Origin of the sequence: Providencia sp. CIM-Carb-044 (assembly GCF_033901115.1) — a bacterium.
In the GTDB taxonomy this organism is placed as follows: Bacteria; Pseudomonadota; Gammaproteobacteria; order Enterobacterales; family Enterobacteriaceae; genus Providencia; species Providencia hangzhouensis.
Map to the genome: position 1 here is coordinate 508,865 of NZ_JAXADV010000001.1, position 57,671 is coordinate 566,535.

Consider the following 57,671-nt stretch of genomic DNA (forward strand, 5'->3'; position numbering starts at 1 on the left):
GGGTAAACCCGCTAGATATATCTAGGAATACCTGTTAAGTATGACGCTGTAGCTGTGTTGGCTGCACTCAGCCCCCCAAGTCACATACTGATGTATGCTCCTTGGGATACCTTCGTTTTGCCGCCTTGCTACAACGCGAACTATTTAGGGTAAACCCGCTAGATATATCTAGGAATACCTGTTAAGTATGACGCTGTAGCTGTGTTGGCTGCACTCAGCCCCCCGAGTCACATACTGATGTATGCTCCATGGGATGTCTTCGTTTTGCCGCCTTGCTACAACGCGAACTATTTAGGGTAAACTGACTTAATATTATTAGGTAACCCTATGAATTCGATTAGGTTAAACCCGTCAAGTATTATTACGGTAAACCTAACTCATATTATTAGGGTAAACTTAAGTCTGAATTAAGGTTGCTCCAATAAAGTTCACGTTATAGCGCCAAGACTGCAAATAACTCTGGAACAGCGAGAAATTAATAATTTTGTTGTTAAATAGGGCACAATCATGATTGTGCCCGTCGTGTCGGTTTATTGACGAAGAATTAAATTAATCCAGTACTAATTAAAATTTCCCACCAACCTAAACCGATAGTCATGTGAACAAATAAACTAATGAAGGCAACTAACCCGCCGATGATCCACCAAGAACGGATATCGTTATAACCTGCACCGAATACGATAGGTGCTGCTGCACCGCCATAGTGCGTTACGCTTCCGCCATAAGCATTCGAGAACAGTAAGCCCAGAGCGAGCAACATCGGAGGAGCCCCTGCAACCATACCTACAGTGGCAAATACCGGCACCATGGCTGCAACGTAGGCACCACCAGAGGCGAATAAGTAGCGAATGGCAACACTGATGAACATGATGACAAAGAAGGCCAGCATCGCTTGGTCACCGAAAGAAAGGTATTGGCTCATGGTATCTGCGAGCCACTTGAAGAAGCCTGCTTTTGTGAGTACGCCTGACATACTGATAATACCACCGTACCAAATCAGGGTATTCCAGCCGCCTTTATTCTTCAGTACGTCATCCCAAGTTACAACACCGAGGATCAGGGTTAATGCCATGACCGCAATCGCGACGCTAGACGCGCTAACACCGATAAGGTCAGAGAAAATCCAGCCGCACAGCGCGATAACAAAGACAATCCCCAGCAATTTTTCACGCATAGTCATTGGACCTAAATCTTCAAGGCCTTTGGCTGCGATCTCTTTGTTATTCACCTTTTTCAACTCAGGCGGATACAGTTTGTAGATCATTAACGGCGTCAAAATCAGCATGATTAAACCCGGTACAGAGGCGGCAAGTGCCCATCCGCCCCAACTTAAATGGATGCCCATAATGTCACTCATCATGGCAAGGGCGAGTGCATTCGGCGCCATTGCTGTCAAGAACATATAGCTGGTGGTTTTGGTCACCATATACACGTTGACGAGGAGGTAGTGACCTGCTTTACGTGGGCTTTTTTCTGGATCAGACCCTAAAGCAACGGCCACACTATTGATAATTGGGAAAACAATTCCCCCAGCACGTGCTGTATTCGATGGCGTCGCAGGAGCGATAATTAAATCAAGGATTGCGGTTACATAACCAAGCCCTAATGTTGTACCGCCTAATTTACCAATCAAAATATAAGAAAGGCGTTTACCTAAACCAGTAATAACAAAGGCAGCACTCAGAGTAAATGCAGCAAATACAAGCCATGTCGTACCGGATGCATATCCGCTTAAAACTTCGCTTGCTTTGACATCTTTAGTACCCGTTACCCCAATAATTACCGCACTTGCAGCAATCGTGGCTAATAAAATAACAGGCTCTGAATATGGTTTAAGTACCAGCCCAACAATGGCGGCAAGATAAAGACCGAATAGCAACCACGCAATATGTGGTAGACCCGCTGGTGTTGGTATTAAAGCAATAATAATTGGAATGGCTATTAACACGAATAGCTTCCATATTTTTTCTTTTTGCATAAGCCAATTTCCTTGATTAAATCAATATTAAATTTATTTAATATTAAATTGAATGAACTTTAATATTAGGAATTTGTTAAAGTGACGATATTTTAAATATGGCTGTATCTTGAGTGAATAAAATGATTTTAATTCTTCATTAGTAATTCACCCTAAGGTATATAATTTAGTTAAATAGTTAATTGGTTTTTATTTGGTTAAATTGTTTTATTTTTTAAATTATTCCTATTTTATTAGTATTAAAAAATCACTTAATGTTAAATAAAAGAATGATTGGGTAATCGCGCAAAGAACCAAGTTAGAATTAATAAGTCTGCACTTCCCCCTGGGCTCACATTTAGCTGAATACATTCATTATCAAAATGTTTAACTTTAACTAAGTCATCACAGGTATTGATACCAGCAATTAATAACTGTTCCGCCCGTTGTTTTACCCATGCTAAGCCGTTGACACCCCCACGGTTGACAATATTCGTATCGTCATTCAGGCTCATTAATAGAATCAAGGTATCAAGTAGGGCAATATCGGCTAGTTTGCCTTTAGCGAGTTGCTGTAAATAATAAGGAAGTGAATGTTTGATTACTAACGAGTAACCGCCTTCGGCTTCACCTCTTGCACCGGTTAGCCCATGGCTCTGATATAAACGCTGGCCTGCGGTGGGTTTTTCGGTTTTTTGTTTAAGTTCATTGGTAATTCCCTTACACATACTAGCAACCAATAAGCTGACATTTTCCGGTGAGACACATTGTTGTTGTGCAATCAAACGGCCTATTGCGGTTAAGACTAAACCTAAGGAAAAAATACTGCCTTTATGGGTATTAACGCCTTTTGTTGCACGGAACATCGACCTTTCGCAATCCATACCAATAGGGCGAATGTAAGGTAATAGCTGCGCTATAGGGCAATTTTTATATTGAGCGCCTGCCTGTAAAAATCGTGGAAAATGTGTCGCGATGGCATTGGCACTTAAATGAAAGTCAGTCAGTGCCATATCTTTATGGGCACCGGTATTGTGTTTATCAACTAACCCGGGCTTAGGGGTTAAATTCACTTCGGCCAACATCGCTTGCCATGCTAATTGGCTGTAATAGCGAGTTAATTTTTCATTGATATGGCTGAGTTGTTTAATAGGTTGCATTTGCTAACTCCTCGATACGATCAAGTATCTCAACCAATGAATGTGTCCGTTGACGAGCACAAACTTTTGCTTCATTTTCACAAATTAAGCATCGTCTTGGTGGAAAATTTAATTGAGATCGCGAATATTGCTGTCCATTCGCATCAAACACATCAAAATCCCATAACCGACCAACAGCAGACGATCCTTCTAGGTGAATTAACGCTTTTTTTATCTCGATAGCATCACCATCAACGGCGACCAAGCATTCCGGCCCCGTTTTGAATGCCCAAGATTGTTGTGATAAAAACACCCACTGCCCGCATGAAGCAATTTGTTCAAGCGCATTTAAGCCCTGATTAAACACATGTCTAACAAGAGAATTGTCTTTGACAGCTCCAGGAAAAACGACAGTAAATGAAATCAAGGTTACCTGATGGAGACCAATCCATGCTTGTTGGCGAGCCTGACGGGCATCACGGCTATCCAACAGTTCAGGTAAAGAAATTTCAAATTGCTCTTGAGTATCAGGCAGTGGGTAAAACATATTTACTCCTTCACTTGATGAACAACATCAATGATTGAACCATCACGATAACGGACAACCGCAACAGCTTTATCTGTAAATTCAATTGGGTTAGGAGTACCGGTTAATAATTGTGCTCGCTCTCTTAACCAGCTCATTGAAACGGTTTTAATACCTTGGCTTTCAAGTTGCTGTTTTAATTCAGGGCGTGCAGGGTTAACCGTAATACCATGGTCAGTGACAAGAATATCGACACTGGAACCTGGTGTAACACAAGTGAGAACTTCATCCACTAACGTTGGAATACGTCCTCGGACAAGCGGAGCAACAATAATTGACAGTTTTGAGGCTACAGCAGTATCACTATGACCTCCAGATGCACCACGAATAACACCGTCAGACCCTGTTAACACATTGACATTAAAGCGTGTATCGATTTCTAACGCACTGAGTACGACGACATCAAGCATATCAACGGAAGCACCTTTCGAATCAAAACAGGCATATTGGTTAGCACTGATTTCAATATGATTCGGGTTGCGAGCAAGTGATTCAGCTGCCGCTTTATCAAAGCTTTGAACATCTAATAATTTGCGAATTAACCCTTTTTCATGTAAATCAACGATAGTTGAGGTAATACCGCCAAGTGCGAAACCAGCTTGAATGTTATGGCGTCTCATTTTATCTTCAAGGAAGCGAGTAACGGCCAAAGAGGCGCCACCAGTACCGGTTTGTAATGAGAAACCATCTTTGAAATAACCGGATTTTTCGATAACATCCGCTGCGGTACGCGCAATCAGAAGTTCACGAGGGTTCGATGTCATACGAGTTGCATCTGCCCCGATTTTATCCGCATCACCCACGCGTTTAACTTTGACGATATAATCGACTTCATCTTGTTTAATACTGGATGGGTTATGGGGGTAATCGAGTATCTCTTCCGTTAACATCACCACTTTTTTCGCAGTTTCAGCGTCAATTTTGGCATAACCTAAAGAGCCACAGCAGGCCGTTCCGGTATATCCGTTTGCATTACCGTATTCATCACATGATGGCACGCCAATAAATGCCACATCAATAACTAGTTCACCGCTATGAATTAGATTGGCTCTTCCACCATGTGAATGGATTTGTACGGGTTCTTCTAACTCACCACGTGAAATGGCTTCAGCGAGCGGGCCTCGGATACCAGAGGTATAAATTTTACGAATAACCCCATGACGAATATGTTCAACAAGTGGTGAATGGCAAGCACTTAATGAACTGGATGCAAGTGTTAAGTTGCGAAAGCCCATCTCTGCAATGACTTGCATCACCATATTGACCGTAAGGTCTCCACCACGAAAGGCGTGATGGAAAGAAATGGTCATACCGTCTTTAAGACCAGAACGGCGAATAGCGACTTGCAAGTCATCACACAATTTGCGATTTCTCGGCTTTTGTACCTGCTGTTGTACTTTACCAATATCTTTAAATTCACGTAGTACATCGTCAGTATTTGGTTGTAAGTAGGCTGATACGCGAGCCTGGCGCTGAGTATTATTTGTCATTTTTATTGCCTCACTCTTCCCGAATTCCTGATAATGCTGCTCGTGATAATACGAGGCGAGCTCTGTCAATAACTGGGCCATCGACCATTTTTCCGTTCAATGAAACCACACCTTTACCTTCAAGGGCTGCGGCATCAGCGGCTTCAACAACACGCTGTGCATGGTCGACTTCTTTTTGAGTTGGTGCATATAAATTATGAAGTAACTCAATTTGTCTTGGGTTAATTAATGATTTGCCATCAAAGCCGAGCTGTTTAATGTGAGCGGCTTCGCGTAGGAAACCTTCTTCATTATTAGCATCAGAATAAACGGTATCAAACGCTTGAATACCTGCTGATCGAGCGGCTTGTAAAATGGCGCACCGAGCATAGAGGAGTTCTACGCCGTCTGGAGACCGCTCGGTGCGCAAATTGCGGACATAGTCCTCGGCACCTAATGCGATGCCTATAAGTCTTGGTGATGAATGAGCAATATTCACAGCTTGAGTGATGCCCATTGGTGATTCAATAGCGGCTAGCAAACCTGTGCTGCCTTCTTCGCGGCCACAGCTTTTTTCTATACGCAAGATTTCACTTTCAATATCAATAACATCTTGTGCCGTATCCGTTTTAGGAAGGCGGACGATATCCGCACCACCGCGAACAACGGCTTCAAGGTCAGCAACACCAAAAGCGGAATCTAATGCATTGACCCGTACAATGGTTTCAATATCTTGATAAAGCGGGTGCTGCAATGCATGGTAAACCAAGCGACGAGCCGTATCTTTTTCGCGCAAAGTGACGGAGTCCTCAAGGTCGAACATTAAAGCATCCGCTTTATAAATAAAGGAATTGCTCAACATAGCTGCATTGGAGCCGGGAACAAACAGCATACTTCTGCGTGTGCGTGATTTTTGTTCTGGAGTCATTACTTGTCCTCCCAAGGCAGATAGTCGATATCACAAGCGCGAGCTAATAAGGCTTCTAAGCGGGCTTTGAGTACGCATTCTAGTGCACCTTTATCATCTACAATGATTTGTGCCCCTTGAATATCATGTTGCTGGATAACTTCTTGTACGATTTTTGCGATAGCATCCCCAAACTGTTTTTCAACACTACTGGTAATTTGTATTGAGACCTCTTGAGTGTCTTCTAGTGGCTCTATGCGAACCATGACATCACTTGATTCAAGTGTGCCAGCTACTGCTGCGTGCTTTATCTTCATATTTCACCTATGGCTAATTCAGAACTTTCGGTGTGGCTTTGAGCAGATGCGACTTGATTGGCGACCATCTCTTGTAAATATTGATAGGTTGCCTCAGGCACAATCGGCTTAATCGCCGCAAGATCTTTTTTAGCGAGCAATCGTCTAACTTGTGAGGCAGAAACAGCCGTTCCATTGATGATTGTTCGCGGAAATTCAATGAGTTCTATAGGTGGAAAATTCATAGCATCGGTTTTTAACCAAAAGCGCATGTCTTGGTTATATTGGTTGGTGACTTGGCAAAAAGGTTCCGAGCCTACGAATCGATGGGTTATCCCTAAAGCAGGGGCAATATATTGACGAAAAATCTTAATATCGATTTCGGTATAACAGTTATTAGCAACTGTTTTATCTTTAATAAAGTAACAAGGAAAAGTCGCTCGAGAAATAATATATTCCGAACCTTTATGAATAGTAAGATTTTCTATTCCTTTGGTTCCTGCTTCAATTAAATTTAATCTAACTTTATAAGGAAAACGTGAGGTATCTTCTTTGACAACGAATAGATGTAGCCAATCACAGGCCTTCGCAGCTTGCTCTATTAAATAACGATGCCCAAGAGTGAAGGGGTTGGCATTCATAACGATTGAGCCAATTTTTTTTCCTTCCTTACGTTGTGCTTTTAAACTTTCGATATAACGTTTTAGATAACAGCAACTATTTTCCATCAATACCATAATATCAGGAACTGTGGCAATGGTATGAAAACCACATTGTTGGAATAAGCTTTCATTTTGAAATTTGGTATAAATAAATAAATGAGTTGTATTATTTTCGTAAGCAAGATTAACCAGTTCTGTTGCTAATTTTAATGCAAGGCCTTCACCTCGAGCATCATCGCTAATAGCAACGCATTTAATAACATTTTTTGCTAATCCTCCACACGCAATTAATTTTTCATTGCGAGAAATCGTAATGAAAACGTCAATACTTGAATCAAGTTCTAAATCGTTTTCCTTTAAAAACTGAGTTATTTCAGCAAGTTTCCTGTTCTCATGACGTTTTACTTGGTTAAACGTTATGTTTTCGAACATAATAGTATCCTGCATCTCATTTAGAGATGTTTTTAAAATGTTGCTAATGTTAAAGTTAATTAAATAAATTCTCTTAGGTTGTTTTTATAAAAACAAATATAAATTTTTATTTAATTACCCTCTCTGATATTTATATTAAAGATACTGTATTTAATATATTTGACCTATTTCATATTTCTCAAATGAGATTGTATTTGTTTAATGGTTTTAAAGTTTTTAATTATTGAATATGTTTTTTATTGCTTGGTTTTAATGTGTTTAATTATTAATATGTGTATTATATCTTTGGCTTGAATCCGATTTATCGGTTATCCTACCATTTTTGAGTTAACAAAATTTTTACTTTTCAGCCAGTAACGAGATATAACATGAAAAAAGAATATACGTTCTCCTCATTGAAAAAAGTAAATTCAGTTTCATTTTCAGTACGAGTATTTTTTCTGTTATTAATAGTTTCTGTTTTTTTAACTCTCGGGCTGGGTAAATATTTTACGGACACAGCTGAAAATCGATTGATTGCGAACATTCAATCGTTAGCAATGAGCCAAGCAAAGCTGATTGCTTCTATTGATGGTGTTGTTCAATCCGTAAAGTATAGAGATATTCCTGGGTTGAAGGTTATTGCTGACAAACTAAACCAAGATTCTAACTACGATTATGTTGTTATTGGTGATGAAAATTCGATTCGTTTGTATCACCCAAATAGTCAAAAAATTGGTTTTCAAATGCAGTGGAACAAACCAGGAGCCTTAGAGAAAGGGGAAAGCTATTTTATCAATGGCGAAGGTTCAATGGGGAATGCTGTTAGAGCAAAAACACCCATTTTTGATGAGCAAGGTAAAGTGATCGGTGTTGTTTCTATTGGCTATCTATCCAACAAAATAGAAACATCACTCAGTGAGTTATTTGTACAAACAGGAGCCACTTTTTTAGGGATACTGATTATATTGCTCTTCTTATCATGGGCATTTTCACGTTTAATTCAAAAACAAATGTTGGGTATGGAACCTGAGGAAATAACCCAATTAGTCTTAGTACAAAAAGGGATATTTGAAGCTGTTTTTGAAGGTGTTATCGCAGTGAATATACAAGGGCAGATTATTAATATTAACTCTAATGCCCGGAAAATGTTATCTCTAAGCAAGCCGCTGGGGCAGTTAACAGGGACTTTTGTGTCGGAGCATATCTCGCCAGCCGACTTTTTTATTACCGATATTGAAACGACTAAACATGATGTGATTTGCGAATTTAATGGCCTAAACGTGATTGCAAACCGGGTGGCCATTCGTGATGGGGAACATCTTGTGGGGGCGGTCATTAGCTTTCGTAGCCAAAATGATATTGAATCGCTAAACTCTCAGTTGACTCAAGTTCGCCAATATATAGAAAGTTTACGTACGTTACGGCACGAGCACCTTAATTGGATGTCAACATTAAGCGGTTTATTGCAAATGAAAGAATATGACCAAGCGTTGGCGCTAATTAAAGGGGAGTCAGAATCTCAGCAACAATTAATTGATACACTCCGTGGACAGTTTTTTGATAAGCAAGTTGCTGGTTTATTATTTGGTAAACACCACCGAGCCAAAGAACTAGGCTTACAATTAAAATTTACTGCGGGTAGTCAGTTACATGAATTACCTGATTCATTAAATAGTACTGAATTTTGTGCCATTTTGGGTAATCTACTCGATAATGCATTTGAAGCAAGTTTGAAAAATAATCAGGGTAATAAGCAAGTTGAGTTATACCTTTCAGATGAAGGAAAGGAGATTGTCATTGAAGTCGCTGATCAGGGATGTGGTTTCCCGTCAGAAATTCAAGACAAATGGTTTGAGCGTGGTGTCACAACGAAAACAGATATAGCAGATAGTCATGGTATCGGGTTATATCTCGTTGCATCTTATGTTAAACGCTGTAATGGTGCAGTGATTATTGAAGAAAATCAACCGCATGGTACAGTATTTTCAATTTTTATTCCGAAAGTGAAGATATAAAATGATCAAGATAAAAATCCTCATAGTGGAAGATGAGTTGCTGCTTGCCGAAATGCACAGCGAATATATAAAAGCCTATCCTGCATGTGACAAAGTTTGGCTTGCAGGTAATCTTGCGGAAGCGAGAAAAATGATTGAATACATGAAGCCAGATCTTATCTTGTTAGACAACTATTTACCTGATGGAAAAGGCATTGACCTAGTTCATGAGTTAATACAAGAAAGAAATAATGCAGACATTGTATTTACGACGGCCGCAAGTGATATGGACACAGTCTCTGAAGCTATTCGTTTAGGCGTTTTTGACTATTTAGTGAAGCCAATTGCTTATGAACGTTTAGGCCAAACATTGGATAGATATATTCAACGTAAATCTGTTGTACAGGAAAATAGCAAAACCAATCAAAGTAAAATTGACGATATGTTTAATACTTATGCGAGAGGGGAATCAAAGGAAGAACTTCCAACAGGTATTGATATCATTACACTTGAAAAAATACTCGCGTTGTTTACTGAACCTGATGTGCAATATACGGCGGAAAGTATTGCTGAAACCATCAAACTCAGTCGTACTACCGCGAGACGTTATTTGGAGTATTGTTTAGCAAAAGATAAAATTGAAGCCGAAATTGAGTATGGCAAAGTTGGCCGACCGCAACGGATTTACCGCGCCAAGTTGTGAGTGTTTGAATTAATAGTATATATCGATAGAAGCTCTGCATTGGTTATAAACAATGCAGATTTTCTGTATCTTACTTATATCAGTGGTACAACAGTAAGTTGGAAAAATAGAGTTTATTGCTGCTGGTTTTTTAAAATTAACACTTTCTTTTCAGCCCGCTCATGGCCTTTAGCGGCTGCGAGTTGATACCAGCGTAGGGCTTTTTTATCATCGGCCTCAACACCCATACCATATTGGTAGCAAGCTCCTGCTGCATATTGCGCATCGGCACTATTTTGCTGAGCGGCTTTGATAAACCAGTGACAGGCTTTTGCTTGGTCGGCTTTGATACCATCGCCGCGCGCATAGATAAGCGCGACATTAAATTGAGCTGAAGCTTCACCTTGTTCAGCAGCTAGGGTTAGCCACTTTATAGCTGATTGGATATCTTTTTTGGTACCTTGTCCAGTTAAGTACAACATACCTAAGCTGTTTTGAGCGGGGGAAAAGCCCAATTCTGCGGCACGGGTAAAATATTGAAACGCGAGAGGGTAGTTTACCTTGTCATACATACCTACTGCTGCTTGGTAGCCTAATAAATACAGCGCTTGTGGATGGTTTTCTTCCGCAAGAGCAAGATATATTTTTTGGGCTTTTTGCGGGGCTTTTGTGATAGCTTTTCCCTCTTCATACCAATAGGCGAGGGTGAGCATCGCAGGTTGAAAATGTTGTTCAGCCGCTTTTTTTAGCCACCGTTCAGCTTCTTCTGGGTTTTTCTCTAATAAATCATTGATGCCATATAAGGTATATTCGGCCATATTCATCTGGCCAATAGGGTCACCACTTTCGGCTGCTATTTTCATCCAATGCAGCATTTGTTTTTCATCTAGCTCTACCCCAGTTCCTTGCTGGTACATCAGGCCAAGGTTAATTTGTGCTTTTGTAAAGCCTTGATTGGCAGAAAGAAGGTACCAATGTAAAGCTTGGTCAAACTGTTGATGAGACTGATAAAACATTCCTAAGTTAAATTGAGCTTCGGCTTGGCCTTGTTCCGCAAGTGCAATTAGCGTTTTTTCATTTATTAGTGGCGTTGTTTCTTCTGCAAAAGCAGGGAGGAAAAATACGTTAATAAAGACAAAACACAATAAAAATATTTTTTTCACATGACATCCTTTGGACTAAGCTCTTAATGGCTACGTTATCTTGTTAGATAAGTTCCTGCAATGATATGAAAGATATTTTATATTAATTCTAATAAATCAAATGGTTAATTATTGCTATTAGCACATTGGGCAAAGAACAGATAAAAATTTTAAAAAAAGATGAACTTTTTTCCTTCTTAGCCAGTCTTATTAGTATCTATATACTGTTTGCTTGCGTAAACATTCATATATTTACCCTCATCATTCATTTCTTTACACGAAGTAATGTAATAATGCACCTACGTAGTGATAGTTTGAATTTAGCAAAAGATCCTTGAGTAGAATGCATTATGCCCAGTTTGTTACTGGGCTTTTTTTTATCCAAAATTCCAGTTTGAATGTCTATTCAGCTGCTATTCTCTAAATCCTTTCTTATCATAAAAGAAAAAAGTGCTCATTTGTTATGGATATTTTTAGTTTCCCATAATGCTTACAGCAATAAATCATAGGGTTATAAATAGGGCGTTATAGTTTCACTATAGAATAATATTCTTAACATTTAATAAACAAATGACTAATTAGTAATCGATAATAATTTGGCAATTTTGTAAAAAATTGAAGCAAATCACGATTAAATTCAATTCAAGCAGTAATTAATACTAGCTAATTCTTTAATTTTGGTGCATAAATAACGTATATGGCTTAATTGATTATTGGGTTCTTGGCGGGTTATCTGTCAGTTAATGTTGAATAAATAATCAAATATGCTTTAACTCATTGAATTTATGTTTGAGATCCATAAACAAGTCTACACACAGTTTTGTTTGTTTTGAGGTCAGGGAATGATACTCCTCCTACCAAAAGTGAATCTTTTCAACTTTGAATTCTTGAGATCATAACAATGCGAGAGCGCATAGAGCGTTCCGTGGTTTTTTTGCATATGTACAGGTTGTACTAGAGGTAACTTGTGTCCACAACAAATAATAAAGAGGAAGTTAGTCTTAACGCGTTTAAGCAACCTCGCTCATTCTATCTTATTTTTTCTATCGAGCTCTGGGAACGTTTTGGTTACTACGGTCTTCAAGGGATCCTTCCAATATACCTAAGCCAAGTGCTGGGTATGTCAGAAACAGAATCAATTACACTTTTCTCAGCGTTTGCAGCATTAGTTTATGGCTTTGTTGCAGTTGGCGGTTGGTTAGGGGATAAAGTTCTTGGAACAAAACGTGTCATTGTCCTTGGAACAATCACTCTGATTGCAGGGTATGCATTTGTTGCTTTCTCAGGGCATGATGTATCGATGGTCTATGTTGGTTTAGCAACCATTGCAGTTGGTAATGGTTTATTTAAAGCGAATCCATCATCACTCTTATCGACCTGCTATGAAAAAGATGACCCACGGTTAGACGGCGCATTTACCATGTATTATATGTCCGTTAATATTGGTTCATTCTTCTCAATGATTGCAACGCCATGGTTAGCAAAACATTATGGTTGGGATGTCGCGTTCTCTCTTAGTGTTGTGGGCCTGATTATCACATTGATTAACTTCTATATGTGTAAAAAATGGGTTTCTCAACATGGCTCAAAACCTGACTTTGCTCCTGTTGTTCTTTCAAGATTAGTTGCTACAGTAGCAGGGGTTATTGCATTAATCGCGATTTCTACATGGCTATTGCATAACCTCGGTATCGCTCGTACAGCATTAGCGATTATTTCTTTGGGTATTCTAGTTATCTTTATCAAAGAAACATTAGCACTGAAAGGTACGGCTCGCCGTCGAATGATTGTTGCATTAATTTTAATGCTTGAAGCGATAGTATTCTTCGTTCTTTATAGTCAAATGCCGACATCATTAAACTTCTTTGCATTACATAACGTAGAGCATGAGGTTTTTGGCTTTTCTATTGAACCCGCACAATACCAAGCTCTGAATCCATTATGGATCATGATTGGAAGCCCAATTTTAGCCGCGATTTATAATAAAATGGGCGATAACTTACCAATGCCACATAAATTCGCGATTGGTATGTTGTTATGTTCTGCTGCATTCTTAGTTTTGCCATTAGGTGCAAAATTTGCAAATGAAGCGGGGATTGTTTCTGTTGAATGGCTGGTTATTTGTTACGGTTTCCAAAGTATTGGTGAGCTGATGATCTCAGGCCTTGGTCTTGCGATGGTAGCTCAGTTGGTTCCACAGCGTTTAATGGGCTTTATTATGGGCGCATGGTTCTTAACAAACTCAGCGGCCGCATTTATTGCAGGGTACGTTGCTTCAATGGCAGCAGCACCAGAAGGTGAACTTACCAGCAAAGTCGAATCTTTGGCTGTGTACAGTGACGTATTCTTGAAGATTGGTTTAGTGACTGGTGTGATTGCAATTGTGATGGTTTTAACCGCTCCGATGTTAAATCGTATGACTCTTGAGCGTTAATTTTCATCTTAAATCGCAGTAATCAAAAGGGCTAAAAAGCCCTTTTGATATATGTGACATACGGTAATAGACGTATTAATTAAAATAGCGATTATTAATCAGTTTTAGCGAGCGGTCACTACCATTAACCAAAATGGTATTTGAAATACGGCTGTACGCATCTATTGATACACCATCCATCAAGATGGTTGGTGTGATAGCTGTGGCGGCAAATATGACATCAGAAGTACTCACCATCTGGTCTAAAGATAGCACTTCACCAATTTCTAACCCCATTTGTTGACAGCGCAATATTTCTTGTGCCGCGAGTTGTTTGTTTTCTTCGCTATTTCCTTTGGCTTTATCTCGCGAAATTAGTCTTGCTTGCATATCACCGCCTAAAGCACGAGCGATAGCTGCACTGATAATGCCTTCAGGAGCGCCGCCAGTTCCATACATCATATCAATGGGATGTTCAGGAAGGATAGTAAGTAATGAGGCGAGGACATCACCATCAGGGATGGTAATCACATTAGCACCAAAACTACGGATAGTTTTAATAATATGTTGATGGCGAGGTTTATCAAGCACTGCGATTGAAAGATTTGAAATGGGTTTATTAAGTGCAGAAGAAAGGAATTCTAAATTTTTTTCTAGGGGATTTGCCAGATGAACGGCCCCTTTAGCGGCAGCCCCAACAACAAGTTTTTCCATATACATATCAGGTGCTTGAAGTAGTGTTCCTGTTGGAGCCGCGGCAAGTACGGCAATGGCATTTTTTTCATTACACGCTACCATACGTGTTCCATCGATAGGATCTACCGCAATATCTAAGCCAATAGAACCTGATTTTTTGCCAACTTGTTCGCCAATATATAACATGGGAGCGTCGTCGATTTCACCTTCACCAATGACAATTTTACCGTGAAAATCAATTTCATTTAGGCGATTTCTCATCGCTTCTACAGCGGCTTTATCTGCGGCATTTTTATCTTGTTTTCCCACCCAATCGAAGGCAGCCACTGCTGCAACCTCGGTAACGGAAGCGATAGCAGAAGCTAACTCATCACTAATTTTCATTTTTTGTTCATATCCCAGATGTATAAAAGAAAAGTACCTATCACTATGATACGTTTTTTGTGATCTGTCTGGCAAATAATGGGTGATTAAATCATCAGAGAATTTGGCGCCATAATGAAATAGTCGCCTAAATATAGGCGACTATTTATTTGATAATTAAAGCATTTCGACGATAGTGATACCACCGATAATCGAAATTAATGCGGCTAATGTACTTAATAACACGGTTCCTGCTGAGGTTTCAGTGTAGGCTTGGTTGCTAATAGCCAATGCGGGAACTGCGGTCGCCGTGGGTAGTACACCAATGATAAACGCGGCTTTAAGTAAATCATCTTGTAAACCTAAGGCGAGTCCAGTGCCTAAAATGAGTGCGGCTTGAACAAAATTTTTAATAAAGACGTTAAATATAATTTCCTTACTAATTGTAAGTTTGATCCCTGAAAGGAGCAGACCAAGGAAGAATAGAGCGACTCCGCCCGCGGTTTTGCCCAATTCGTTTACCGAGTTTTGTAATATTTCAGGTAATTTAACACCTAAAATAGCGAGTATTGCGCCTAGAATCGGGAGAAAAACTAAGGGTTGAGCAATGGCTTTAGCAACTGATTTTAAGATACTGTTACCTTGCTGTGATCCGCTGATCATTAATAGAGTAAATGGGATAATAATAACGGTATAAATCAGGTTACCTAATACCATAGCTATCAAGCCTGATGACCCGACAGTTGCAAGTAATACAGGTGGCCCACAGTAGGCCATATCAGGAAAAGACACCGATAGTGCTTGCATAGCCGCATCTTTTTTAGTGTGGCGAAAAATAAACTTACCAAAAATAAAACCAATCACATACGTTGCAATTAGTCCTACGGCTAGCGCTAATAAATAGTCAATATTGAGTAATACTGAAGGCGGTGCTTGTGCGGCTGCAAGAAATAATGCAAACGGTAATGCTATTTTAACCACAAAGTCAGCAAAGGCTTGGGAATACTCTCGTTTGATAAACCCATATTTACCCGATAGCCAACCAACGGCTAATCCAAGAACTATGGGCCCTAAAGCGGCAAGTATAATGTGAATTAGCATTAAAAACTCTCCTGATATTTTTTGGTAGGTTTTGCTTTATAAAAGTCAGTAAAATGACAGTTAATATTTTCCCTTGTGGTTACTTTTATTTAAATTAAAGAACATATGTTTTTAGCAATGTTTAATAAAGAAACTAATTAATGTAATTTTAAATAACTATAATCATTTAAGGATAGTAATTATTAGATTAATATATTGATGTTAAAGGTGTTGTATACATAACATAATAAAAATAATAGTACTAATAAAATTTTATTAGTACTATTATGAGTATCAAAAACAGAACATCAAAAAATATAGGCGCTTAATCAATTGTTTGTTTTTTATGAGCGAAATAATCATTAAACGATGATTAAGGGTTTTCTTAGTTACTAAAATGACTAATGAGAGTATTAATAAATCATCAAAGAAAGGTATTGTTTCTTTTACCAGAAGTATACCTAAAGCAGGATGTAATGAATTATTTTGTAACAGTTTATTACATTTGGTTGGCAAGGGGATCAATGCTATCTACACTAGCAGTAATCACAGCCTTTATTTTCCAGATTCTAAATTGTGAATTTTTTTATGAGGAAACCTATTTGTGGACACTTGGATACTAATAGGACTTGTATTCGTTTTCCTGCTAGTGCTAGCTCCGATACTTGCTATCATTGCCATCAATCGAACAGGTCGGATGCAGTACCAAATTTCGCTGTTAAATCAGAAGGTTTCTTCATTAGAAGCCCAGCTTTTAAACGCTAAATACACGCCAAGTATATCTGTCGATAGTGTGACGTCTTCCCAATCAGGTTTAGATGAAATACAAAATACGCACATAGAGCAAGAGGGGAGCGAATCTCTTTCGGGTGTTGATGCTAAACAAGACAAACAGCAAGAAATTTCCTCAATGAGCCATGTGACTTGTCTGCCAGTTGAAAAAGAGCATGATTTATCGGATACAGAAAACTCGCCTCTCATGAGGGAACAAACTACCCATGAAAATTCCCTTAATCATCCTTTAAGTAATGAAAGTATCAATCCGAATAGGTTTGATAACACGCAAGCACAGCGAGTAGACGCAAATCGGTTTAATCAAAATCAACCTGAGACAAAGCAAAATACTGCCAGTGACGATAAATCAATATTCAATCATTTCTTTAGTTGGTTAATGAAAGGAAACCCGGTTGCTAAAATTGGTATCCTACTGTTATTCCTAGGTGTCGCATATTTGCTGAATTACAGTGTGCAAAATGAAATTATTTCACCTCAAATGCGTTTAATCTTCAGCGCAGTAGGGTGCTTAGCTTTATTAGGTACTGGCTGGTGGCTACGGAATAAAAAGGCATTATTTGGGTTGATTTTACAAGGGGGGGCAATTGGTTGCTTGTATATTACTATTTTTGCTGCATTTAAACTGTATACGATGATGCCTTATGGGATGGCATTTGCTTTTATGTTACTTATTTGCGCGGCAAGTATTGCTTTGGCATTATTGCAACGCACAATTAGTTTAGCTGTTCTTGCATCGATAGGTGGGTATTTAGCACCTATATTGCTTTCGACTGGCGGTGGAAGCCATGTTGTTTTATTTTCTTATTATTTGATGTTATCAATTGGTATCTTAGTTATTAGTGTGTGGCAAGCTTGGCGACCTTTAAATTTAGTTGGTATGGTGATGACTTATGGTGTTGCCATTTTATGGGGGTTAGATAATTACCAGTCAGACTATTATTTATCTTGCCAACTTTTTATTATCGCTAATTTAGTGGTATTTAATGCCTTAACACAGCTATTCTCACTACGCTTTGAACACAGTAAGCAATTGGTTGTTGATAATACACTTCTATTTGTCCCTCCTTTTATCAGTATTGCACTTCAATTCTTTATTTCAGAAGGGGAAGGTTTACTGCCAGCCTTTATTTCACTGATAGTAGGTTTGTTATATCTGATTACTGGTTTACAAGTGCATAAACGCTATAAATCCGCTGGCAAGAATATGGCGTTAGCAAATATTATTATCGGTGCTGGGTTTATCACTTTAGCTATTCCATTAGCGCTAACATTTGAGTGGACCTCGATTATTTGGTCATTAGAAGGGTTGTTAATCCTCTGGTTCGGTTTACAGCAAAACCAGAAAAAAATGGCGGCTATCGGCTCGTTATTAATTGTTATTAGCGCAATCACTTTGTTAAGTGATTATCCTTATTTATATTGGAGTCGTAGTAGTACTTATATGGTTCCTGTGCTATTAATAGCCTGCTTTATGGCTGGTGGGCTTTTCCATATTCGTCGTAAAGAAGACAGTAACTTTACTTTATTTAGTTATGGTTTCTTAATTATTGGTTTGGTGACTTGGTTGTGCTGGTTACCGTTATTTACTGATATTTTATCATGGAGCCGTGAGTCTGAAGGCTTTATTATTCTAGTCTTGGTTGTTATTTCAGTTTGGTTCTGGCGTTTATATGCTATCTATATTAATTGGGTACCTTTGCTACTTTGCCAGTCTATTCTATGGATTGCAGGTTATTATTATCTTGGTTTAGATTTCTTAAACGACCAAAACCCAATGGGGCGTGGTGAAGGTTCTCTCATATGGCCAGTTGTTTTAGGTAGTTCTGTTTTATTTGTTATTCATGCATATAAGCTTCGTGACCGTTGGATGCAAAGAATACTCCATAGCGCCAATTTATGGCTAATTCTTGCATTTATTACCACTCAAGTAAATTGGTTCGTCTCCATTTTACCTTGGGGCATGCACGAAATGGGATATTTTATTTATGTCATGGCCATAACGCTAACTGTTATTGTTCTCTATTGGCTACAACAAAATAGAATGCCACCGATGAAACGTAATGGACTGATTTATTGGTATTCGATGACTCCTGTTGCTATCGGGCTAATTATATTGTCCGGCTATGCTAATTTAGAAGATGGTAAATTGACATTTTGGAATTATATACCGTTAATCAATCCATTAGATGAAGCTGGGTTATTTAGTATCGCTACGTTAGTTTTAATACGTAAAGGGCTTTCTCAAAAAATACGTAAAGTAACAGCGGTTAACTTTTGGGTTTTACGTAGTTTGTTAGTAGTCACAATTGCACTTTCTGCTTATTGGTTTAACGGTATTTTAATTCGTGCAATAGCAGATTTTGCTGAGCTAAATTGGAGCTATGACACACTTTATGATTCACGCTTAGTGCAAACTGTACTTTCTATCAGTTGGGCACTGGCTGCCTTAGCCTGCATTATTATTGCCTCTATTAAGAAAAATCGAATTTGGTGGTTTATGGGGGCTGGTATTTTTGCTTGTGTTATTGCCAAGTTATTCTTAATTGATATATACGGGCAAGGTGGTATTTCTCGTGCAATTTCTTTTATTGGTGTTGCATTATTAATTTTAATTGTTGGGTATTTTTCGCCATTACCACCAAAAGATACAAAAGGGAAAGTTGAAAAGGAGATACAACCATGAGTTTAATTAAAAATACAGGACTAGTAAGGCTCATTGCAGTCTTCTCATTGTCATTATTGTTCTCAAGTCATTTGAATGCAGAGGCAGTAGAAGAGGTTACTCCTTATAGTTTTTATCAAGGCTCAGAAATAAATGTGCTTGATTCATCGGCTCCTTTTTACTGGTTAGAGCTTCCCGTAAATGCGTATATGAACTCAGCGTACCCCAAAACGTTGCAAGATGTTCGAGTCTTTAATGGTACTGGTAATGAAATACCTTCAGTATTATTTTCTGATACGGAAAAATCCGTTTCAAATGAAAAGATCATTTTTACACCACAGCGTTTGGTCACTCAGGTTGATAGCGTTAACTCCCATGATGATGTGCGTAGAGAAAAGCAACATCTATTAGTAGAATCTATCCCTGGCAAAGTGAATAGAATTGAGTTGCCTAGTATGCAAGTTAAAGACAACGTGGCTTATCAGGCTTATTTATTAACGAAAAATCAAAGTCAAACTAAAGATACGCCAATTAAAAACCTAGTATTAGACTGGGCTAAAAGCGAGAAAGAATGGCAGGCAAAGGTATTTGTTTTTGCCAGTGACGACAAAGAAAATTGGCTAAATATAGCAACAAATCAGCCGATTATGAATTTGAAGTTAAATTCAGAAACTATTGCAAGCAATAATATTGAGTTATTAAATGGCAACTCAAAGGCATTGAATGCACCTTATCTTATGGCTGTAATAGTAAGTGGTCCAGATATTGTTATACCTGACTTATTAAAGGTCAATGCGACCTCTAGCGTGCTTAATTCAACTTATCGTCAAGAACTATTTCATTTTGAGATGACGAATGATGGTGTTTCAAAAGATCATATAATATATCAATTACCAAGAGCACAGCCACTGAGTGAATTACAAATACAATTGCAACAATCAAACCGTGTGATCCCACTAAAAATAGAGTATTCATCTGATAGAGGTGAAAGCTGGAAATTACTCACTAACATTGTTGCATATAATCAAACAATAGATGGTGATTTAATTAGCAATCCGAGCACAGCGCTCTATGGTGAAATGGTAGGGAAAGTAAGAATCTCAGCTCTCAAAGGGAGTTGGGAGGATCAGCCACCAAGGCTAACGGGAAAACGAGATGCTTATAACCTTATTTTTAATTTGCAAGGTCCCGCTCCGTATTTACTTGTTTGGGGGAATAAACAAGCTAGTTTTGATGAATTGACCACAAGCCAGCTTGTAGGGAAACCAGATAGCGTTGATGAGTTAATGACAAATTATCCTCAGCTATTTCTTGATAATACAATCATTGAGTTGGGTGGTGTAGATAGGCTAACTATAACGGAAGTGGTTGACGGTAGTTTTAACTGGCTGACGATTACCTTATGGGTATTGTTATTTGTTGGAATATTAGTACTAATATATTTCTGCTGGTATTTGTTAAGAGAAGTCAATTCCACAGATAAGGCGAATCATGAAGAATTATAACTAGATATTGGTATTAACCAAATAGGGAATAGTACCACCCTATTTGGTTTCGATTTACGTCATTGACAGTTCTGACGTCTCTTTACTTAATCATGAGAACACTTACTTATAGCCTGTTTTTTCTGACAGGGATTTGCGCTAAAACAGTCATAACGGAATAGGAGATAATGATGAAAAAAACATTACTAGCTCGTATATTTATTATGATCGTTATTTTGACTGGCTTTTCAATAGCGGCTCAAGCTGCGAATAATACAGTATTAACAGAAATTATAGCGCACAATAAAGTAGCGTATGAGTATGTGTTACAAAATACAGACCAAAATGAAGCAGATATAGAGTTTGAACGGGAAGCGAAAGAACTTGATAGTTCTCAGTTGCGTAATATTGTTAACGATAAACGTTTTACTGGCCGACAATTCAGAATACATGAAAAGTAAGTCATATCTGAATTTTTTGCTGTAAACATGCGTATATTGAGTAATAAATCTACGACCTACATAAAGGAAATTCTATGCATCAAGGCCAATGTTTGTGTGGTTCTGTAAAAATCACAACAGCAAAAGATATTAGTCATGTCAGTGTATGCCATTGTGGAATGTGTCAAAAATGGAATGGCGGCCCTGGCTTTAGTGTTGATTGTGGTAACGATTTAATGGTAGAGGGGCAAGAGTCTGTGTCAATTTTTGCATCATCTCAATGGGGAGAACGTGCATTTTGTAAGAATTGTGGTTCACACCTTTTTTATCATTTACTCACACCTTCAACATATTATGCATCAGCAGCTTTATTTAAAGAGAGTAAAGATGCGCAAATGAGTATGCAAATTTACATAGATAGTAAGCCCAAATATTATAACTTTGTTGAAAGAACACCCATGTTGACAGAGAAAGATATTATGGAAATGATGTCCCCATCATCGGATTAAACTCTGTGGCTATAGATTTAATAGTAAGTAATAAGGAATGCAGTGGCAGTCGATCAGACTATATTTTTTGATTCTATTCGTTAAATTGACCTCTTATTTGTCATGCGGTCGACTTAAATTTGTTTTACAATTAAGGTAATGACTAGGTTTAGAAGTTGTTCAGAGGAATAACAAATGAATAGTATGAAAGGAATGCGTCATGCGAGTAATATCGCGTGGGTACTACAATGGATATTAAATATTGGCTTGATCTCACTCGCTGCCGTACTTGTATTCTTTTTAGCTAAAGAAACGGTGACAATGGCTTCATTAATGTTTGGTAGCTCAAAAGGGGCGACGGCCTATGAGTTGTTAGAAGGCATTGTCATTTATTTTTTATACTTTGAGTTTATTGCCTTGATAATAAAATATTTTATGTCGGGCTATCATTTCCCGTTAAGGTATTTTATCTATATTGGTATTACTGCGATTATTCGTTTAATTATCGTTGATCATAGTGACCCTATGACAACTTTGTTGCATGCAGGGGCGATTTTGGTACTAGTCGTTGCACTTTATATTGCAAATACTGAAAAATTAAAGCGTGAATAACATACATTAGTGTAATTTACTTGCATACAAAAAAAGTGTAATTATTATTCCTTTTTTTGTATGCGCAGACTCGAAGTCAAATACTTAAGTGATATACCCTGCATTTAAATCTATAAGTTAATAAAATTTAAGATATGTAATTTTTGGTAATTAAAATTAATATAAATAATTCTAATATTTTATTTTGTAACTGGTTTATCCTGTAAAAACTAATCACAAAAATATTTTACTTTTATATATAGGTTATTTACTGTTATAAAGTTTCTATTCTAATAACATAAGTAGCTTGTAAATATGACAACAAAAACACTTCCCAAGAAAAAAGGGTTCTTAAACCGTGTCGAGCGCATCGGTAATGTTATGCCTGATGTGACTATGCTGTTTGTGTACGCCCTGATTATATGTTGGTTTTTATCTTATCTGCTTTCTTTCGTAGATTTTAGTTATTACCATCCTATTTCAAAAGAAAAAATTGCTATAGTTAATATGTTTCAGTATGAGGAAATCATATTATTTATCACTGCGGCAGTTAAAAACTTCATTAATTTCCCTCCTCTTGGTATCACGATAGTGGCAACATTAGGTATTGGTATTGCTGAAAGCAGTGGTTTCATTAATACCGCATTGAAAAAAATGTTGTCGTTTATTTCACCAAGAATGTTAACGCCTACAGTGGTGTTTGTGGGGATTGTTTCTCATATTGCTTCAGATTCTGCCTATGTCATTTTAATGCCAGTTGCAGCAATGATGTTTTATGCGAGTGGTCGTCATCCATTAGCTGGGATTGCTGCTGCATTTGCAGGCTTAGCGGGGGGATTTACTGCAAGCTATACGCCATCAATTATTGACCCAATAATGCAAAGTTTTACGCAAGATGCTGCACAAATGCTAGCGCCGGGTTATAGCGTAAATGTTTTATGTAACTATTTCTTTAGTTTGGGTGGTACATTCGGGGTTATTTTTACCTGTTGGTTTATCACTGAGAAGATTGTTGAACCATGGCTAAATAAAAACTGCCCAATCAGTTCAAACGAAGTTGATACTGATTCTGAAAAAAATTTAGGTAAAATTACTGCTGCTGAGAATCGTGCTTTTCGTATTTCTGGTTTAGTACTAATTGCTTTAGGTATCGGATTATTTGCACTATTATGGCCAGAGAACTCTCCATTACGTGGGCCTGATGGTAGCTTAACTAGCCCTAAAGCACCTATCATGCAAATTGTTGTGCCTTTATTATTTATTTTCTTTGCTTTGCCAGGCATTGTTTATGGTTATATGACGAAATCTTTTACATCAACAAAAGATGTTGTCAAGGCAATGGAAAATATTACTAAGTCACTTATCCCATTTATTGTTTTTGCTTTTTTTGCTGCCCAATTTTTATATTCGTTCCAACATTCTAATTTAGGCACATTATTAGCGCTTTCAGGGGCAGAGTTATTACGTACACTTGATATGCCATCTGGAATGACCGTTTTTGGCGTTATTCTATTAACGGCTATCTTAAATATTATGATTACTTCTGCGACATCAAAATGGGCAATTATGGCGCCAGTATTAGTGCCTATGCTAATGGCAGTCGGAATTTCACCTGAATTAACACAAGCGGCATTTCGTGTCAGCGACTCTGCAATGAATGTGAGCACACCGATGTTTCCGTTTTATCCGTTAATCCTGATGTATTGCCAGAAATACTATAAAAATGCAGGAATAGGAACATTGTGCTCAATGATGATCCCATTCACCGTTGGGCTATTAATTATTTTAACTTCAACATTATATTTATTCTGGGCTTTTGATATCCCAATTGGTTTCGACAGTGGTTACACATGGCATCCTGCACCATAAGTAGGGCCAATACCCTACCTATTAAATAGGTAGGGTAAATATAGTTAATGCAAGGAATATAAAATGAACGAATTAGGTAAGCAATTAGAGCAGCGTTTTTACCGCTATCTCGCTATTGAAAGCCAAAGTGACGCAGCAAGCACGGTTGTTCCAAGCACAGAAGGGCAACGTGAGCTGGCAAAATTATTAGCGCAAGAGCTTGAAAGTTATGGTTTGAAAGATGTTTATATCGATGACCATGCCATCTTATATGCAATGCGCCCAGGCAATAAGCCTTCAGCGCCAAAAATAGGTTTTGTGACTCATTTAGATACTGTTGATGTTGGGTTATCTCCCATCGTTAAGCCTCAAACCTTAAGATATGAAGGCAAAGATTTATGTTTAAATGAAAAAGAAAATATTTGGTTTAAATCAGATGAGCACCCTGAAGCTGCACCTTATATCGGTGAAGAGATTATTTTTAGTGATGGAACTAGCGTACTTGGCGCAGATAATAAAGCCGCTGTAACGGTTGTCATGGAATTAATGAATAAGCTGCAATATGCCGATTTTGATTGTGGGGATATCTACGTTGCGTTTGTACCCGACGAAGAAATTGGCCTACGCGGTTCTAAAATTATGGATTTATCCCGTTTTAACGTTGATTTTGCTTATACCATTGACTGTTGTGCTCTTGGTGAGGTTGTGTACGAAACGTTTAATGCTGCTTCTATTGAAGTTTCAATTAAAGGTATTACCGCACATCCTATGTCAGCTAAGAATGTATTATTGAATCCTATTCGCGTAGCTCATGATTTTATTGGTTGCTTTGATCGTTTTGATACCCCAGAACATACAGAGCATCGCGAAGGCTACTTTTATGTGACAGATTTAATAGCAAATCCTGATAATGCTAAAATTAAAATGGCGATCCGTGATTTTGACCGTCATAGTTTTTCAGCTCGAAAACACTTTATAAAACAAGCGATTGAATTAATAAAAGCGCGTCATCCGCATGCAAAAATTGAGTGCAACATTGTAGATGTGTATAGCAATATTAGCGACTCATTAGGAGATGACCGTACAGCGATTGATTTAATTTTTGATGCATTGAAAATTCAAGAGGTTGAACCTAAGGTGATCCCAATGCGCGGTGGTACGGATGGCTCTGCTTTATCAGCAAGAGGTATCTTAACCCCAAATTATTTTACTGGTGCACTTAATTTCCACTCATGTTTTGAGTTTTTACCAATCAGCTCTTTTGAGAAAAGCTACTTAGTATCAGAAACCATTTGTCGTTTAGTTGGAAAAAAATAACATATCATTTTATTCTTAATATAAAGGCCACTCAATAAAGTGGCCTTTAATTATTAATACCCATAATTCATTCATGTAAATTATAATTTATTTATTTTTAATAAAACAAAAATAAATAAAAAAGTGTATATGACTTTTTTATTTATTCATTTATTATTTTTCACTATTAGGTTTAAAATCCAATAGGGGTATTAATTGATTAATATTATAATAATTGACGACAGTAATATTGTAATTCGTGGTTTTGAGGCTATTTTTTCACGTCAAATACGTTATAAAATTGTTGCTTCTTTTTCATCACTAGAACACGTGATTACATGGAATAGATGCCAAAAAGCAAATATGATTTTAATCAGTAGTGATAGTTTTCGTTATGACTCACTAAAAACAATCCAGACATTACGTCGAACTCAACCAGATGTTGGGATCATTATTTACAATGTAAGAAATAACCCTGCATTTTTTTTAAAAGCATTAGATATTGGCATTTTCGGTTTATTGAGTATCAATGTGACAGAAGAAGACATTATTGAAGCTATACAAATTGTAAGTGTTAAACGGAAAATTATATCGCCGGATATTGCCCAAGACCTTGCTCTACAGCGGTTAGTTTATAATAATCAACAAGATTTATATGATTTATTATCGGGGCGTGAGTTAGAAATCATGTTAATGATCACTCAGGGAATGCCTATAAAACGGGTAGCGGAGTCACTTTCCTTAAGCCCTAAAACAGTAAATACCTATCGATATCGAATGTTTAGTAAACTTAATATCTGTAGTGATGTAGAATTAACTCATATAGCTATCAGTTATGGTTTAATCACAGCAAAACAGGGTTTACTCGAGTGTCAGAACAGTTCGAACCGAAAGCTTTCTTAAAAACAGTTACTAATCAACCTGGTGTATACCGTATGTATGACGCTGGGGAAACGGTTATATATGTAGGAAAGGCAAAGGATCTTAAGAAACGCTTAGCAAGTTATTTTCGTGAAAATGTGGGTAGCCGCAAAACAGAGCAGTTGGTAAAGCAAATCGCCTCTATTGATGTGACGGTGACTCATACTGAAACAGAAGCGCTATTACTTGAGCACAACTATATTAAGTTGTACCAGCCACGTTATAACGTATTGTTACGTGACGATAAATCTTATCCTTACCTATTTTTAAGCAGTGAAACTCATCCTCGAATTTCGATGCACCGGGGGGCGAAACATGCCAAAGGCGAGTACTTCGGCCCTTTCCCGAGTTCTTATGCGGTAAGGGAAACATTAGCGTTAATGCAGAAGTTATTTCCGATACGTCAATGTGAAGATAGCATGTATCGAAATCGCTCAAGGCCTTGTTTACAATATCAAATTGGTCGTTGCTTAGGTCCCTGTGTTAAAGGGTTGGTTTCCGATGAAGACTATAATCAACAAGTGGAATATGTACGTTTATTTTTAACGGGTAAAGATAAACAAGTTTTGGCTGGTTTAGTTGACCGTATGGAAAAGGCAAGTTTAGCACTACGCTTTGAAGATGCAGCGCGTTTTAGAGATCAAATCCAAGCGGTAAGAGCTGTCACGGAAGAGCAATATGTATCTGGTGATAGCGATGACCTAGATGTTATTGGTGTTTCTTTTGAATCTGGTCTTGCTTGCGTGCATGTACTTTTTATTCGTCAAGGCAAAGTCCTTGGTAGTCGCAGTTATTTCCCTAAAATTCCAGCAGATACACAGCTTGAGGAAGTGGTTCAAACCTTCTTAGGTCAGTTTTATTTGCAAGGAAGTGAAAATAGAACTCTACCTGGCGAAATCTTATTAGATTTTGCATTAACAGAAAAAGAATTATTAGCTGAGTCTCTTTCTGAGATCGCGGGACGTAAAATTCATATTCAAAGTCAGCCACGTGGTGTGAGGGCTCGTTACTTAAAATTAGCGAGAACGAATGCATCAATTGCGCTTTCAACAAAATTAGCGCAACACTCGACGGTGCAACAACGTATGGAAGCACTAGCAAAAGTGGTTAATTTAGAAAACATTAATCGTATGGAGTGTTTTGATATTTCACATACGATGGGGGAGCAAACAGTCGCCTCTTGTGTTGTGTTTGATAAATCGGGCCCGGTGAAATCAGAGTATCGGCGCTATAATATTACAGGGATCACCCCTGGAGACGATTACGCGGCTATGCATCAAGTTTTAACACGGCGTTATGGTAAACACATTGATGAAAGCAAAGTTCCTGACATTATCTTTATTGATGGGGGTAAAGGCCAATTAGGGCAGGCAAGGGATGTGTTTAATTCACTAGAGGTTGATTGGGATAAAAAACACCCATTGCTGATTGGCGTTGCAAAGGGTAGCGACCGTAAAGCGGGGCTTGAAACCTTATTTTTAAAACCAGAAGGCGAAGGTTTTTCATTACCACCTGATTCTCCAGCTTTGCATGTAATCCAACACATCCGAGATGAATCACATAATCATGCGATTACGGGGCATCGACAACGACGAGCAAAAGTCAAAAGTACTAGTGCATTAGAGTCAATTGAGGGGGTTGGCCCGAAACGTCGGCAGATGTTGCTAAAATATATGGGCGGGTTACAACCTTTACGTAATGCAAGTATAGAAGAAATCGCAAAAGTGCCCTCGATCTCATACGCCCTTGCAGAAAAGATTTATAATGCATTGAAACAGTGAGTGTCTTAGGGCAACATATTCATAATATCCAACTTGGTCAAAAAGTTAGTGAGCGTGATGAAATTAAACATACCAACGTGGTTGACATTATTTCGCGTCATCCTAATACCGTTTTTTGTATTAGCCTTTTATCTCCCTGTTACTTGGGGGCCGTTTGCATGCGCGCTTATTTTTGTTATCGCAGCGGTAACTGATTGGTTTGATGGCTTTTTAGCAAGACTGTGGAAGCAGACTACAAAGTTTGGTGCTTTTTTAGATCCTGTTGCTGATAAAGTTATGGTTGCTACAGCGTTAGTGTTAGTCACTGAAAGTTACGATGTTTGGTATGTGACTTTGCCAGCAGCCACCATGATTGCACGTGAAATTATTATTTCTTCTTTACGTGAATGGATGGCAGAGATAGGAAAACGTAGTAGTGTGGCTGTTTCTTGGATTGGTAAATTTAAAACTACTGCTCAGATGATGTCACTGGTCGGTTTATTGTGGCGTCCAACGCCATTGATTGAAAACCTTTCAATCGCACTAATGTATGTTGCAGCTATCTTAACATTCTGGTCAATGTTCCAATATTTAAAGGCTGCATGGGGTGATTTGAGCGAAGCGTGATCGAAATGATTGAAAAAACAGCGAACGATCCAATTATTTCAATAATTGTATTGACTCGATAGGTGAAATCAGTAGAATGCAACGCATCGAACGGCAACATGGTTTACGAAAATAAATAAGTAAATCAGCCAGTTTGAAAAGCATAAGCTGAAAAGTGAAGCTTTACGCGGGAATAGCTCAGTTGGTAGAGCACGACCTTGCCAAGGTCGGGGTCGCGAGTTCGAGTCTCGTTTCCCGCTCCAAATTTCGAAAGAAATTCGGATAAGGCGCGTTAGCAAAGCGGTTATGCACCGGATTGCAAATCCGTGTAGCTCGGTTCGACTCCGGGACGCGCCTCCAAAATTTAGCCCAGGTGGTGAAATCGGTAGACACAAGGGATTTAAAATCCCTCGGCCTTTAGGCTGTGCGGGTTCAAGTCCCGCCCTGGGCACCATATTAAAGTAATTAAACGCTATTAAGTGTTTTATGTTAAGTTAGCTAATCACAATGTGTTTTATTAAATGCATGGGTTAGCCGGGTAGATTAATAATTTATCCAAGTTTTTGAGAAAGACAATTTAGCCCAGGTGGTGAAATCGGTAGACACAAGGGATTTAAAATCCCTCGGCCTTTAGGCTGTGCGGGTTCAAGTCCCGCCCTGGGCACCATCTCAATTTTAATCAGAAATGATTAAAATTAGCAATTAACCACCTTTAGGTGGTTTTTTTGTATCTAATTCCCTTCAAATATTTAGTATCTGCTGAACTGATGTCGTTTAATTAGGTGTATTTATTCTTTATATTCAATGTGTTTCTTTTGAAACAGCATAAGTATTTTTTATTGTGTCAACTAACGCGAAATTCGTGTAAAAAACCGTAAGTCAGACCGTTCTGTTAGTGTTTTGTGTCACTATTCTGATTCTTAAAGAGGATCAGGCTATGTCTAACATGAAAACTGAAGTTGTAGTTGTACGATTAACTAAACATGAGCGAGCGTTATTAGATACAGTAAAAACAAAACCGTTATTAGCAGATTGGTTGAAAGAAATTGCTATGGCAGAGGCTAAACAACAGGAGAACAAAGAAGAGTAAGGCAGCTTTAACGGTACAGAAATCAATCGAGTCATTTAATATGATGATAGAAAAGTTAATTTTTGATTAATTATTCATTTTTGATAGTATCAAATTAGATGACTTAATTGGAATTTGAGAAGTGATGATAAAAGGAATTTTGTTTACGTTAATACTCGTACTCGCTTCTGGCTGCACAACGAAAAAGCTAGATGCCCCTTATGGGTTTAAGTGGGGGCAAACCCCTGAAGATATAAAAAAATTACAGTTAAAAGGATTGCAATGTACTGAGTTTCAAGAAGGAGGTGCGTTATGTTCATCAGCAAACTCTCCTCAAATAGCAAATAAACTGTTTTTATTGATGTTTTCTCGGGAAAAAAATACTCTAATGCTCGTTTCCTCCCAAGGAAAAGATAGCCGTGACCAATCAGTCATTTTGGCTGAGTATGATGCGATTAACCAGAAAATGTTTGAAGTATATGGTTTGCCAAAGCAAACAATTGAACGCTATAAACGAAATGTTTATTTCTTAGATAAAATATCTGATGACGAAACAACACCATTTAAGCGGGTTTATGAGAAAGATGGCATGCAGATTATGGTCGGTATTGTTAGTAATGCCCATTTTCGCAAAATTCACAATAAAAAAGATATTGTTTACTCAGTGATGGTTATACATAATTTAATACCCCCTAAGCCGCAATAAGCGGCTAGCAAATTATTTAGTACAGGTTATGGTTGTTTATTGTTTCTCTTGGTAATGGTTTTAGGCATATTTTTTACCTCTGGATGAGTTCTTTAATATCTTGCAGTATTTCCCAAATGCGTCATAGGGTTGCTCTGGGAACATGATGATACGTTCCTTAATCTCAACAGCAGATATTTAAAAAATTATATTTCAATGTCTTATATTTGCTGGGGTGATGAGTGCTATAATGACAGTCGCCTTGGCGTCACAAAAATATATGGTCATTAACCTAGAGGAAAAGCAACTAACCTTGAGCGAGAGTTAGATTTATTACGCCGTGTTATTGAAACTCTCAATGATTTAAAATAGGTAATTAGTGGGAAAGTAACCAATAAACTGGTCTGTTCACCCTATTTATTTTCACTCTGTCTTAAGTAAATGGATAATATCAGGTATATTAGACCTTGATTGTTAGCTACCAAGAAAAAATTACTATGATTATCAAACCTAAAATTCGTGGTTTTATCTGCACTACAGCTCATCCAGCAGGCTGTGAAGCCAATGTTCGTGAGCAAATTGCCTACGTGAAATCACGTGGCGAGCTGAAAAATGGCCCTAAGAAAGTTTTAGTTATTGGTGCATCCACCGGTTACGGTCTGGCCTCTCGTATCAACGCCGCATTTGGCAGCGGAGCCGCTACCATTGGTGTATTTTTTGAAAAACCAGGCAGTGAAAGTAAAACTGGTTCTGCGGGCTGGTACAATTCCGCAGGTTTTGACAAAGCAGCGAAAGAAGAAGGCCTGTATGCAAAAAGCATTAATGGTGATGCTTTTTCTGATGAATGCCGTCAAACCGTTATTGATTTGATTAAACAAGACTTAGGCCAAATTGATTTAGTGGTTTATTCATTGGCATCACCAGTGCGTAAAATGCCTGAAACAGGTGAAATTGTACGTTCAGCCTTGAAACCTATTGGTGAACCGTACAAATCTGTTGCGCTGGATACCAACAAAGATGTGTTGATTGAAGCTGTTGTTGAACCCGCCAATGAACAGGAAATCGCAGATACAGTGAAAGTCATGGGTGGCCAAGACTGGGAACTGTGGATGAATGCGTTAGATGAAGCGGGTGTTTTAGCCGATAACGCACAATCTGTGGCTTATTCTTATATTGGTACGGATTTAACATGGCCAATTTATTGGCATGGTACATTAGGTAAAGCAAAAGAAGATTTGGACCGTGCGGCTCATGCAATCAATCAAAAATTGCAAGCCAAGGGTGGGGCAGCGTATGTTGCTGTATTAAAATCTGTTGTAACACAGGCCTCCTCTGCAATTCCTGTCATGCCGTTATATATCTCTATTGTCTTTAAGATTATGAAAGAAAAAGGGATCCATGAAGGCTGTATTGAACAAATTCAACGCTTATTTGCCACTAAGTTATTCAATGACGCAGTGCCAGAGACCGATGAAAAACATCGTCTACGTTTAGATGATTGGGAATTGCGTGATGACGTACAAAACACATGCCGTGAAATTTGGCAGCAGCTTAATGATAACAACATCAATGAATTAACGGATTACCAAGGCTATAAAGCTGAATTTCTCCGTCTGTTTGGCTTTGGCCTAAATGGTGTTGATTATGATGCTGATCTCAGCGGTGAAGTGAATTTTGAAGTGAAAGAGCTAATTTAGTTATATTCGTCTTCATTTTCAATTTATTAGAAACCCGCTACTTGCGGGTTTCTATTTTTAGCTATCTTTGTAAATCATACGCATCTGTTTTATCTTGTTAGTTGAATTATTGCAATACGGTAATTTCACCATCGCGGATAAGAGCTTTAGAAATAACCGTTCCATTTTCATCAAATTCGGTCACTATTCCAACGAGTTTTTCATTTTTAAATGTGCCCGTAATATTGGGTTTATTACTAGGTGTGTCGTGATAAATTATAAATGGCCCTGATAATTTACCTTGCAGTGTGTTGACTTCGATATCGTTACGGCCACTCTCATGGTAAGTGCGGACAGTTCCATGTACCTTGCAGTCTTTGAGTTCAATATGGGATTCAGGCTTGCCATTTTCATAGTAGGTTTTGATATATTTATCAAAACATCCTTTAGATACCCATGTTTTAAATTTTGGCTGACCATTATCGTACTCAACTTCAAATGCTCCTTCAGAAATACCTTTAGGTGCCTCTGTGGAAGGAAAGTCTATTCTTTTTAATTCACTTAAATCTCCAAATTTTGAATCTGAGTTTGAATTAGAATTTGGAGATCCTCCAAGTTGGCACCCAGAAACTAATAAAACTAAAGAAAATAATGCAACAGATTTAATTGGTTTTAGTTTGAACATGTAGCCTCTATTATTGCTGTGAAAAAATAATGGATTCAATTGCATATAAAACTATAGCCTTTTTATGACCACATAGGGTGAGAATTATCCTAAACCATTTATTTTTAATGAGTTCTGGATATTTTAAAAGGGGAACTCAGGTGAATAAAAATTGATGTTAGTCATCTTGATAATAAGGTAATTTAGTCAGTTAATGTGATTTATATAATCAGGGAGTCATAGATGTTAGTTGTTGAAATGTTGAGTACCGGGGATGAGGTTTTACACGGACAAATAATTGATACAAATGCCGCTTGGTTGGCAGACTGTTTTTTTCAACAAGGTCTTCCTTTGAGTAGCAGAACAACGGTTGGTGATAATTTAGATTGTTTAGTCGCTACTTTCCTTGAGCGTAGTTTATCTGCAGATATTCTCATTGTTAACGGCGGGCTTGGGCCAACAAGTGATGATTTAAGCGCCTTGGCGGCGGCTAAAGCTGCGGGAGTTCCATTAGTTGAACATTCTCAGTGGGTTGAAGTCATGGAGCGTTATTTTATTGCCAGAGGGCGGGTTATGCCTGAAACGAATCGTAAACAAGCACTACTCCCTGAAAATGCTGAATTAATTGATAACCCTGTAGGAACGGCTTGTGGCTTTTCTTTAGTCTTGAATGATTGTCTGATTTTTTTTACTCCTGGTGTTCCTTCTGAATTTAAGGTTATGGTGAATGAGCAAATTTTGCCAAGGTTACGAGCACATTTTACATTGCCAGAGCCACCAGTTTGTTTACGCCTAACCAGTTTTGGCCGTAGTGAAAGTAGTCTTGCGAAGCAATTTGATAGCTTACCTTTACCTGAAAACTGTGTTTTAGGCTATCGTTCTTCAATGCCTATTATTGAATTAAAGCTAACGGGACCTGCGTCACAAAAAGAATTGATGGAAAGAGATTGGCAATTAGTGAAGCAAGGAGTAGGGGACAACTTGATATTTGAAGGGACAGAAGGTTTAGCGCAAAAAATTGGCAAATCCCTAAGAGAAAGGAAATTACAAATAATAGTCAGTGAACAATTTAGCGCAGGGCTGTTAAGTTGGACATTAGATTCAGTGGGGATCGCTATTTCTTCCAGTCAAATTTTGCCATCTGACGTGGAACAAACATTGAAAATTTTAGCGCAAAGAGCTCAAAATATAGCAATTAATCATCCTCTATCTATTGGTTTAGTGGTTGGCGAATATAATGAGCAATATTTAAACGTTGCTCTATCAACACCAGATATGTGTTATGCGCAGAGAATTCATTATTTACCAAATAATCATTCACAGAAAGAAAAACAAGAAGTCAGTGTAATGTTAATATTAGATATGTTGTCTCGTTGGTTAAATGGTCGCGAGGTTATTGGCTACTATGAATGGTTAGTACAAACAGAAACACTTATTTTTGAGAGTTAGGTGGTTATGAAGTTAAAAGATTATAAGTATATTTCTGTTCCTGAAGAGAGGCCGTTTCAACCAGAATTTCAGTCAATAATAACAGAATCTATTTATTGGCTGAGTTGCATATTAAAAGACAAGCTCCATAGCATTTATGTGTATGGTAGTGTTGCAAAAGGCTGTGCGAAGCCACAGCAATCAGATTTGGATCTATGCATTGTATTATGTGGTGCCCTTACTCAATTAGAAACAACCAGATTGAATGAAATACAAGTTCAATTAACAGTTAATCACATTGAGGTCAGCAAAATTGATTTTGATATTGGTATTCTTACGGATGTGATGAGTGAGGCTAATCTATATAGTTGGGGATATTGGATTAAGCATCATTGCCGTTGCATTTATGGAGATGACTTAGCAACACATTTTAGCCAATTTGTTCCTTCGCGAGAAATAGCAGAAGCAGTTAATGGCGATTTTGTTAATGTATTGAATGGTTATATCGACCAAATTAATCATTGTCATGATGACTCTGAGCTAAAGTTATTATATCGGGCGGCATCGAGAAAGCTTATTCGTTCCACCAATATATTACGTTGGAAAAATGATAGTGACTGGCCAGAAACATTATTTGAATATATACAAAAATTCGTTCAATATTATCCAGAACGACAAAATGAAATAAATTATTTTTTACGTCAAAGTATAGAGCCTTTTGCTGATGAGGAATTTTTGAAATATTTAGCCCAGTTTATCAGCTGGTTGGATGTTGAACATTCTAATGTTGTTAATAAATGAGCCAATTATGGCTCATCTGGTTGTAGTGCATCAATGATATAATTAATACTTGAAACGCCACTCTTACAAGCTTTATTTTTTAAAACAGTTGGAGTTTTATCAATGGCCATTTTTACTGAAGATAATTGTTCGGTGTAGGTTTGTGCTCCAATAATCTCTGGATTATTATGTAAGTATTCAATAACTCCATCGACTTTTTGATAAAACTGGTCACACGAGTCGCCATCCGTTTCTAAGATTTTTAGTTCATTAAGAGAATTTGGAATAAGTTGTTTCGTATGCTGTTGTACTTGCTCGATATACTTTCCTGACTTTGCTTGCTCAACTATAGTCATCACCTGATTTTTCATATTTAAAAACGAGTAGATAACTGTAATTAAAGCGATAGCTAAAATTATATTGATACTAATACTGATCCAGAGTAAGTGTTTTTTCATTACATTCCTTGAGTGAAAAATAAATCTGCAATAGATAGATAGCTTAGTCGAGTGAATAATCCATGTATGTAAGATTAACACGAAAAAACAAGGTAACCCAATAATAGGCTACCTAGATTACTATAATTAATAGCGGCTATCGGACAGTCAAAACAGAAATTTTTGAATTTTGAATAACCATTGATGCTGTTGAACCTAAAAAGTATGTGGACATACCTGGGCGCCTTGACCCAATAACGATTAAATCAGCAGAAATTTCCTCTGCAACACGTAAGATTTCATCTCTTGGTGTCCCCATTAAAACTTGAGCACTGTATTTATCATTTGGAATATTAAATTCTTTAATTATTTCAGCGAGCTGCTTCGTGACGTTTTCTTGTTCACTATCCGCTTTTTCAGCAAAACCAAATCCCATTGTGGTATAGAAAGGAACAGTAGGAATAATTGCCAAAAAATGAATATGTGCTTTTTCATATTCAGCAAGGTATTGAATATGAGACATAACTAAATGTGCTAAGCTTTTTTCTGTTATATCAATAGGAACTAAAATTTTATTATACATGTTTTTCTCCAGCTTTTATTTATTGAGTTCATGTTGTAATCGGATCATTAGTTTATTAATAGTACGGCAGTTAAACCAGCACATGGCCGAGTTAATCAAAATAATGCTAATTTACGTATAATCATTACATTCTTCGGAATTTATGATAGCGGATCAACGATTCAAATACTTTGACGGCGGAATCAACTTAATCAACTTAATCAACTTAAAGTAGTATTTATGGGCTGTTTTTCATGCGCTTTGTGCTATACAAAACGTGAATGCTTTGAATCATCATCTTCCTGTTATATGATCTATACATGATTTGTATACACATCATATTGTTGAGGTTGCTTTGGGTATCGTAAAAATTTCAGATGAATTGCATGATTATCTGCGCCATGCGAGCCAGGTTATGTCCCGTTCGATTAATTCACAGGCAGAGTTTTGGATTAAAATTGGTATGCAAGCTGAACTAAACCCGAATAAGACATTTACTATGTTAGTCAATGAAATGTTAGAAAAAGAGTCAATTGAATTAAAAGGAAAAGTTCATGAATAATATTACAATTAAAACAGCAGAAGAAATTGAACTGATGCGTGAGTCTGGACGACTTTTGGCTAGCGTTTTTAAGATGTTGGATTCATTTATTGTACCGGGTATTTCCACAATGGAGATTAATGATAAAGTTGAAAGCTATATCGTTAATGAATTACAAGCAAGGCCTGCTAGTAAAGGGCAATATGGCTACCAATATGTTTTGAATACATCGTTGAATGAAGTCGTTTGTCATGGTGTTCCAAAAACAGATGAAATTTTAAAAGCAAAAGACATCATTAACGTTGATATTACGCTAGAGAAAAATGGCTTTATCGCTGATTCAAGTAAAATGTATGTAATGCCAGAAGCTTCACCACTAGCACGTAAATTAGTTAAAGATACTTATGCTGCTATGTGGGAAGGAATAAAACAAGTTAAACCGGGTGCGACATTGGGTGATATTGGTTCCGCTATTCAACATTATGCGGAATCTAAAGGTTACAGTGTCGTACGAGAATATTGTGGGCATGGTATTGGCCGTGAAATGCATGAAGATCCGCAAGTTCTTCATTACGGTGTACGAGGGAAAGGGGTTGAATTAAAAGAAGGAATGACATTTACGATAGAGCCAATGATTAACCAGGGTGGGATGAAAATTAAAACAAAGAAAGATGGTTGGACGGTCGTAACAAGAGATAAAAAATTATCTGCTCAATCTGAACATACGGTATTAGTCACTAAAGATGGGTATGAAGTTTTAACATTACGTGATGAAGAAAAATAGTGTTAAAAGTAGAATTTACAAGCTTGCTGCCATAAAGGTAGCAAGCTTTTTTTATACAAATTTTTACTATTGTCTCAGTGCTATTGCTATACGGTTAAAGGCACTCATTAAACCAATAGCGATAGTTAAATCAGAAATTTGTTCATCAGAAAAATGGTGTTTTAATTCATTAAAGAGAGCATCTGATGTACCACTGGTAGCTATATTAACGACAGCTTCGGTCCAAGCTAATGCAGCGCGCTCTAATGAATTAAAATGATGACTAACCTGCCAGCCAGCGAGTGTGTCTATTTTTTTGTTACTGACACCATTTGAACGTAATGAGCTTGCATGCATATCTAGGCAAAATGCACAGCCATTGATTTGTGAAACTCTTAAATAAACAAGCTCTATTAGTTCTTTACCTAACCCGCTTTTATCCAATGCATTTTTGCATTCAATAAGCCCTTTATACGCTTCAGGTGATAAATTGTTATAAGCTAATCTCAGTTCGCTCATGGGGGTTCCTTACATATTTTGTTGTCAGATGAAATGTAATGTTTGGTGCGGTTTGGTTGGAAGGTTGAGCTACTTTATTTTATAAAGAAATCAAGTTCAATAGCATTAAGTGGCATTTGTGGAAACCAATATTAGATTAGTACGACAAGAATCTATAAATTTTTGCTGAATATCGAGTGGAAGTTGGTTATCTGTAATAATATCTGTCAATTCGTCTATTTGAGCGACACGAAATAATGACCATTTACCGTATTTACTACTATCAGCAAGCATAACAGAGCGTGTAGCATTTGTTATTAGGTCACGTTTTAGACCTGCTTTTTCTTCTGTTGGTGTTGTAATTCCTTTTTCTAAACTCCAAGAGTTACAACTAATGAATGCGATATCAGGATAAATGCTACGTAATAAAACACGCCCATGCTCACCAATACAAGATTGGCTACTATCGTCAATTCTTCCACCAACAATTGTGACTTCAATTTGTTTGAATTCAGAAAGAAAAAGGGCAATATGGAGGTCAGAGGTGATAACACGCAGGGGCATATGAGTGAGCTCTCGCGCTAGCTCAAGCATGGTTGTTCCTGCATCAAGTAGAACCGTGCTACCTGGTTCAATTAAACGGGCTGCCGCTTTCGCAATAGCCCGTTTCTCTCTTAGATTACGCTGGTTTTTTTCGGACGTAGTGGGCTGAACAGGAATGAAACGGTTTAGGGTTACACCGCCATGCGTGCGAGAGATAACCCCAGTTTCATCAAGTTTAATGAGATCACGCCGGATAGTGGCCGCTGACACGGATAATGCTTGTACTAGTTCTTCAACAGTGACGAGGTTATGCTGTTTAAGATACTCAAGTATTAAATCTAATCTATCCATTGTGCTCATTAGTTATACTACATTCATCGCAAGTTTAAGTGAGATGGCCATACTTTCAGGATTTGCTTTACCCGTCCAAGCAATATCAAATGCGGTTCCGTGATCGGCTGAAGTGCGCAAGAACGGAAGGCCCGCAGTGATATTAACACCATCATAAAAACCTAATAATTTCAAAGGAATATGACCCTGGTCGTGATACATGGCAACAACCATATCATATTGCCCTTGATAGGCTTGTAAAAATACAGTATCTGGAGGACAAGGGCCATAAACATTAATACCTTCAGACCTTGCCTGTTCTATAGCTGGTTGTAAATATACGATTTCTTCATCACCAAATAAACCATTTTCCCCAGCATGAGGATTAACGCCTGCGATCGCAATACGTGGTTTTTCATAGCCAACGCGTTTTAAAAAGTCTGATGCGATACGAGACACGGTTATGATACGCTCGCTATTTAATGTATCTAAAAATTTACGCAATGCAATATGTGTTGTGACATGGATGACTTTTAATTTTTCGGTATAAAGCACCATGGCATAATCTTTGGTATTGGTTAGCTGGGCAAGTAGTTCAGTGTGACCTGGGTAGTTGTGCCCGGCAAGGTGCAATGCTTCTTTATTTAAAGGTGCAGTGGCAATCGCTTTCACTTCACCTGCGAGAGCTAGTTCAGTCGCACGTTTAATACAGCGAAATGCTAAGTCACCAGCTTGAGCTTGGACCTTCCCCGCAATAAGCGCGCTAGGGTCGGCTAGGGGTTCATCAATAATATTGATGGTATCCGCTGAAAATTGAGCTTCTTTGATATTTTGTATCACATTGATTTTTATCTGAGGAACTACCCCTGATTTAATTAATCGCTGCATTGTTGATGCACAACCGATAACAACGGCAGGGGCTCCTGCCAGTTCACCTTCTGCAAGGGATTTGACGATAATTTCTGGGCCAATACCTGCAGGATCTCCCATGGTAATAGCAACAACATTATTTTTCACAATAAATTTCCTCAATATATTTGATGGCTTCGCATAAAGTGGTTATTTGACCAAACCCTCCCGCTTTGGTGATCACGGGTAAGTCATCGATTTCACTGTCAATAAAAGTGCCACAAGGTATACATGGCAGTACTTCAGATTGAATTCGATAACCTTTTGCTCCCAAAGTATTGGCAACCGCAATCGCAATATCTCCACCTGTTAAAAAAAGTCCCCCGATGCTGGCAACAGACAGCGTATTTAAGGTCAGCAAACTAATAAAGTCGCTGATATTTTTCCCCAATTCATTACGTGTCATACCGTAGGTATTGCATAGGTCATCAATATGATGCCTATCTTGCACATCTCGGCTGGTTCGTATGATGGTGTGTTTTTGTTGGTTTAATGTTTGACTAATTTCTTTGATGAGCGCAGCCATGTAGTTATCTTGTGTAGTGGCTGCAAGTACTTGCGTGACATCAACATCAATGACACTGGCATCACAATGTGTTTGTGCATAGTTTACCTGTTCAATTGTTGCGCTGCTCATTGAGCCAGCGACAATAAATAATGGTAGCCCTTGCTTTTTATCCATGAAAATATTTTCAGGTAATGCATTTGCAAAGCCCGCAGCTCCAACGAGTAGGCAAGATTGATCTATTGAAAATACGGCTTCAGCAATTAGTGCTAAATCTTCATCATTTTCAGCGTCCGTGACGATGATACTGCCTTGCGTTGGCTCTTGTGCTTGTAACCATGTTGCGAATCGCCCTGAACGTATTTGGTCTAGATTCACTTCAATAACGGGCAGGGTAGTCTGCTGATGGAGAATAGTTTGGATACGTGATGAAACTATTGGTGTTTTAGGGTCAGAAGCAAATTCAGTTTCAATAAGTGCTTTTCCATGAACGAGACATTCACCATTTAACGTTACACGTCCTGCCGCAGGAATAGCTGCGGCAACAATAGCAAGTTTTAAGCCTGTTTCTGACATAATTGTCTCTATTTCTGCCCCGATATTACCGCGAAATGTTGAGTCAATTTTTTTATAAATGACAGGTTTATCCTTCTGAGATAAAAAAGGTTTCAGGCTATTTCGTAGGTTTTCTGAAGCAACTTGTGCATTTAATGCGCGACTTTCTGTATTAAGTACAACGACATCAGCAAACCAAGAATGTTTTTGTGTATTATCAAGAAGTATCTCTGTGCGCGCATGCTTTTTAGCAAATTGAACACCGGTATCATTTGCCCCTGTAAAGTCATCTGCAATAACTAATAGCTTCATAAATAACTCCTTACTCTTCAGTTTGTTGGGGTTGTCTTGCTTGTTGGCGTTTAGCAACCCAAGAGGTCAGGATAGGGGTTAGAATAGCGGTGGTGATCACGGATGCAGCAATCAAAGGAGCAGCAGAAAGCGCGATAGCCTCTAAGGATGGGTCGGCTTGTGCGATAGCGAGTGGTGTTGCTACAGCATTTCCTGCGGTACTTGAGGCAGCAGCGCCTGCGATACCTGAGCCTCCTACTAGACGGTCTGCTCGAATATTAAACCAGCCGCCAACAAACGTAGTCAGCACACCGAGCAAGATACCTGCGAGTCCACCTTGTAATAGCATTTCTAAGTTGATCCCTGCGCCTAGTGCAAAAGCGAAGAAAGGAATTAATATTGGCCCACCTTTTGTTAGAAAATCGCGCATATGTGGGTCTAGATTTCCTAAGATCATGCCAACAATTAACGGAACAAGAACTGCAACTAATGCCATTAAAGGGATATTTGCCATACCAGCTGCGCCTAGCGCAATCATGGTAAAGAAAGGCCCATCATTAAGAGATAAAATTGAGATAGCACCAACGTCTCGTTTATTACCAAACTCCCCAACTAAAGCGGCATATAAGCCACCATTTGAATTGCTCATTGCTGCAATAATTGCAACACCAGTTAAACCAAAAATCCCTTCCATTCCAAAGAGATAATCGACGCCTAGACCAAGAGCAATCGCAACGACTAGTTTTGTTAAGGTAATTGTACCTCCTTGTAATAAAGCTTGTGGCGCCGCTTTAAAACTAATTCCTGCACCCATACAAAGCAAGAATGCACCAATAAGAGCAGGGGCACCATTTTTAAACAGTGATGTTGTAAAGCCACCGATTTCGAGGGCTTGAGGAGCAAAGGTGTTGATTAGGGCACCGAGTACTAATGGCACAACCATCATGCCACCAGGTATACGTTCAATCGATTTTTTTATTTGCATGGTTTTCTCCGCCATGATTTATTTTAGTCATTATGATTATATTTAATCAATTAAAAACAACAGTGATCAAGATCGCAATAATTCCATTTACCATTAATTGAAATTATACTCTAACTTTCATCACTAACTTGGATTAAAATAATGATAATTTGGCTTTTTGATGGAGTGGATGTTATTTAAACTGATCGAGAGAGTGATTATAAATAATCATACCTGTGTTTTATGATTGAAAATAAGCACTAATAATTTAAAAGGATAAAACTAGGTTTATAACAAAATTATCTGTAATGGCTCAGCGATTCATTTTTACCAAAATAGAAACAGCAGATTTAGTGCTTTTAAATTTAGGATTATTAGACTTGTAGTTAGAAAATAAGTGGTGACAATAAGGCGCTTTATTATAATTATTAATTTGATAGGGATTAACTCATGCAATTTAAATCAATGATTAAATTGGTTGTCGGTGCTGCATTACTTCTAGTTATTGGTCTCGTAGGGATCAATTCATATACTATTGTACAAGATGGCTCGGTTAAGGTGGGGACATTTTTAGGAAAAGTCGACCCAGTTGCTTATGATGCAGGTTTACATTTTCCAATTAATCCGTTTACAACATTTGATACGTACTCAACAAAAGATATTCGAGTATCACTAAAAGAGCTAAGAGTACCTTCGCAAGATAAATTAAAATCTATTGTTGATATTACGGTAATGCTTCAGTTTGATGGTGCGAAAGCTCCTGTATTACGTATTAATGGTGGTACAGAAAGCGAAGCTTTAGATAAATATGTACGCCAAAAGCTGATCTCAACGATTTTAGAATTTGGTAAAGATGTTGCTAATGCACAAGATCTTTATACTGCAGATACACAAAGAAAATTACAAGAATCTATTCGTGATGCTATTCAAGGGTATGCTTCTCCTTATGGCTATACAATAAAAGAAATCATGATCCAAGATATTACTTTGCCTGAGGTTGTACAAGAGCAAGTGGTTAATACCAAAATGCGCCAAGAGCAAATCAACCAAGCAAAAGCAGAGGCAGAAAAAGAGCGTGAATTAGCTCAGAAAAAGGTTGTTATTGCTGAAGCGGAAAGAGAGTCTGCTGAACAACAAGCCATCGCCAGAGAACGTAACGCACAAGCAAGTTCATTTGCGATGCGCCAAGAAGCAGATGCAAAATTGTATGCTGCTCAGAAAGAAGCTGAAGCGAATGCGATATTGCAACGTACTATTACCCGTGAAATGATCAATTGGAAACAGTTAGAGATTGAGCAGATTAAAGCTCATAAATATAAAGGTGAGGTACCTAATATTGTTGTTGGTGCAGATTACGATGGTAAAATGATTATGGATATGCGTAATAGCCAGTAATATTAATTTAAAAGAATTACCACAGTTAAAACTCGTTCTATTAAGCTTGAGGTGACCACATAAGGTTATGCACTTTTAGTCAACGGGTTATAAGGCCTGATTTCGATATTGAACCGGAATCAGGCCATTCAATTTATGGAAGGGTACGCTCAATACTCTCTTTTTATTATGCTAAGTGATACAATATCTTTTTTAGAATATTCACTTAAATGCATAGGAATGTTAACAATACATACTTTTCTTGAGCTACTGAAAATAATTTTTACATGATTGACGCAAAATTTTCTGTTATTACCCTATATTTCTATAAATCAATCACAAGATGGTTTACCAGTACGATGATTTAGAGCTCCATTATCAATAAGGAATTTTTGCATTTCTGGAAGATTATTCTTACATGCATAAGTTAATGCACTTTGGTCATAAGAAAACATGGTTACATCATCAGTCGTTGTGCTCCGGTTAATATCTGCTCCTTGCGATAATAAATATTTAACCGTTTCCATTCTATTATTACTCGCGGCTATCATGACTAATGTCTCACCATCACTTTCAATTTGTTGATTATTCAAATCTACTTCATTTTTCATTAGATGATGGATTTTTTTTACAATATTGACATTATTACCAAGCACCGCTGATTTTAGTACGTTATATACGTCACCTGTATCGGTTGCCCAAAGATTAGCATTCTGCGAGATAAGATAATCAACCATAGCTTCATCGCCAATAAAGGCCGCCCATCCAAGAGCCGTTTGGTCTAAGCTACCAGTGTCTTTGGCTTCTATATCTTGCCCCTCAGTAACCATCTGTTTTACTTTATCTAAATCTCCCTGCTTTACGGCATCAAACCATTCGGCATTGGCGCCCTCGCTAGGACTTTCATAGAAGACTCTCCAAGGTAAGCGTTCTTTATTCGCTAGTTCGAGCATAGTAGTATAATCTGTTTTAAAATGCCTATATTTTAAAGGATTATTATTATTAATAACTTGGGCCTGAGATACAGCCCCAAAAGTAATTAATGAAAAGGCAAATATAACTTTTTTAATATGCATATTGAAACCTTATTAATATTTAGTTATGTATTAGTATTAAAAAATAAACGATACAAAGCAATACAAATCATACTCATTGTATTTTTATGTGGTTACTCTGATTTATTTGAATATATTAATTTTTATCTTTATCTCAAGGAACGATGACATAATCCGGAGCAGCGATAGCAAATAACTCATTTTTTTCTAACTCAGGTGGATATATCCACTTGGTATTAATTTCTTGCTTTATCTTTTTTCCTTCCTGTTTAATATGATGTATTTTCCTATGCCAACCTTCGGTATAAAGAGCACCCCAAGCCCCTAAATCAAGGCAAGTTACATATTTAAGTTGACTATAAGGGTGTAATGGAAGACCTAATAGCTCAGCTGCTGCATTATACCCTGCAACACGGCCTAAACTTAGAGCATGTTGGCAAGTCATTAAATTATGATTTCCTTGATTATCTGTGGGAGCTTTGACAGTATCTCCTGCGACGAAAACATTTGAGACAGCTTGTGCGTGTAAATAATTATCCGAGATAATCCTATTACTAGCGTCACGTTCACCGCGAATCTGTTCCGTTAGAGAACTTGCTTTTACTCCTGTCGCTAATACGACAGTATTTGATTCGATGTACTCACCGTTTGACAGAGTAACTCCATCATGGCTTAGTGCTTCGACTCGTAATCCCGCGCGCAATTCAACGCCGCATTCAGTTAGAGCTTGTTGAATTACAGGTGAAATTTCGGCTCCCATTCCTGCTCCCACAGTGGATTCTGAGTCAATTATAAATACTCGGCCCTCTGTTGTTTCACCAAGAATTGCTTTTAGTCGGGCTGGCATTTCAGCAGCACTTTCTAAGCCTGTTAATCCTCCACCGACGACAACAACGGTGCTTCTAGCTAAAGTTTCCGGTTTGTTCTTTAGTGCTTGTAAATGTGTTTCAAGACGATGTGCAGTTTCTAATGAATCAACATCAAAGCCATACCTATCAAATCCAGGAACGGGAGGTACATTTAATTGGCTACCAGTTGCCAGAATAAAGCGCTCATAGACTAACGTAGTTTGGTTGCCATTAGCTAAATTAACGGTTAATAACTTTGCATCTGTATCGATATTCTGGATTTCACCTGCAATATATTCAACACCGACGGCAGCTAGCTGCTTTGAAATATCAGGGGATATATTATCCAGCTTTGCTTCATATAAACGCGGCCGTATAGTGAGATTCGGTCTTGGTGAAATTAAAATAACTTTGATGCTATTTTCTTTATTTTCTTGTGAAATTACCCGCATTGCTGAAATAGCTGCCCAGAAGCCAGCAAAACCAGATCCTGCAATAACAATTTTAGCTGTCATTATTGAATTCCTTTGGAGTTTAACTTTAAATGCTCAGTTGCAAATTTTAAATAATAAAAAACCGCACCAGTGAAGATGTTATTAAAATTAGGTACAAACGATATAATTTATGGTTATCGGATTATATGTTATGTTTTACCACGACCTCCTTTGCTCGAACGCACTGTTCTAGCTTCAATTTTTTGATCCATCCATGAGTTTACATCTCTATAAAAACTATTAGGGGCGATTTGACATAGACGCTGCGCCACATCAGCGAGGGTTTGGTTAGCTAATACATCTCTCATGGCATTTTCGGCTTGAAGAATGACTTTATGTACGGAGCAGGTACCTGAAATGGCCCATTGTGGTAGACCATTTTCTTCGAAAACAGCACAGCGGCGTCGTATTTCCTGGCACTCGAAAAGCGGTTTATAACCTTCTATAGCATCAATTATAGATAGAAATGTGATTTTTTCAGGGGGTAATGCTAATCGATATCCACCTCTAATTCCCTCATTCGAACTCACGATCCCTGCTTTTTCTAACCGAGGTAAAACTTTTGCTAGAAAACTTGGAGAGATGCCTTGTAGCTCTGCAAGTTCTCTACTGCTAAGAGAGCGTTCGGGATTATCAACAAACCAAAGTAGACAATGGATACCATATTCAACACTGACAGTAATGTGTGCCATTTATTTAAATTTCCTAAGCATCTATTTATAAACAAGGACAATACAGGTCTCCGTTTTAATTGTCAATAAACTAAGATAAGTTTAGTCCGCGTTATGGGTGTAAACAGCCACAAGTTACAGATCTATGAAGCTGTAAGCGTTTTTATTTGTTCTACGAGCACTATTAGCGCGAAGTATTTTGTAAACTTATTGTCTAATATAACCATGAAAAATACCTTAAAAAGTCAGGTCTATTAATAGGATTAGTTATGATTGCAGTAAGCGCTTGTTTGTTAGGGTATTGTGTAAGGTATGATGGGAAGCATCAATTATATACTCCTTTGAAAAAACTCTATGAGGATGGTCTGGCCATCAGTATTTGTCCTGAAGTTTTTGGCGGGTTACCAACACCGAGAGCATCTGCAGAAATAATGGGGGGAAATGGTGATGATGTACTCGCTGGGCGAGCTAGTGTGGTCGGAAGCGATAATATCGATGTCACTCAAGAATTTATTCGTGGTGCGTATATTGCTTTAGAAAAAATTCAATTAATGAATGTGAGATTAGTTGTACTCAAAAGTAATAGCCCCTCGTGCGGTAGTCAGCATATCTATAATGGTCAGTTTGATGGCACTTTAAAAGTCGGTATGGGTGTCTGTGCTGCACTATTTAAACGGCACCATATTGATATATTGGATGAGAACTCACCTGATTTAATCATGAAAATTAGGGGTTATTTCGAAAAAATGTAATGAAAATATATTTTGATAATCAACTTAAGGTAAATATAGTGAGTGAATTCTGTATTAGGGGGGTTGTGCTTTATTGTTAGCTAATTGGATGTCGTATTATGATGCCTGATTGTTGTTATTATCTGAAATTTAGCAAAAAAATAGTACTGTCTAGATAATTGTATTGCAGTTGTGTTATATCATCAGGAAATAAATTTCATGAGTTTATACGATGTTTAATATTTCTGAGTTGATCAATGATTCTCCAATCGATTCCATTCTTTTATTTGTTATCACATTTATCTTGTTAGTTATTTCTGCCTACGTTGGTAAATATATTTTTAAGCGTAAATCAGCCCACGAAGAAGCGACGGATGATGAAGCTAAAATTATTTTAGGGGCGATTTTATCTTTATTGGGTTTATTGATAGGGTTTGTTTTATCAATTTCGATTAATGGCTATAACAACCGTCAGCAAACAGAAGAAAATGAAGCTATTGCTATTGGTACGGCATATCAGAGAGCACAGTTATTGAGCACTGATGATAGAGGAAAAGCCTCTCAGCTTATTCAACAATACTTGGAAGCTCGGATTGAGTTTTTTAAGTCAGGTATCAGTGACGAAAATAACCAATGGCGGATGACTTCTTTGGAAAAGCAGAGTCAATTATGGGAAATCGCGGTAAAAGAAGCAAGTCAAACACCAAACCCTATTGTGGCTTCTGTACTCAGTGCATTTAGCGACCTTTATCTTTCTCAACAAAAAACGATGGCAAGTTGGCGACACCAAATTCCAAATGCAACTTGGTTTTTACTGATCTTTTTTGCTATCTGTTCAAATATTCTTATTGGTTACAATATACGCGGGACAAAAGGGAAAAATTGGTTGATACTCATATTGCCGTCATTAACCACGTTGGCTCTATTTATGATTGCAGAAATTGATGTTCCTGGTGAAGGTATGATCCACGTAACACCTGATGATTTAATTTTATTACAGGAATTCTTATTTAGGGATGGTGCTTGGTTAGGAAAGTAGGGGCGTTGTAAAAAAACTCCCCACTAGCAAATTTGCCATGGGGAGTTCTGTTTTAGCGGACGATAATGCCTAATAAAATTCCGATTGCGCCAAAGTCAGCGTCACTGAATGTAGTATTAGCAATACCAATATCCCCAAGAACAGGTAATAGGAATACTGGTAGGAAGGTAATAAGCAGCCCTTGAGCAAATGCACCCAAGATAGCTCCACGACGACCGCCTGTTGCATTACCAAAAACACCGGCAGCAGCACCTACGAAGAAATGCGGTACAACGCCTGGAATAATAACCGTCATATTTAATGCATACAGAACGAACATTCCCAAAACACCGGCAGCGAAACTACTTAAAAATCCGACTAATACGGCGTTTGGTGCATATGGGAATACCACTGGGCAGTCTAAAGCAGGCTTCGCATTAGGGACTAATTTGTCTGAGATACCTTTAAACGCAGGGACGATTTCTGCAATAACCATACGTACACCTTGCAGAATAATGTATACGCCTGCAGCAAATGTAATGGATTGCATTAATGAGAACATGAACCAATTCTTACCACCACTGACTTCGCGAACGAAATCACCGCCTGCGAATAAGCATGTAATGATAAAAATAATGAACATGGTGAAAGAGATAGCGACAGGTGTATCTCTTAAAAATAGTAAGCTTTTCGGGACATTCATGTCTTCTGTTGAATGTTCTTTATTACCGAATTTGCTTCCAATGAACCCAGCTAGGACATAAGAAATCGTTGAAAAATGCCCAATCGCAACATCATCTGAGCCTGTCACTTTTTTCATGTAAGGGTGGGCAATTGCTGGGAAAAATACCATACAAAAGCCAACAATCAGTGAGCCAACAGAGACTAATAGAGTTCCTTCCATTCCAGCGGTAGCTAAGATAACTGCTATCATCATGGACATGAATAACGTATGGTGCCCAGTGAGGAATATAAATTTCCATGGTGTTAAGCGAGCAATCAAGATATTGATTAGCATCGCAAAGAACATAATCATTGCCATTTCACGACCGAAGCTTTTTTGTGCAATAGAAACAATAGCTTCGTTATTTGGTACCACACCATTAATACCAAAAGCATGTTGGAAAATAGCGGAAAAATCACCTAAAGAGCTGACAACTAAGCCAGCACCAGCGCCTAAGATCACAAAACCCATTATGGTTTTAATGGTGCCTTTAATGCATTCAGTGACGGGTTTTTTCTGCGCGATCAAACCAATAAGTGCGATTAGACCAACAAGAATGGCTGGTTCAGATAAAACATCCTGCATCAGAAAACGAAAAAATGACATAGTGCCTCCGCTTACATCGCGCCGAGTTTTTGTAAAGCAATGGTGAGACGTTCTTTCATTGCAACTTTATCAATCATATTTTCGAGAGCAACGATTTCGCCACCAACTTGTTGAGCGACTAATTGTTCAGCAATATCGCTTGTACCAACAAAGATATCACTCACAGTGCCTTTTGCTGAGCCTAGATCAACATGGTCAACATCTGCATTAACTTGCAAATCTTTTAAGATATTTTTGATGCTCATTTCCATCATCAAACTAGTACCTAAACCATTTCCACAAACAACAGTAATTTTCATAATGTTTACCTTAATATTTAGCTTATTCGTATTTAGCGATGATTTTTAGAATGTCATCTACGTTTTCTGATTGCATGATGTTATCTACATCGTCTTGATTATCAAATAGTTCTGCGAGTTTCGCGATAGCACCAATATGGCTATTGCTATCAGTGGCTGCTAGTACAATTAATAATTTGATTGGGTCATTGCCATCGGAGCCAAATTCAACACCTTGTTTGATAACGGTTAACCCAAGAGATAATTGGTTTACTCCGTCTTCTGGACGTGCATGCGGCATGGCAATACCTGGGCCTAATACATAGTAAGGGCCGATTTTTTCGTGTGATTGAATTATTGCATCAATATATCTTGGCTCGATGAACTTATTATTAATTAATGGATTACAGGCGATTTTTATCGCTTCTTGCCAATTATTGGCACTGTCGACGACTTGAATGACGTTAGGGGTCAGTAATGTCGTTAGCATCGGGTTGCTCCTGGTAGAGTGAAATTATTATCTTTGTAATGGTTGAATGAATAGTAGTGTTCTATGGTAGCGCTATCTAGTTGAATCTTTCATTTTCGTGATAGCGCTATCATTTTAAAAAAATATAGCGAGCAAATATGAAATGAACACACTTCTCAGCTGATTAACAAATTCAACCTGTGGTAAGTTAACTAGGACTGGTGATATTGACTGTTTCTTTAGATTTAATAGAACCATATTGGCTATTTTTAGCGCATTTAATCTAGAACATGAGAAAAAGCAAAAAACATGCTTGATTCGAATGAAAATTGACCATCAAAGATCAATAACCTTAGGGTTAATAATCAGTTTAGGCTAAGTAAAAGTATTACATGCAAAAAATACGAAAAAGAAAAAATACAGGGCGAGTCACGTTGCAGGACGTCGCAAAATTCGCAGGCGTTGGGTCCATGACGGTATCTAGGGCTTTGCGTACACCCGAATTAGTGTCTGATAAGTTACGTGAAAAAATTAATGCTGCTGTTGAAGAACTTGGTTATATACCTAATTCCGCAGCAGGTATTTTAGCGTCAGGCCAAAGCCGTACCGTTGCTGTTTTAATTCCGTCTTTGCGTGATAATGCCAGTTCAGTTTTTCTGCAATCTTTACAAGAAGCACTGAACAAAAATAGTTATCAAGTTGTTATTGGTAGCCATGATTACCAGCAAAAAAAAGAGTCTGAGGTTTTATCGACATTATTGCAGAGTAACCCCGCAGCTTTGATTGTTTTTGGGGCGATAAACTCAGAAAGCGTTTCGAATTATTTGAAGAATTTAGATATCCCTGTAGTCAGTGTTGCGGGGGAATCTAATCATCCAGTCACGTTGAACATAAAAAGTAACGTTGGAGATGCGGTTAATTTTTTAACCAACTATATGTTACAAAAAGGGTATAAGAAGATAGGTTATATTGGTGCTCAAATGGACAGTAAAATGCAAAGTCAGCAATTAAGTGGCTGGAACCGAGCGATGCTGGCGTATAACCAAAGTGCAGATCAAAGTATTACAACTCCGTATGTCGCAACGATGGATTTTGGTCGTCAGGCAATTAGTGAGATGTTGACCCGCCAACCTGAGCTTGAAGCTGTGATTTGCAGTCATGAAATGATTGCACTTGGTGTCATTTTTGAGTGCCAAAGACGTTTAATTCAGATACCAAAAATGTTAGCAATTGCTTGTGTTGAAGGTACTTCAAATTGTGATCATATCCATCCGTCACTGACATCTGTGCGAATTGATTACAGTAAAATGGCACGAGAAACAGCGAAAAGGCTACAAAAATGGCTTGCAGATGTCGATTGTGACTTTGTTGAACGTAAAGAAGGGGTTGTTTTCCCATATAAATTTGAAGCAAGACAAAGTGCGTGAAATATAATTTATCGTATGTTGATCACGTTTTCTTGAATTTCTTGCTTATCCTTAAGTGAATAGGAGTGCGATAGCTCTCTATTTTGACGGTCAAAAAGATGTTTTTTTTTCTCTCGAAATAAGATTGTAGACTGGGTCACTATATCTTTTTTATTCTCTGTTAATGTATGAAAACTGTAAGTTAACGGGGGTTAGCTCCGCGAGAATTTTATTAAATACTTGCACTATTCTGTTGTATTAGTCATTAACAGGGGAAAACAATGAAATTACTAAAAACAGTTATTTCCACCACAATTCTAGTTTCTTGTGGTGCGATGGCAACAATGTCGGGTTCCGAAATTCTGAAAGTACAGGATGGAGGAACTCCGAATAAAGTTTACACTTCGAACAAGCCGACCATTAAAGTCGCAACGTATAACATTGGTAAAAATGAGTTGTCACTAGATGTCAGTAATCTTGATGAGCTAAATAAGGCGATTGCGAAAATAGATGCTGATGTGATTGTTTTAACTGAAATTGATAATAAAACCGCTCGTAGTAAAAAAGTTCACCAGCTAGAAGAAATAGCTAAAGCCAATAAGATGGATTTTGCTTTTGGTAAGGCATTAGATTTTGATGGTGGAGAGTACGGTGTAGGAATTTTATCAAAATATAAAATTGATAAATCTAAAGTAATTAATTTACCTTCTGGTGATGCAGAACAACGGGTTGTATTAATATCTCAAATATCAAAGCCAGGTTTTGATGCACCAATTATTGTGATGGGAACACATCTGGATTGGCAGAAAGATCCAACCATTCGCATTGGGCAAGTGCGCCATATTTTAGATGCGAGTATTGGGGATACAGATACGGGGTTTGATAATATTGCGGCCTCAATAAAAATATTAGCGGGAGATTTCAATTCAACAGCTAATGAACAGCCTATCCAAGAAATTCGTTATATGTGGAACCCAGTTGAGTTAAAAGGTATTGATTATCGTAGTTGGCCAGCGGTAAACCCAGCCATAGACATCGACCATATTTTTACATTTAAAGGCCAAGTTTGGGATGTGAAAAAAATGGAAATTCCAACGGATAGTAAAGAGTTTCAATGGTCAAGTGTTAGCGACCACCTACCTATAATTGCTGAATTAGAGCTACAAGAGCAATAAACACTTACAGAGAAATTTTCGATAAAAGGCCTCATTTGGTTTGTAGGCCTTTCCAACTGTAATGCTAAGTTAATTGCCTAGTATTTTTTTCCTTTCAATATAGCGTTTTTCAGCTATTTCTAAATAATACTCAACTGTTGAGTATATCTGCTGCCGCTGTTCTGCTAATTGTTGTGATGCATCTAATATTGCGCTCGTCTGCTGTTTAAATACAGTAAGAAAATTTTGAATGCTGTCGAAGTGACCTACGACGTTAGCATAGTAAAACTGGTATACATAAGATTCCTGAGAGTGGCTTAGATCTACGTTATTTCTGATGTTATTAGTTGCAAGTAATAGTAATTGAGTATTTGTCATGGTTAACCCTTTTTCTTTGGAAAGCAATGCTACATGAGATAAAAAAAATATTTTGTCAAATTTAGCCGGATAATTTTATGTATTGGTTAAATGCATCAATTATCCTAGGAATATTCTGTAATTTTGATCGGTCAGATATATCAAAAATTGTGTAAAAGAAGAGATATAGAGGCATTCAATGGTAAATTACAATATGCATATAGTTAAATATTCTTATGTTTCTTAAGGTGGGTTGATGGTTTTAACTATTTCTTATCATATGGTTAACGTCGTTTTAATCAATTTATTTGTTATTTTTGTCTTGTTAATTAATTAGTTAGATTGCATTGCATTTTAGCGGGTACTATAAAATTGCTAATTTAGCCTGAAATAAAGATACTCGTTAACGATATGCTAAAAATTAAGCTAAGAGATGATGCAAATTAATATGTTATTTCGTAGTGAATTGAATTTTAGGTATTTTTTGTTTTTATAATATCTAAATAAGCTAGATAAATTTTAATTGAAAATAACGGATGTATTATTAATTAATTCTAGTTTACGCTTATATTGAGTGAAAATACTCATTAAGTGGGTTAATTAACATTTAGACATGGCTATTATTGAATTGAATTGTTTTATTACATATTCTTGTTTATTTTTGTTAAGTTATGATAAACAGTTAAGGCTTATTATTGTTTCTGTTTTTGGGTAATTGAAACTATTTTAGTTAAAAAAATACAAATTGAAACAGTTAATGTTTCGAGTACTATTTATATTCTTAGTTTAATACTGGTATACTTACTCATTAGATGTGTAAAATAAAGTATAAATACGAATAGCCCATATCAATCTAATTGTACTTATTCGCTTTGTTGGTAGCAGTTATCTGGGGTAATAATTAGAAAAACAAGTTATCTAATAAGATATTCTTATATAGATAAGGTTGGTTGTTATTAAAATAATTATTATTTATTTACAATTGGCTGAAGATAACTGCTTAAGTATATTTTGGGGCGAAATTATTAGGTCATTTTGGTCAATTGGCTTGTTATTGAATAAATGAGAGCTTAGTAATATGAATATCATAAAGTTGCTCACAATTTTATTGTTAACTGGGGGCTCTTTTATCTTAGGTGTGACATTGAACTATACCCCTACACCTGATCTTGTGAAAATGGCTAAGAGTAGCGTTGAAGACTATTTATCTTATCCAGAATCTGCTTCATTTAAAAATGTGAAATATAATTTTATTCGCCAAACTGCGGATAAAGGGGATTTAGGTTATGTATGTGGCGAAGTGTTTCGAGTTAAGAATGCAAGGCTAGAAGGCTATAAAAAATTCATTGTGAAAGCTTACAGTGATAAACAAGGGAAGGTCTCCTTGTCTATTCCAATGGTCGAGGGAGATTACGATTTGGTACCAAAGGAAATGGTCGATTCGTTATGGACAAGATATTGCTTCTAAAAGTGAGCTATAGAGCAGGTTTTTCTATTAAATTAAGCTCGATAAGCAAAACGAATTCTATTAAAGAAAGCCGGTTTACGGCTTTCTTTAGTCCAAATATTACTTGAGTGTCATATCAACGTGATTAACCTTTTAATTCTCTAGCACATTGTTGCAAATGCAAGAAAGAGGCGAATCTTGTATCATGGCGGTTTTTATATGCTTCATTGGTTTGGTAGGTTAAGTCGATAGCACTAAATTGGTCCATAGCTTGCGAGACATCTTCACAGACTTTCCCTGCAACGGCACCAAGGATAGCAGAACCTAGCAATACTGGTTCACTGGCTTGTGTTGAAATCACAGGAACGCCACAAGCATCAGCAAGTAGCTGGCGGATCAACGGGTGCTGTCCTGCACCGCCACTAACAACAATATTTTCAATAGCAGCACCAGATTTTGCTTGTGCTTCAATGATTTGTCGTAATCCATAGCCAATTCCACACAGACCAGCAACATAGAAAGAAAGTAAATTTTCCATGCTGTTATCCATGGTTAATCCAGCAATGACAGCTCTGGCATGAGGGTCAGCAAAAGGTGCTCGATTCCCTAAAAATTCAGGAACCACATGTATTTTTTCAGCTAGTTCAACAGACTGTGATGGTGACGATGATTTTTCTAATACTAAATCCGCTAACATCACAGGCAAGGGTTTACCTTGCTCTTTTGCCGTAAGTTTTGCTTGTACTGAAGCGGGATGTAAGGAAAGTAACTGGTCAATTGCAGCACCAGCCGCACTTTGGCCTCCTTCATTTAGCCACATGCCCGGTACCATTGCACTGAAATACGGACCCCATACACCCGGTATAAATACGGGTTCTTTAGTCGTTGTCATCGTGCATGAAGATGTGCCAAATACGTATGCCATATTAGCGGTTGCATCACCATTTACGCCAACGGTACCAATACCGCCTGCATGAGCATCTATCATGCCTGCAGCGACAGGTGTCCCTGCTAGTAATCCCATTTGTTGGGCTGCGGTTTCCGTTAAGCCTTCACCACAAGGCGTTCCTGGTTCTACAATAAGCTGACCAATACGTGCGAAGTTTTCATCGGCAAGTTCAGATAGACCAATCTGTTGAAAGTAGCCTGCATCCCAACGTTTTTCATGGGCAAGATATGTCCACTTACAGGTAACTGTGCAAGTTGAGCGAGCTAAGGAGTTAGTTGATTTCCAAGTTAAAAAATCGGCTAAATCAAAAAATTGCCATGCGTTATCATAGGATTGACGTAAATTTTCTTTTAGCCATAAAATCTTAGGCGTTTCCATTTCGGGCGAAATCTTACCGCCAACATAGTTTAGAACAGGGTGCTTTAATTGATTAATGCGCTCAGCTTGTTCTGTTGCACGGTGATCCATCCAAACAATAATATTGCGCTCAGGGTCATTCGATGGGCTAACCGTAATAGGATGTTTATCTGAACCAATGACAACCAGTGAGCAGGTTGCATCAAAGCCAATACCTGCAACTTGTTGTGGTTTTACTGTTGATGATGCTATCGCTTGCTTGACACAATAACAAACCGCTTCCCAAATTTCGTTACTTGATTGCTCAGCGAAATTGGCGTTATCACGGAAGAGCGTAATATCGCGTTTGGCAGATGCTAACATATTGCCGGACATATCAAAGACCCCGGCGCGTGCACTGCCTGTGCCAACATCGATACCAATAACGACTTTATCGTTATCTTTTAATCGTGCATGTGAATTATTCATTTTCCCTCCAAGGTGCTAACTGCAATGAATTGCGAGGTGACAAGTTAGAGATCAACACTGTTTGGCACAATAACAAGGTCACGAATAGTGACATTGCGTGGGCGAGTTAGCATAAATAATACGGCTTCAGCGACTTCAATCGGTTGCATTAAGCTACCATTTGCCAGAGCTTCTTCCATTTTTTCTTTCGGCCAATCATCGAGTAAGGCTGTCACTACAGGGCCAGGTAATACCGCACCAACACGGACACCATGTTCAGAAACTTGGCGGCGAGTTGAATGGACGAAGGCTTGGACAGCAAATTTTGATGCAGTGTAAATCGGCTCCCAGATTACTGGAACCACACCTGCAATTGAGCTGGTGAATAATACATCACCTGATTTTTGGGCAATAAAATGAGGTAGCACTGCGCGAACACAACGGAAGGCCGCATTAATGTTTAAGTTTAAAACTTTATCCCATACATCTGGGTCACCCTCAGCAACAGGGCCGCCAATATAAGCACCGGCATTAGCATGGAAAATATCTAAGCCGCCTGCTTTTTGTAAGATGGCATCTAACATTCCATCAACTTGTTCTGGCTTCATTAAATCGACTACTAATGGAATCGCATTTTCACCTAGTTCCTCAACAAGTTGGTTTAATCGCTCTTCAGCACGGTCAATTAGAACGACTTTTGCACCCGCCTTGATCAGTGTACGCGCGCATTCAAGCCCGATACCTGAGGCAGCTCCGGTAATTGCTGCGACTTTGTTCTCAATAGAAATAGCCATAATTTACTCCAATCGGATATTTTAGCGAAATGTAAGAATGAAAAGCGTCTGAAATTAATGGAATAGCAATGAGTCACAACGATGGATAGGTGGCTACATGCGATGGATTGATAGTATTTATTTTGCAGTTTATCAACTCATACATCATCAATTCCAATTTTGCTCAATCGATGTAGCAGTATTGCGACTTTTCGACTTTGGTGTCAAGCTAGTAAAAAATGGAGATAAGAATCTGTGACAAAGATCAGACAAAATAAGAAAACAACGATCTATGACCTTGCCGAATTAGCCGGGGTTTCAGCGAGTGCAGTGAGTGCAATACTCAACGGTAATTGGCAAAAAAGGCGAATTAGCGCACAACTTGCGGAAAAAGTGATCCGCATCGCCGAAGAACAAAGTTATGCAGTTAACAAGCAAGCCAGCTTATTGCGCAGTAATAAATCCAAAATAATTGGTATGTTGGTTCCGAAGTATGACAACCGCTATTTTGGCTCGATTGTCGAGCATTTTGAAGAAATGGCGCGTGAAAGGGGGCTGTTTCCTATTATTACTTGTACGCGGCGTGACCCAAAGTTAGAAATAGAAGCTGCACGCGCAATGA

The 57,671-nt window shown here is 37.9% G+C and carries 54 protein-coding genes and 4 tRNA genes (1 of these 58 cut by a window edge); 31 read left to right on the forward strand and 27 right to left on the reverse strand.

What is annotated here, in order from left to right; translation table 11 throughout:
* Positions 1-544 precede the first annotated feature (544 nt).
* From SJ312_RS02290 to citC, 7 genes are all read right to left on the reverse strand, one after another.
* Complete coding sequence (locus tag SJ312_RS02290) at positions 545-1,978, reverse strand: anion permease (protein WP_094961208.1); 1,434 nt, start codon at positions 1,976-1,978, stop codon at positions 545-547.
* A 257-nt stretch (positions 1,979-2,235) separates the two neighbouring features.
* Positions 2,236-3,117: a triphosphoribosyl-dephospho-CoA synthase CitG gene (citG, locus tag SJ312_RS02295; RefSeq protein WP_110591570.1), complete on the reverse strand. Its 882-nt coding sequence runs from the start codon at positions 3,115-3,117 to the stop codon at positions 2,236-2,238.
* Entirely contained in the window at positions 3,104-3,643 is a 540-nt protein-coding gene (gene citX, locus SJ312_RS02300; protein WP_110591571.1) for a citrate lyase holo-[acyl-carrier protein] synthase, read from the reverse strand. Before citX ends, citG begins: the two co-directional genes overlap by 14 nt.
* Positions 3,644-3,645: 2 nt before the next feature.
* Positions 3,646-5,172, reverse strand: coding sequence for a citrate lyase subunit alpha (citF, locus tag SJ312_RS02305; RefSeq protein WP_096865105.1), 1,527 nt, complete (start codon positions 5,170-5,172; stop codon positions 3,646-3,648).
* Between the two features lie 10 nt (positions 5,173-5,182).
* Positions 5,183-6,079 carry a citrate (pro-3S)-lyase subunit beta gene (gene citE / locus SJ312_RS02310; protein WP_004255459.1) on the reverse strand — a complete coding sequence of 299 codons (897 nt, stop codon included), beginning with the start codon at positions 6,077-6,079 and terminating at the stop codon, positions 5,183-5,185.
* A complete protein-coding gene (gene citD / locus SJ312_RS02315) occupies positions 6,079-6,375 on the reverse strand; it encodes a citrate lyase acyl carrier protein (RefSeq protein WP_004255457.1) in 297 nt (98 codons plus the stop codon). The genes citE and citD overlap by 1 nt, the downstream gene beginning before the upstream one ends.
* Complete coding sequence (citC, locus tag SJ312_RS02320) at positions 6,372-7,448, reverse strand: [citrate (pro-3S)-lyase] ligase (protein WP_164560979.1); 1,077 nt, start codon at positions 7,446-7,448, stop codon at positions 6,372-6,374. The genes citD and citC overlap by 4 nt, the downstream gene beginning before the upstream one ends.
* Positions 7,449-7,816: 368 nt before the next feature.
* On the opposite strand from citC, the gene dpiB reads away from it, so the two are divergent.
* Entirely contained in the window at positions 7,817-9,445 is a 1,629-nt protein-coding gene (gene dpiB, locus SJ312_RS02325; RefSeq protein ID WP_094961213.1) for a sensor histidine kinase DpiB, read from the forward strand.
* Position 9,446: 1 nt separating this feature from the next.
* Positions 9,447-10,127, forward strand: coding sequence for a two-component response regulator DpiA (dpiA, locus tag SJ312_RS02330; RefSeq protein WP_004263346.1), 681 nt, complete (start codon positions 9,447-9,449; stop codon positions 10,125-10,127).
* A gap of 113 nt (positions 10,128-10,240) precedes the next feature.
* Here dpiA and SJ312_RS02335 read toward each other — a convergent pair whose 3' ends face one another.
* Complete coding sequence (locus tag SJ312_RS02335) at positions 10,241-11,269, reverse strand: tetratricopeptide repeat protein (RefSeq protein ID WP_094961214.1); 1,029 nt, start codon at positions 11,267-11,269, stop codon at positions 10,241-10,243.
* Between the two features lie 946 nt (positions 11,270-12,215).
* Between SJ312_RS02335 and dtpA the strand changes: the two genes are divergently transcribed.
* Positions 12,216-13,682 carry a dipeptide/tripeptide permease DtpA gene (gene dtpA / locus SJ312_RS02340; protein WP_004263350.1) on the forward strand — a complete coding sequence of 489 codons (1,467 nt, stop codon included), beginning with the start codon at positions 12,216-12,218 and terminating at the stop codon, positions 13,680-13,682.
* 75 nt (positions 13,683-13,757) lie between these two features.
* Here the strand turns inward: dtpA and glpX are convergent, their stop codons facing one another.
* Together glpX and SJ312_RS02350 are read right to left on the reverse strand one after the other, a co-directional pair.
* Positions 13,758-14,735, reverse strand: coding sequence for a class II fructose-bisphosphatase (glpX, locus tag SJ312_RS02345; RefSeq protein WP_405030019.1), 978 nt, complete (start codon positions 14,733-14,735; stop codon positions 13,758-13,760).
* A 162-nt stretch (positions 14,736-14,897) separates the two neighbouring features.
* Positions 14,898-15,821 carry an AEC family transporter gene (locus SJ312_RS02350; RefSeq protein WP_110591574.1) on the reverse strand — a complete coding sequence of 308 codons (924 nt, stop codon included), beginning with the start codon at positions 15,819-15,821 and terminating at the stop codon, positions 14,898-14,900.
* 583 nt (positions 15,822-16,404) lie between these two features.
* On the opposite strand from SJ312_RS02350, the gene SJ312_RS02355 reads away from it, so the two are divergent.
* The 17 genes from SJ312_RS02355 to fabV all read left to right on the forward strand — a co-directional run bounded on the left by SJ312_RS02355 (position 16,405) and on the right by fabV (position 32,142).
* Complete coding sequence (locus tag SJ312_RS02355) at positions 16,405-19,278, forward strand: DUF2339 domain-containing protein (protein ID WP_319866860.1); 2,874 nt, start codon at positions 16,405-16,407, stop codon at positions 19,276-19,278.
* Entirely contained in the window at positions 19,275-20,762 is a 1,488-nt protein-coding gene (locus tag SJ312_RS02360; protein WP_004263365.1) for a DUF3999 family protein, read from the forward strand. The genes SJ312_RS02355 and SJ312_RS02360 overlap by 4 nt, the downstream gene beginning before the upstream one ends.
* 170 nt (positions 20,763-20,932) lie before the next feature.
* Positions 20,933-21,202, forward strand: coding sequence for a hypothetical protein (locus SJ312_RS02365; protein ID WP_094961218.1), 270 nt, complete (start codon positions 20,933-20,935; stop codon positions 21,200-21,202).
* A 74-nt stretch (positions 21,203-21,276) separates the two neighbouring features.
* Positions 21,277-21,690, forward strand: a complete 414-nt coding sequence (locus SJ312_RS02370) for a GFA family protein (RefSeq protein ID WP_094961219.1) — start codon at positions 21,277-21,279, stop codon at positions 21,688-21,690.
* Between the two features lie 183 nt (positions 21,691-21,873).
* Entirely contained in the window at positions 21,874-22,281 is a 408-nt protein-coding gene (gene psiE / locus SJ312_RS02375) for a phosphate-starvation-inducible protein PsiE (RefSeq protein WP_172412229.1), read from the forward strand.
* A 294-nt stretch (positions 22,282-22,575) separates the two neighbouring features.
* Positions 22,576-24,129 (forward strand): AbgT family transporter, encoded by a 1,554-nt coding sequence (locus SJ312_RS02380; RefSeq protein WP_004263378.1) that lies wholly within the window; start codon positions 22,576-22,578, stop codon positions 24,127-24,129.
* A 63-nt stretch (positions 24,130-24,192) separates the two neighbouring features.
* A complete protein-coding gene (gene pepT, locus SJ312_RS02385; protein ID WP_319866864.1) occupies positions 24,193-25,425 on the forward strand; it encodes a peptidase T in 1,233 nt (410 codons plus the stop codon).
* 195 nt (positions 25,426-25,620) lie between these two features.
* Positions 25,621-26,307: a LuxR C-terminal-related transcriptional regulator gene (locus SJ312_RS02390; protein ID WP_004263384.1), complete on the forward strand. Its 687-nt coding sequence runs from the start codon at positions 25,621-25,623 to the stop codon at positions 26,305-26,307.
* On the forward strand, positions 26,274-28,106 hold the full coding sequence (gene uvrC / locus SJ312_RS02395; RefSeq protein ID WP_110591579.1) for an excinuclease ABC subunit UvrC: 1,833 nt from the start codon (positions 26,274-26,276) through the stop codon (positions 28,104-28,106). Before SJ312_RS02390 ends, uvrC begins: the two co-directional genes overlap by 34 nt.
* 57 nt (positions 28,107-28,163) lie before the next feature.
* On the forward strand, positions 28,164-28,712 hold the full coding sequence (gene pgsA / locus SJ312_RS02400) for a CDP-diacylglycerol--glycerol-3-phosphate 3-phosphatidyltransferase (protein ID WP_004263394.1): 549 nt from the start codon (positions 28,164-28,166) through the stop codon (positions 28,710-28,712).
* A 166-nt stretch (positions 28,713-28,878) separates the two neighbouring features.
* A tRNA-Gly gene (locus SJ312_RS02405) sits at positions 28,879-28,954 on the forward strand.
* 23 nt (positions 28,955-28,977) lie between these two features.
* A tRNA-Cys gene (locus SJ312_RS02410) sits at positions 28,978-29,051 on the forward strand.
* Positions 29,052-29,058: 7 nt separating this feature from the next.
* A tRNA-Leu gene (locus SJ312_RS02415) sits at positions 29,059-29,145 on the forward strand.
* 126 nt (positions 29,146-29,271) lie between these two features.
* A tRNA-Leu gene (locus tag SJ312_RS02420) sits at positions 29,272-29,358 on the forward strand.
* Between the two features lie 270 nt (positions 29,359-29,628).
* Positions 29,629-29,781, forward strand: a complete 153-nt coding sequence (locus SJ312_RS02425) for a hypothetical protein (protein ID WP_036958643.1) — start codon at positions 29,629-29,631, stop codon at positions 29,779-29,781.
* Between the two features lie 124 nt (positions 29,782-29,905).
* Positions 29,906-30,466 carry a hypothetical protein gene (locus SJ312_RS02430; protein WP_004263412.1) on the forward strand — a complete coding sequence of 187 codons (561 nt, stop codon included), beginning with the start codon at positions 29,906-29,908 and terminating at the stop codon, positions 30,464-30,466.
* A 476-nt stretch (positions 30,467-30,942) separates the two neighbouring features.
* Positions 30,943-32,142, forward strand: coding sequence for an enoyl-ACP reductase FabV (fabV, locus tag SJ312_RS02435; RefSeq protein WP_004263421.1), 1,200 nt, complete (start codon positions 30,943-30,945; stop codon positions 32,140-32,142).
* A gap of 106 nt (positions 32,143-32,248) precedes the next feature.
* Here fabV and SJ312_RS02440 read toward each other — a convergent pair whose 3' ends face one another.
* A complete protein-coding gene (locus SJ312_RS02440) occupies positions 32,249-32,806 on the reverse strand; it encodes a toxin-antitoxin system YwqK family antitoxin (RefSeq protein ID WP_004263425.1) in 558 nt (185 codons plus the stop codon).
* 222 nt (positions 32,807-33,028) lie between these two features.
* Between SJ312_RS02440 and SJ312_RS02445 the strand changes: the two genes are divergently transcribed.
* On the forward strand, positions 33,029-34,234 hold the full coding sequence (locus SJ312_RS02445; RefSeq protein WP_319866868.1) for a nicotinamide mononucleotide deamidase-related protein YfaY: 1,206 nt from the start codon (positions 33,029-33,031) through the stop codon (positions 34,232-34,234).
* 6 nt (positions 34,235-34,240) lie between these two features.
* Positions 34,241-35,014, forward strand: coding sequence for a nucleotidyltransferase domain-containing protein (locus SJ312_RS02450; RefSeq protein WP_096863925.1), 774 nt, complete (start codon positions 34,241-34,243; stop codon positions 35,012-35,014).
* A gap of 5 nt (positions 35,015-35,019) precedes the next feature.
* Here the strand turns inward: SJ312_RS02450 and SJ312_RS02455 are convergent, their stop codons facing one another.
* Positions 35,020-35,451 (reverse strand): hypothetical protein, encoded by a 432-nt coding sequence (locus SJ312_RS02455; RefSeq protein WP_165880608.1) that lies wholly within the window; start codon positions 35,449-35,451, stop codon positions 35,020-35,022.
* 136 nt (positions 35,452-35,587) lie between these two features.
* Positions 35,588-36,013, reverse strand: coding sequence for a universal stress protein (locus SJ312_RS02460; protein WP_096863927.1), 426 nt, complete (start codon positions 36,011-36,013; stop codon positions 35,588-35,590).
* 334 nt (positions 36,014-36,347) lie between these two features.
* Between SJ312_RS02460 and SJ312_RS02465 the strand changes: the two genes are divergently transcribed.
* Positions 36,348-36,554 (forward strand): ParD-like family protein, encoded by a 207-nt coding sequence (locus SJ312_RS02465; protein WP_036958645.1) that lies wholly within the window; start codon positions 36,348-36,350, stop codon positions 36,552-36,554.
* Positions 36,547-37,317 (forward strand): type I methionyl aminopeptidase, encoded by a 771-nt coding sequence (map, locus tag SJ312_RS02470; protein ID WP_004263445.1) that lies wholly within the window; start codon positions 36,547-36,549, stop codon positions 37,315-37,317. Before SJ312_RS02465 ends, map begins: the two co-directional genes overlap by 8 nt.
* A gap of 66 nt (positions 37,318-37,383) precedes the next feature.
* On the opposite strand, the gene SJ312_RS02475 is transcribed toward map, so the two are convergent.
* From SJ312_RS02475 to SJ312_RS02495, 5 genes are all read right to left on the reverse strand, one after another.
* Positions 37,384-37,815, reverse strand: a complete 432-nt coding sequence (locus SJ312_RS02475; RefSeq protein WP_004263450.1) for a carboxymuconolactone decarboxylase family protein — start codon at positions 37,813-37,815, stop codon at positions 37,384-37,386.
* Between the two features lie 105 nt (positions 37,816-37,920).
* Positions 37,921-38,697, reverse strand: a complete 777-nt coding sequence (locus SJ312_RS02480; protein WP_036958646.1) for a DeoR/GlpR family DNA-binding transcription regulator — start codon at positions 38,695-38,697, stop codon at positions 37,921-37,923.
* 3 nt (positions 38,698-38,700) lie between these two features.
* The gene (locus SJ312_RS02485; RefSeq protein WP_207951495.1) at positions 38,701-39,657 is read right to left on the reverse strand and encodes a D-threonate 4-phosphate dehydrogenase; all 957 of its coding nucleotides are present in this window, start codon (positions 39,655-39,657) and stop codon (positions 38,701-38,703) included.
* A gap of 16 nt (positions 39,658-39,673) precedes the next feature.
* Positions 39,674-40,948, reverse strand: coding sequence for a D-threonate kinase (gene dtnK / locus SJ312_RS02490; RefSeq protein ID WP_110591582.1), 1,275 nt, complete (start codon positions 40,946-40,948; stop codon positions 39,674-39,676).
* Between the two features lie 10 nt (positions 40,949-40,958).
* The gene (locus SJ312_RS02495; RefSeq protein WP_094961229.1) at positions 40,959-41,912 is read right to left on the reverse strand and encodes a 2-keto-3-deoxygluconate permease 1; all 954 of its coding nucleotides are present in this window, start codon (positions 41,910-41,912) and stop codon (positions 40,959-40,961) included.
* 429 nt (positions 41,913-42,341) lie between these two features.
* On the opposite strand from SJ312_RS02495, the gene SJ312_RS02500 reads away from it, so the two are divergent.
* Entirely contained in the window at positions 42,342-43,286 is a 945-nt protein-coding gene (locus SJ312_RS02500) for an SPFH domain-containing protein (RefSeq protein ID WP_004263460.1), read from the forward strand.
* A 311-nt stretch (positions 43,287-43,597) separates the two neighbouring features.
* Here the strand turns inward: SJ312_RS02500 and SJ312_RS02505 are convergent, their stop codons facing one another.
* The 3 genes from SJ312_RS02505 to SJ312_RS02515 form a co-directional block, all read right to left on the reverse strand.
* Positions 43,598-44,341, reverse strand: coding sequence for an ankyrin repeat domain-containing protein (locus SJ312_RS02505; RefSeq protein WP_319866872.1), 744 nt, complete (start codon positions 44,339-44,341; stop codon positions 43,598-43,600).
* 133 nt (positions 44,342-44,474) lie between these two features.
* Positions 44,475-45,683: an NAD(P)/FAD-dependent oxidoreductase gene (locus tag SJ312_RS02510; protein ID WP_110591584.1), complete on the reverse strand. Its 1,209-nt coding sequence runs from the start codon at positions 45,681-45,683 to the stop codon at positions 44,475-44,477.
* A 128-nt stretch (positions 45,684-45,811) separates the two neighbouring features.
* The gene (locus tag SJ312_RS02515) at positions 45,812-46,354 is read right to left on the reverse strand and encodes an Rrf2 family transcriptional regulator (RefSeq protein WP_319866873.1); all 543 of its coding nucleotides are present in this window, start codon (positions 46,352-46,354) and stop codon (positions 45,812-45,814) included.
* A 248-nt stretch (positions 46,355-46,602) separates the two neighbouring features.
* Here SJ312_RS02515 and SJ312_RS02520 point away from each other — a divergent pair, with 248 nt between their 5' ends.
* Both SJ312_RS02520 and SJ312_RS02525 read left to right on the forward strand, forming a co-directional pair.
* A complete protein-coding gene (locus SJ312_RS02520) occupies positions 46,603-47,085 on the forward strand; it encodes a DUF523 domain-containing protein (RefSeq protein WP_094961232.1) in 483 nt (160 codons plus the stop codon).
* A gap of 211 nt (positions 47,086-47,296) precedes the next feature.
* Entirely contained in the window at positions 47,297-48,103 is an 807-nt protein-coding gene (locus SJ312_RS02525) for a DUF4239 domain-containing protein (RefSeq protein WP_004263474.1), read from the forward strand.
* 52 nt (positions 48,104-48,155) lie between these two features.
* Here the strand turns inward: SJ312_RS02525 and SJ312_RS02530 are convergent, their stop codons facing one another.
* The 3 genes from SJ312_RS02530 to SJ312_RS02540 are packed head-to-tail and all read right to left on the reverse strand — an operon-like array spanning position 48,156 to position 50,180.
* Positions 48,156-49,412, reverse strand: coding sequence for a PTS ascorbate transporter subunit IIC (locus SJ312_RS02530; RefSeq protein ID WP_319866875.1), 1,257 nt, complete (start codon positions 49,410-49,412; stop codon positions 48,156-48,158).
* A gap of 11 nt (positions 49,413-49,423) precedes the next feature.
* The gene (locus SJ312_RS02535; protein WP_004263481.1) at positions 49,424-49,711 is read right to left on the reverse strand and encodes a PTS sugar transporter subunit IIB; all 288 of its coding nucleotides are present in this window, start codon (positions 49,709-49,711) and stop codon (positions 49,424-49,426) included.
* Positions 49,712-49,733: 22 nt separating this feature from the next.
* Positions 49,734-50,180: a PTS sugar transporter subunit IIA gene (locus SJ312_RS02540; RefSeq protein ID WP_004263485.1), complete on the reverse strand. Its 447-nt coding sequence runs from the start codon at positions 50,178-50,180 to the stop codon at positions 49,734-49,736.
* A 371-nt stretch (positions 50,181-50,551) separates the two neighbouring features.
* Between SJ312_RS02540 and SJ312_RS02545 the strand changes: the two genes are divergently transcribed.
* Positions 50,552-51,586, forward strand: coding sequence for a LacI family DNA-binding transcriptional regulator (locus tag SJ312_RS02545; protein WP_004263493.1), 1,035 nt, complete (start codon positions 50,552-50,554; stop codon positions 51,584-51,586).
* Between the two features lie 260 nt (positions 51,587-51,846).
* On the forward strand, positions 51,847-52,740 hold the full coding sequence (locus SJ312_RS02550) for an endonuclease/exonuclease/phosphatase family protein (RefSeq protein WP_187710258.1): 894 nt from the start codon (positions 51,847-51,849) through the stop codon (positions 52,738-52,740).
* A 69-nt stretch (positions 52,741-52,809) separates the two neighbouring features.
* Here SJ312_RS02550 and SJ312_RS02555 read toward each other — a convergent pair whose 3' ends face one another.
* The gene (locus tag SJ312_RS02555; RefSeq protein WP_094961235.1) at positions 52,810-53,097 is read right to left on the reverse strand and encodes a hypothetical protein; all 288 of its coding nucleotides are present in this window, start codon (positions 53,095-53,097) and stop codon (positions 52,810-52,812) included.
* Between the two features lie 1,057 nt (positions 53,098-54,154).
* Here SJ312_RS02555 and SJ312_RS02560 point away from each other — a divergent pair.
* Entirely contained in the window at positions 54,155-54,544 is a 390-nt protein-coding gene (locus SJ312_RS02560) for a hypothetical protein (RefSeq protein ID WP_004263505.1), read from the forward strand.
* Positions 54,545-54,668: 124 nt separating this feature from the next.
* On the opposite strand, the gene SJ312_RS02565 is transcribed toward SJ312_RS02560, so the two are convergent.
* Both SJ312_RS02565 and SJ312_RS02570 read right to left on the reverse strand, forming a co-directional pair.
* Positions 54,669-56,297, reverse strand: coding sequence for an FGGY-family carbohydrate kinase (locus tag SJ312_RS02565; RefSeq protein ID WP_004263510.1), 1,629 nt, complete (start codon positions 56,295-56,297; stop codon positions 54,669-54,671).
* A gap of 44 nt (positions 56,298-56,341) precedes the next feature.
* A complete protein-coding gene (locus SJ312_RS02570) occupies positions 56,342-57,070 on the reverse strand; it encodes an SDR family oxidoreductase (RefSeq protein ID WP_014657463.1) in 729 nt (242 codons plus the stop codon).
* Between the two features lie 234 nt (positions 57,071-57,304).
* On the opposite strand from SJ312_RS02570, the gene SJ312_RS02575 reads away from it, so the two are divergent.
* Positions 57,305-57,671: the 5' end (the start) of a substrate-binding domain-containing protein gene (locus tag SJ312_RS02575; RefSeq protein ID WP_110591585.1), read on the forward strand. Its footprint extends 668 nt past the window's final position; 367 of the gene's 1,035 nt are visible here — the first part of the coding sequence; it begins with the start codon at positions 57,305-57,307; its stop codon lies off the right edge, out of view.

Coding starts and splice junctions, on each gene's coding strand:
- SJ312_RS02540 (WP_004263485.1), bottom strand. CDS start 50,180: ATGCTAACGACATTACTGACCCCTAACGTCATTCAAGTCGTCGACAGT.
- dpiB (WP_094961213.1), top strand. CDS start 7,817: ATGAAAAAAGAATATACGTTCTCCTCATTGAAAAAAGTAAATTCAGTT.
- SJ312_RS02440 (WP_004263425.1), bottom strand. CDS start 32,806: ATGTTCAAACTAAAACCAATTAAATCTGTTGCATTATTTTCTTTAGTT.
- SJ312_RS02460 (WP_096863927.1), bottom strand. CDS start 36,013: ATGTATAATAAAATTTTAGTTCCTATTGATATAACAGAAAAAAGCTTA.
- SJ312_RS02515 (WP_319866873.1), bottom strand. CDS start 46,354: ATGGCACACATTACTGTCAGTGTTGAATATGGTATCCATTGTCTACTT.
- SJ312_RS02545 (WP_004263493.1), top strand. CDS start 50,552: ATGCAAAAAATACGAAAAAGAAAAAATACAGGGCGAGTCACGTTGCAG.
- SJ312_RS02535 (WP_004263481.1), bottom strand. CDS start 49,711: ATGAAAATTACTGTTGTTTGTGGAAATGGTTTAGGTACTAGTTTGATG.
- SJ312_RS02555 (WP_094961235.1), bottom strand. CDS start 53,097: ATGACAAATACTCAATTACTATTACTTGCAACTAATAACATCAGAAAT.
- map (WP_004263445.1), top strand. CDS start 36,547: ATGAATAATATTACAATTAAAACAGCAGAAGAAATTGAACTGATGCGT.
- SJ312_RS02430 (WP_004263412.1), top strand. CDS start 29,906: ATGATAAAAGGAATTTTGTTTACGTTAATACTCGTACTCGCTTCTGGC.
- SJ312_RS02360 (WP_004263365.1), top strand. CDS start 19,275: ATGAGTTTAATTAAAAATACAGGACTAGTAAGGCTCATTGCAGTCTTC.
- SJ312_RS02475 (WP_004263450.1), bottom strand. CDS start 37,815: ATGAGCGAACTGAGATTAGCTTATAACAATTTATCACCTGAAGCGTAT.
- dtnK (WP_110591582.1), bottom strand. CDS start 40,948: ATGAAGCTATTAGTTATTGCAGATGACTTTACAGGGGCAAATGATACC.
- SJ312_RS02365 (WP_094961218.1), top strand. CDS start 20,933: ATGAAAAAAACATTACTAGCTCGTATATTTATTATGATCGTTATTTTG.
- SJ312_RS02480 (WP_036958646.1), bottom strand. CDS start 38,697: ATGAGCACAATGGATAGATTAGATTTAATACTTGAGTATCTTAAACAG.
- SJ312_RS02495 (WP_094961229.1), bottom strand. CDS start 41,912: ATGCAAATAAAAAAATCGATTGAACGTATACCTGGTGGCATGATGGTT.
- SJ312_RS02350 (WP_110591574.1), bottom strand. CDS start 15,821: ATGCTAATTCACATTATACTTGCCGCTTTAGGGCCCATAGTTCTTGGA.
- SJ312_RS02290 (WP_094961208.1), bottom strand. CDS start 1,978: ATGCAAAAAGAAAAAATATGGAAGCTATTCGTGTTAATAGCCATTCCA.
- SJ312_RS02445 (WP_319866868.1), top strand. CDS start 33,029: ATGTTAGTTGTTGAAATGTTGAGTACCGGGGATGAGGTTTTACACGGA.
- pepT (WP_319866864.1), top strand. CDS start 24,193: ATGAACGAATTAGGTAAGCAATTAGAGCAGCGTTTTTACCGCTATCTC.
- SJ312_RS02500 (WP_004263460.1), top strand. CDS start 42,342: ATGCAATTTAAATCAATGATTAAATTGGTTGTCGGTGCTGCATTACTT.
- SJ312_RS02485 (WP_207951495.1), bottom strand. CDS start 39,657: ATGGGAGATCCTGCAGGTATTGGCCCAGAAATTATCGTCAAATCCCTT.
- pgsA (WP_004263394.1), top strand. CDS start 28,164: ATGAAATTAAACATACCAACGTGGTTGACATTATTTCGCGTCATCCTA.
- citE (WP_004255459.1), bottom strand. CDS start 6,079: ATGACTCCAGAACAAAAATCACGCACACGCAGAAGTATGCTGTTTGTT.
- citC (WP_164560979.1), bottom strand. CDS start 7,448: ATGTTCGAAAACATAACGTTTAACCAAGTAAAACGTCATGAGAACAGG.
- SJ312_RS02450 (WP_096863925.1), top strand. CDS start 34,241: ATGAAGTTAAAAGATTATAAGTATATTTCTGTTCCTGAAGAGAGGCCG.
- SJ312_RS02380 (WP_004263378.1), top strand. CDS start 22,576: ATGACAACAAAAACACTTCCCAAGAAAAAAGGGTTCTTAAACCGTGTC.
- citG (WP_110591570.1), bottom strand. CDS start 3,117: ATGCAACCTATTAAACAACTCAGCCATATCAATGAAAAATTAACTCGC.
- SJ312_RS02550 (WP_187710258.1), top strand. CDS start 51,847: ATGAAATTACTAAAAACAGTTATTTCCACCACAATTCTAGTTTCTTGT.
- SJ312_RS02525 (WP_004263474.1), top strand. CDS start 47,297: ATGTTTAATATTTCTGAGTTGATCAATGATTCTCCAATCGATTCCATT.
- SJ312_RS02370 (WP_094961219.1), top strand. CDS start 21,277: ATGCATCAAGGCCAATGTTTGTGTGGTTCTGTAAAAATCACAACAGCA.
- citF (WP_096865105.1), bottom strand. CDS start 5,172: ATGACAAATAATACTCAGCGCCAGGCTCGCGTATCAGCCTACTTACAA.
- SJ312_RS02505 (WP_319866872.1), bottom strand. CDS start 44,341: ATGCATATTAAAAAAGTTATATTTGCCTTTTCATTAATTACTTTTGGG.
- SJ312_RS02560 (WP_004263505.1), top strand. CDS start 54,155: ATGAATATCATAAAGTTGCTCACAATTTTATTGTTAACTGGGGGCTCT.
- SJ312_RS02570 (WP_014657463.1), bottom strand. CDS start 57,070: ATGGCTATTTCTATTGAGAACAAAGTCGCAGCAATTACCGGAGCTGCC.
- fabV (WP_004263421.1), top strand. CDS start 30,943: ATGATTATCAAACCTAAAATTCGTGGTTTTATCTGCACTACAGCTCAT.
- SJ312_RS02455 (WP_165880608.1), bottom strand. CDS start 35,451: ATGAAAAAACACTTACTCTGGATCAGTATTAGTATCAATATAATTTTA.
- SJ312_RS02510 (WP_110591584.1), bottom strand. CDS start 45,683: ATGACAGCTAAAATTGTTATTGCAGGATCTGGTTTTGCTGGCTTCTGG.
- SJ312_RS02565 (WP_004263510.1), bottom strand. CDS start 56,297: ATGAATAATTCACATGCACGATTAAAAGATAACGATAAAGTCGTTATT.
- citX (WP_110591571.1), bottom strand. CDS start 3,643: ATGTTTTACCCACTGCCTGATACTCAAGAGCAATTTGAAATTTCTTTA.
- psiE (WP_172412229.1), top strand. CDS start 21,874: ATGAAAGGAATGCGTCATGCGAGTAATATCGCGTGGGTACTACAATGG.
- citD (WP_004255457.1), bottom strand. CDS start 6,375: ATGAAGATAAAGCACGCAGCAGTAGCTGGCACACTTGAATCAAGTGAT.
- dpiA (WP_004263346.1), top strand. CDS start 9,447: ATGATCAAGATAAAAATCCTCATAGTGGAAGATGAGTTGCTGCTTGCC.
- SJ312_RS02530 (WP_319866875.1), bottom strand. CDS start 49,412: ATGTCATTTTTTCGTTTTCTGATGCAGGATGTTTTATCTGAACCAGCC.
- SJ312_RS02520 (WP_094961232.1), top strand. CDS start 46,603: ATGATTGCAGTAAGCGCTTGTTTGTTAGGGTATTGTGTAAGGTATGAT.
- SJ312_RS02425 (WP_036958643.1), top strand. CDS start 29,629: ATGTCTAACATGAAAACTGAAGTTGTAGTTGTACGATTAACTAAACAT.